Raw genomic sequence first — 57671 nt, forward strand, 5'->3', positions numbered from 1 at the left:
CTCTGGCATGACCTCGAGCCCGGTTTCTTCCCGCACCTCGCGCACGGCAGCCCGACGGGCGGCGAGCTGTTCGACGGCCTCCGCCGCCGGGCCAAGCCCGTCAGGCAGGCCCACCGAGCCGCGGCCGGCCGTCTGCTCACCCGCGCTGGCGGGGTCAGCCGGGGCCGCGGCATCCGCTGCACGTCTGTCCTCCGGGTCGACGCCGCCGCCAGGAAACACCCACGCGCCGGCGAAAGACCCACGGTGACGGGGGCGTTCGAGCAGCAGCACTTCGGGCCCGGTGGAACTGTCGCGCAGCAAGACCACGGTCGCCGCAACCCCTAGTAGTGGTTGCGCTGCCTCGGTATCTCGCGTCATCGCTGGTCCTTTGGGTCGGGTCGTGCCGTCTCCTCCACACTAACGCCGGGGATCGCTGGCTACCCGGCCAGTTGGCTGAAAGTACGCCGAAGCGAATCGCCGGCGCCACGAGGGTTTTGTCGCTGTTTCGGGGCAAGGAGTAGTGACACATCATGAAGGCAGCTCGTTTTCACGGCCCGGCCGACATTCGCATCGAGGACATTCCCGCACCCGAACTTCGACCGGGAGCCGTAACCATAAACCGACGGCACCTGCAGTCGGGGGCGCCGCCGATCGCGGCAGTAGGCTGCCTTCTATGCCCGCCACACAGCGCACGAGCCCGCTCACCCGCAGCGTGCTCGCGCCAAATGCCGGTCCGATGACGCTCGACGGCACCAACAGCTACCTCATCGGCGCGCCCGACGCGAAAACGATCGTCGTCGTCGACCCTGGCCCGCTCGAAGAGGGCCACCTGGCCGCCCTGACCGCCGCCGGTCGGGTCGAACTCGTGCTGATCACACACCGGCACGCCGATCACACGGCGGCGAGCGTTCGATTCGCGAAGCTCACCGGGGCCCCGGTGCGGGCCTTCGATTCGGCCTTCTGCGTGAATGGTGACCCACTCAGCGACGGGGAGCTGATTGCGGCCGCCGGCACCAGCATCCGGGTATTAGCCACCCCCGGGCACACCGACGACTCGGTCTCCCTGCACCTGCCGGGAGACGGCGCCGGCGGCTCCGTACTGACCGGAGACACCATTCTCGGCCGTGGAACGTCGATCATCGACGGCACCCTCGCCGACTACCTGGCTTCCCTCGAGGCCCTGCGCGCGCTCGGTCCGGCCATAGTTCTACCCGCGCATGGCCCGGTGCTGCCCGACCTCGCTGCCATCTGCTCGGCCTACCTCGCGCATCGCCACGAGCGTCTCGATCAGGTGCGCGCCGCGCTCGCCACGCTCGGTTCTGCGGCGACCGTTGCGCAGGTCACCGACGCGGTCTACTCGCAGACGGATGCCGCGGTGCGGTTCGCCGCGGAGGCATCCGTTCGCGCGCAGCTGGTCTACCTGCGCGACCCGCGGTGACCGAGCTCGCTACTTGCCGGGCTTCTTGTTCTCGAGGGACCGGCCTGCCGCCAGGGCGCGGGCCCTGGCACCGGCAGTGTCTGCAGCAGCGCTAAATCGGGCATTTCTGATCCCCGAGCTGGCGGTTCGGGCAACCTTGTTGCTCTGTTTGGGATTTTGGGCCATGGTGCATTTTCCAATCACGTGAAACCGGGAGGTGACTCCTTGTTAAACACTATCGGTGCCTCACACCCCGGTCACAACTCCTGCAATCTGTCTCGATGGTATTCAACGCTCCCGTCATTACGCGGATCTGATCATCCGGGTTGAGAAATTGCAGGAGTTATGCGCGCAACCCTCAGACTTTCCCTGCAGTCTCCCGCTCAAGCACAGGGCAGAGCCGACAAGTTGCAGGCAAAACAGACCAAGCAGTATTGTTCAGGTAGCGCTGCAACTTGGCGTCCACCCCCATTCGTCGTCGCAGTGCGCTAGCCTATGGGGCGATCGGGGGCGGCGATCGGTCAGCGGCGCCGCCCAGACAATGCTCAAAGGGGAACTTCATGCGCCATCGCTCACTGCTCACGGCCCTCGCCGCCGCCGCTCTTCTGTCGCTGACGCTCGCGGGGTGCAGCGGCGAGAAGGCGGCCGCCAAGCTCGATCCGGCCGAGAGCCCGCTGTCGAAGTACATGTCGTCGCTCTACGAGGGCTTCGACGAAAATGACGGGATCGCGCAGCAGAACGAGCAAGAGGAACTCGTGGCTGCCTGCATGGCCGCTGAAGGCTTCGACTACACGCCCGCTGATGCCTCGCAGTACAGCGGCATGGCGAGCGACAGCGGCGAGGAGTACGGCACCGAGAAGTGGGTGGCCGAAAACGGTTATGGCATGAGCCAGTCCCCCGAGCAGCTGGCCGCGCAGCAGGAGGAGAGCGAGGCTTACGTTGACCCGAACCAGGACTACGTCATGTCGCTGTCCGAGGGCGAGCAGGCCGCCTACAACGAGGTGCTGTACGGTCCACAGCCCACGGAGGAGGAGCTTGCCGACGGTTCCTACATCGACAGCTTCGAAACCAAGGGATGCTACGGGTCAGCGAGTCAGGAAATCTTCGGCGATCAGCCGTCGCAGGAAGATCACGCGGCGGTCTATGACGCGATGAGCCTCATGTATGAGGACCTGCAAGCCTCCCCCGCGATCGTGAAGCTCGACGCCGAGTGGGCGTCCTGCATGGCCGATGCCGGGTATGCGACCTTCGCGAAGAAGGCAGACGCACAGGAGTCGATCATGGACGCGCAAAACGCGCTCTATGAAGACCAGTCTGGCACCGCCCCCGACGAGACGATCCTCGCGGATCTGCGCGAGAAGGAACTTGTGCTGGCCATGGCCGACTTCACCTGCGCCGAAGATGTGAACTACACCGAAGCAACGACCAAGGTGCAATTCGAGCTCGAAGAGCAGTTCATCACCGACCACAAGTCCGAGCTAGACGCGCTCATCGCGGACTCCGAGCAAGGCAAGTAGGTGTCGCGCCTGTTCGGGCGACGAAAGAGCAAGCCCGACCCAACCGAGGTGATTGACCTCATCGATGCTGACCCCATCACCCGCTCACGCAGCCAGGGCTGGCGTCGTCTGTTCGCTGGCAACCGCGTGATCTGGGTCATGGCCACCGTGGCCATCGTCGCGCTCGTGGCCGGTCTCGGGCTTGGCCAGCTGATCGTCTCACCCGGGCAGGCTGCAGCGGATGCCGATGCTCCCGCCGGCGGCCTCATTACGGTCCCGATCGAAAACCGGCAACTGGCCAACGACGTCACCATGCGCGGCGACGCCACCTACGCCGACTCGGTGGAGGTCTCGATTGAAACCGGCGAACTCGCCGGGGCTCCCATCGTCACCGGGCAGGTGCCGGAGGTCGCCGCCATCTTCGACACCGCCTCGATCGCGCTCGAGGTCACCGGTCGCCCGGTGATCGTGCTGCCCGGAGATTTGCCGGTCTACCGCACGCTGCGGGTCGGCGTCTCCGGCCCCGACGTGCTGCAGTTCAAGCAGGGCCTGAACGCGGCCGGAATCGATGCCGGTGCGCTCGACTCCGACGTGTTCGACGCCCAAACGGCGAGTGCGGTCACAGCGCTCTACGCCAAGGTCGGCTACCCAGCGCCCACCGGCGGCACCGACGTCACGACCGCGGTAAGCGGTGCCGAAGCCGGAGTCACGAGCGCGCAAGCATCCGTCGACAGCGCCGCTGGCGCCCTCACCACCGTGCAAAGCGCCGCGTCGAACGTTGACGTGGTCGAGCAGGGCAACCTCGTGCGCAGTGCTGAGCGGGCGCTTGCCTTGGCCAGAACCGAGGGAATCCCCAACGCGATAGCGGATGCCGAGGAGGCCGTCACCCTGGCCATCGCAACCCGAGACAAGGTTCTGGCCCCACGCGACGCGAGTGCTGAAAAAGCCGCCGTCACCGCGGCCAAGGCCGAGCTGACCCGGGCAAACGAGACCCTGAGCGACGCCCGTGACGGCGCGCTCGCTTATCTGCCGGCCGGCGAAGTGCTCTACCTGCCTGGCCTCCCTCGCCGGGTCGACGAGATCAGCGTCAAACGCGGATCGAGCATCACCGGGCCGGTCATGCGGGTCTCCGGCGCAACGCTCGTGATCTCCGGCTCGGCGACCGCGAGCGATGCCGCACTGCTCGAAGTCGGTGCCCCGGCCATTCTCGCCATGCCAGACGGTGACCAGCCCGCCACGATCTCCTCGGTTCTCCCCGCCGAACCGGCCAGCGGCGAAACCGCCAGCGGCCGCTTCACCGTATTATTCGCTCCCGACGCCCTCACCGACGAGCAGATCCAGGCTGTGCAGGGCAGCAACGTGCGCGTGCGCGTGCCGGTCAGTTCGACCGAGGGTGACGTACTCGCCGTTCCGCTCGCCGCGCTGACCGCTGGGCCCGGCGGCGAATCTCGCGTCGAATTCGCTCCCGGCGGCTCCGCCGACACCGTGCTGGTCGAGGTCATGACCGGGCTCGCCGCCGAGGGTTTCGTCGAGATCACGGCGGTCGACGGCTCGCTGGGTGTCGGCGATCTTGTCGTGGTGGGCCGTTGATCGCGGCCCCGGTCGTCGAACTGGTCAACGTCACACGGTCTTTTCCCGGCCCGCCAGAGGTGCAGGCGCTCAAATCGGTCAACCTGCGGGTGGAACGCGGCGACTACCTGTCGATCGTCGGCCCGAGCGGCTCGGGCAAGTCCACAATGCTCAATCTGCTCGGCCTGCTCGACCGGCCGAGCGTCGGCGAATACCACCTCGACGGCCGGGACACGAGCCTGCTCGACGAGAAGCAGCGCGCCATCGTGCGCGGCGGCACCATCGGCTTCGTCTTTCAGGCCTTCCACCTGCTGCCGCACCGCACCGTGCTAGACAATGTGCTGCTCGCCACGCTGTACAGCGGCGTGCCGCGCGCCGAGCGCGAGGACCGCGCCCGCGCCGCCCTCGACCGCGTGAAACTCAATCACCGGCTCGACTTTCTACCCGGCACCCTCTCCGGCGGTGAACGCCAACGCGTCGCCGTGGCGCGCGCCGTCGTTGCCTCCCCCGAGCTGCTGCTCGCCGACGAACCCACCGGCAACCTCGACGAGGCCACCGGAGGCGAGGTCATGGACCTGTTCGAAGAGCTGCACGCCGACGGCCTCACCCTCATCGTCATCACGCACGACCAGGCGGTGAGCGATCGGGCCGAGCGCCGCGTGCGCATCACCGACGGTCGCCTGAGCGAGCTGTCATGAAGGTCTTCGCCAAGCGGATGCTGCGCCGCCGTTCCCGCGCCGCCGCGGTCCCTGGCGCTGAGCTGGCGGCATCCGCTGAACTGACGCCCAGCATCGTTCCGGTCATTCGCCGCGCCGACCGGTTCTCGGTGCAGGACCTGATGGTCGAGGCAAGCTACGGCGTGGGTGCCCGCCCGAGCCGACTCGTGATGACGACCCTCGGCACCGTGCTCGGTATTGCCTCGCTCGTGGTCACCATTGGGTTCGCGCAGACCGCCGCCGGGCAGATTTCCAACCAGTTCGACGCCGTCTCGGCGACCCAGGTCATGATCGAGCCGGCCTCGACCCGCAATTCGAGCGGCAATGAACAGGCCACCGGGCGGCTGCCGTGGGATGCCCCGGAGCGGGTCAATCGCCTCGCCGGGGTGGAACGCGCGGGTCTCGTGGCCGAGGTCGACGCCGAAGACCAGCTCGTGACCTCCGTTCCCGTCAACGACCCCTCGGCCGCGCAAACCCTGAGCCCCGCCGTCATCGCCACCTCGCCGGGCCTGCTCGCCGCAGTACGCGGGCAGGTCGTCACCGGGCGCTACTTCGACGTCGGCCACGACGAGCGCGCCGACCGGGTCGTCGTACTTGGCGCTCGGGCCGCGGAAGGGCTCGGCATCAACCGGGTCGACTCGCAGCCGTCGATCTTCATCGGCGAGGTGCCGTACACCGTCATCGGCATCATCGACGGCGTCGAGCGCCGCGCCAACCTGCTCGACGCCGTCATTGTGCCTCTCGGCACCGCGCGCGCCGATTTCGGACTGACCGCTCCGACCGAACTGCACGTGCAGATCGACGTCGGCGCCGGCACGCTCGTGGCCCGACAGGCTCCGATCGCGCTCGACCCGAACGCGCCCGAGAACTTCACGGTACAGGCGCCCGCCGCCGCGTCGTCGCTGCAAGACAACATCCAGGCCGACATCAACATCGTCTTCCTCACCCTCGGCATTCTCGCCCTGCTCGCCGGCGGTCTCGGCATCGCCAACGTCACCCTGCTCTCGGTGATGGAACGGGTCGGCGAAATCGGCCTGCGCCGGGCGCTCGGCGCGACCAAGCGCGATATTGCCCGCCAGTTCATCGTGGAGTCGGCCGTGATCGGCCTGCTCGGCGGCCTGATCGGCTCGGCACTTGGCGTGTTCGCGGTCGTCGTCGTGTCGCTGCTGCAGGGCTGGACGCCCATACTTGACCCGTTCGTCGCCATCGGCGCCGCGCTGCTCGGAACCGTCGTCGGCCTTGCCGCCGGCGCCTATCCCGCGGTGCGCGCCTCCAATATCGAGCCGATCACCGCCCTGCGCGGCGGCACCTAGGGGCCAGTCAAGGCAGTCCGCGTGCCGAAAACCGTGCTGGCCCCTGACCCCGGACCTAGAATCAATGGACCATGCCGAACTCCACTCCTCCCTCGTCCGAACATGACGACAGACTGAAGCGGCAAGCCTTCTGGGTGTGCGTCGGAGTTGCTGCCCTCACAATCCTCGACCTGTCCAAGATCAATGTGGGTTTGCCGGCCATCGAGGAGTCTCTTGGCGGCGGTACCACCGAACTCCAGCTGATCGTCGCTGGTTACGCCCTCGCGTTCGGGCTCGCGCTGGTACCGTCCGGTCGGCTGGGCGACATCCATTCCCGGCGGCTCATGTTCATCGTCGGACTCAGTTCGTTTACGGTCGCGAGCATCCTGTGCGCGCTCGCGCCCACGATCGAATTCCTGATAGTGGCGCGCATTGCGCAGGGAATTGCTGCGGGAATCCAGATGCCGCAGGTACTCGGGCTGATCCAGCAGCTATACCAGGGCGCGGCCCGAGGTCGCGCATTCGGCTTGTTTGGCGCGGTCATCGGAATTTCGACGGCCTTCGGGCCGACGCTGGGTGGCCTCCTGATCGCCGTGGGCGGCCCAGATAACGGATGGCGTCTGTCGTTTTGGATGAACGTGCCGCTGGGCCTGCTGGCACTCTTCTTCGCGATGCGCGTGCTTCCGAAACGCCAGAGTCATGCGCGGGAGCAGACCGGACTGGACCTGGTCGGCATCCTGTTGCTGGGAATTGCCACCCTCGGCCTCATGCTCCCGTTCGTGCTGACAACCGGTTCTCCAACCGATGACCCCAACCGGTGGTTCTGGCTGATTGTGTTCGGTCTGTCCGGCGCCGCATTCTTCTGGTGGGAACGGCGTTACCAGCAACTCGGCAAGTCACCCGTCATAGATTTCTCGCTCTTTCGCACGGCGTCCTATCGCAACGGGATACTGATTTCGACGGCCTATTTTGCGGCAATTCCGCCGTACTTTTTGCTGGTCACCCTTTTTCTGCAACAGGGCCTCGGGCTTGAGCCCGTCTTCGCCGGAATGGTGAGCATCTCGTTTGCCCTCGCCTCCGCGGTCATGTCGTGGATCGGCGGTCGCCTGGTCTTTCGTTGGGGCCGCCAGCTCGTCGCCCTCGGCCTGGTCACGGTCATGATCGGTTTTGTGCTCGTTCTACTGGCGGGATTGTTCGCCTCGGTCGACCAGGCACCGTGGCTGATCGCCGCAGCCATGACGATGACCGGTGCGGGCGGTGGCCTCGTCATTTCGCCGAACCAGACGCTCACCCTGACCGAGGTTCCAGTCACTCAGGGCGGCGTCGCCGGGTCAATGGCTCAGGTGGGTCAGCGAGTGGGAACGGCTATCGGAGTCGCGGCGATCATCTCGACCTTTTACGCAACGTTGTATGCGGAGGCGAGCCAGCCGGACCGCGTGCAGGTGTTTCGTGACGGCTTTCTCAACGGAATCCTGGTCGCGCTGGCACTGGTCGCTATTGCCCTGGTGTTCGCCCTGGTCGACCTGTTCGGACGCCGAACAGAAACGTCCGCTCTACCGAACGCCTGAACGCGACATTTCTTCGCCGATGAACGAAAATCTCCGCATTGGTAAACGGCGGATCGGGGCGGAATCTGCCATGCTGGCCGTGAGCCGAGGCGACCGTTGATTCCGTCCGTCTGCCGGGCGCCGTAGACAAGGGAGTGCAGCATGAGCGCGTACGTGATTGTTGGGGTGGTGCCAGGGCAGCCGGATACCGTCGTGGAGCAGGCGGCCGTGTTCGCGGCGCGTTTCAACGCGGAGCTGGTGTGCGCAGCCGTGGACGCCAGCCAGTATCGGGTTTACAACTTGGGCGACGGCACGATGACGAGTCTGCCGTTCAGTGCGGACTCGCCCGAACTTGCGGAGGACAGATTCGACCCGGATCTCGCGGCGCGCCTGGCCACGCTCCTCGACGGACGAGGTCTCCCCTGGAGCACCCGGGCATTGGTCGGGAATCCGGCCCAAGCCCTCGGCGACCTGGCCGACACGCTCAATGCGGCGATGATCGTGGTCGGTACCAGGGAGGCGACGTTGCGGGCCAGCCTGCAGGAGTTCATCAACGGTTCGGTGGCGGCGCAGTTGGCGCACCGTCAGCATCGTCCGGTGGTCGTGATTCCGCTCGCCCCGGTTCCGGCTGATCAGGCCCTGCCCTGGGACCCCGCCTGATCGGAAAGCGTGCCCCCAGAACCGCGGTATCCCTGCCCCGAAGGTCGATTCCCGCGATCTAGAGCTCACGGTCAAAAGTCGGCCGCGGATAGTCCTGCGGGCTCTGCATCGCCTTGACCGGAACCGAACCTGCATCTGCCCGCCGACCAGCATCCGCTGCGCCCTCGGAAGCAGAAGTTGGCCCGTCTCCCTCCAGCCGGTCAAAGCTGGCGGCCGTATCGGCCTCGAGCTCGTCGAGGTCAACGACGCCGGTGCTCGGCGTGCCCGAAGTTGACATTCCATCACCCGCGACTGTCGCCAAGCCCGCGGACCGTACGCCATCGCCCACAATGGATGCGTCAGCAGAAGAGGACGACAGACCCTGCGGCGGCACTGGGCTGGGCTGGGCTGGACTGGACTGGACTGCTGAGTCTTACCACGTCGAGAACAGCGGCCCGCCCGAAAGGCTGGCGGCCGACTCGATGATCTCAGTGACACTGGCGTCGGCGAAATATGAGAACTGCACATCCGGCTGTAACCGATACGGGCCAAGTTTGACGAACCGAATGGGACCGCGCTGCCCGACCAGCAAACTCACGAGGCCATCCTCCTCGCGCGCGGCGACACCAACGGCATACTCGCCAACGCGACCGGGGATATGGAGCCCGGCCAGCCCCTCCCTCTCACGCACGTACCCGCCCAGTTCGACCGACAGTACTCGCTCGATATCCGTCAAGTCGCCTGAGCTCATAACGAACCGTTCGACCTCGCTGCGCTCCGCTCGAGTAAGGGCAAAAGCGTCCCCGTCACCGCCACGAATATAGAAGCGAATTTCACCTCCACCGTCGGCGATCACTACGGCAGCGTCATCAGAGTCGTACTCGATCGTGTTCGCCGCCCGGTCAACCCAACTCCGGAAAAGCGGCGAAAACATATTGACGTTCACTTAATAAACACCCCCAGAAGGTCGGAAACCGGCATCGGTTACCAATGTACCTACTCCCCATTCCTCCACCGGGCGGCGCGCACTGAAGGCCTTCACGAGACACGTCTCCCCTTTTTGCCCGCAGGCTAGGAACTCGTCAACTCGCGCGCGAAATCCATCGCGCCAAGTGCCGGTAACTCAAAGCCCAGAGTGCTTCCCGGATTGACAGTGATGCCAGCGTCGGCAGGAATCCGTCTAAAGAACTCCAGCCCGGTCATGACGACCACGGACCGTTCCGGTCGTTCAAATTCCTGCATCAGGTCAGAGTGGGTAAAGACTGCCAAGAAACGGTTCCCGTCGCGTTCGACTACGAGCGGCTCGAACTCCCCCACATCAGTGAATGGCGCTCGTGACAGCAAAAGAACCTCGGAAGCCGCCAGAGACCATAGCAGTGCCTGCAAGGGCAGCGACCCCTGGCGTGCCATTACGATGGCGCGTTCAAGCACCGTCGTCGTCCGAGATCCACTTGTCATTGAGAACGTCCTCACAACCCTGATCTTCCCATTTCTTCACGACAAGATCGCGGGGAATTGAACAGCGGCATCCGGCGCCAACATGTCCGCGATGATGGCTCCCGTAGGCCGTGTCGCGTACTGGCTGACCTGGGCGGCCACAAACTCGTTCCCGCGGCCAAAGCCCGCCCACTGCTCAGCACTGCCATCGTTCCACAGCAGAAACACATTGCCCGACTCGTCACGCTCCAGGCGAAATGGCTCCACGATGGCGGCCACATCCGTCGTCAAGGACACAGGTGCACCCAACTGCTCGTAGTACCGAACCAACTGCGCAATATTGAACGCCAAGTACCGCTGAAGAACGGGGAGGCTCGGCGACCACAGTTTCAGCGACGGGTCGCCGCGCTCGGAACGACGCGCGACCTGCACGAAACCATCACACTCCAGCAGCAAGTAACCATGCGCGTAGTCGCCCAGACAGGTTTCCCTCGGGTTGCCCGTCGGGCGAACCGCCCAACCGAGGCGCCCGGCCAGTGTCAGGAGCCCAGTATTAAGCTGTAATGTCATCGAGAACCCCCACATCGACAAGCTCAAATACATTCATCTTCTGGCCATTCGCACCCAGAAACACCACATAGCGCGCCCCGCCAGACCGACCGAACGCCGGCGCATTCTCCCCCAGCTCCACCTGCCACCCTGCGGGCATCGTGCCCGTAATCCGGTAAGTGTGCAGGCGAGCGGATGCCGCCTCCGGCAACAACGCGCGCTGGTCGAACGACCCGCCCAGAATGGTGAAGAACTCCCCGCTCGGGTCACCCACGCGATCAATCGTGTCGCCAAACGCCTCAATCAACGCGGTGATATTGCCCGTACTCACCCGCTTATCGGGCACGCCACCATTAGCCGGAACCGGCCGCAAATTATTGAACGAGTCGATGTACCGAGCCGCCCACCCCTCCGCCGACAACGCACCCTCACCCAACTCACTCATCCTGTTCTTCCTTCCACGCCACGTATTCAGCCCATGAAGCCGGTGCCCCGACCGGCGAATACCATTCGTCCGAACTCTCCTGTAGATCCTGGAGCTCGCCCACCGACATAAAAAGCGGGCGTCCATCGGGCGCCTGCAAAGACGTCTCAATCTCATCGAGCGATGACAGAACGACCTGCCCAAGATCGAGCGCCCGATTATATTGCTTGACAGGGAAGTTAGCCCAAGAACCGTTCCCCCATTCGAGTCGAAGTTCGCCCTCTCCGCTGGGTCGCAAACCTACCCCGAGCGGCAGGTCGAAATATCGGCGGCGCGAATACGGCGTTGGTCCGCCGTCGTCCCAGCCTTGGGCAGCGACGCCGGCGTACCAGAGCATGAGCGATTCCACTGCATGGCGCTCATTCGACACAAACAAGATGGCCCAAATCCCCATCGTGCGGGTGTCGATCCGCCACAGACCATCCGTCAGGCTTATCGAATACTCGAGCTCCTGTTTGCCGATTCGGCAGCGGTGGTTGCCATCGTCTTCAGCAATCACCCACCGGGCATCTTGCGCATGCGCGATGATGCGTCCGTCTAAAAGAGCCACTGCATTCCCTTTCGTAATCGCGTGCCACTCAATAGTGCAGCTGTCCCAGCGTCTCTCAAAATTACCTCCGAGCGGGTGGAGCGAGCGAGTCTATGTGCACCAGCCCGCGCCGGCGGAGGTCAGAGAGGGAGGCAACGTTATCTAGATCTGATGCGTCAGCGTTTGTTCGCACGACAGCTTGTATCCCCCACCGGGTCGCCCGTACGCATCAGCGATGAGTGAGATCTCGATCCTCCAGCCAGCCGGCAACGGCTTACCGGTTAGGGACAGCTCATGAAGTTGTTCCTGCAACCTCTGTCCCAACGGCAAAGCGCGTTCGCTGAAGGTTCCTCCTCCCGCCCCCATATACCCGCCGTCGAGTTCACCGAGGCGATCGAGTTTCAGATCGCCGAAGTCTCGGAGGAAGGCGTCAACATCCGTGTACTGCACGCGTGTGCCGATGACAGCACCGCCATTGGGCGCAAACTGCATACTGTCCGCGGAATCCACGTAGCGTTCATTCCACGATACCTCGGTGAGTGGGTTGCCATGCGCATCCGTGCCGTACGGGAAGCGGTCATCGAAGTGCAGCTGTTCCGCAGCAGCCCCCATGGGCTTACCGGGCTGCGGTCCGTATGCGGGATCCAAAGTGCCGCTGTCCACGCGAGGTTTGTTGTACTCCGCGGCCTCGGCCTTGACGGCGTCCGATTCCTGCGCTCTGTGCCACTCGCCCCCGGGACCGGACTCGGCCGTGCCGGCAATGATCTCTTGTTGAAGACTCGACAGGTCCTGGGCGATCGCGGGATCTCTGACCGCAGGAGGAACATCCTCCGCTTCATGCCCCGATGACGTTGTGTCAGAAACCGCACCGTAATGCGGCCAGCCGCCGCCAACGCCCGCACCTCGGACGCCAACCCCGACACCATCGCCGTAATACCAGCAACCTCCACCGACTCAGCCGAAGCCAACGGCTGATCCGCCCGGTCAATCTCCGTCGCCAACGCGGTCAGGTCATCAGCGATCGTCGTCCACGCACCACTGGCACTGTTGAGCTTGCCAACATCAGCATTCGGCCACACATTACCGACAAAATCCTTGAGATATTCCCACGCCGCCATATCCGGAGTGGCCGACGGGTCACCGCCAAACGCCGACGGCGGCAGCCCCAAACCCGCATCGAGCATGCCAGGCCGCGCGCTGAAGCCTGCGGGCACTGCTGTGTTGCCCGCCGAGAACTGTTCGGCTTGTTGGTGCATCTGGCCGGTCTCCATAACCCCGCGGTCGAGGCCGCGCAGGCGGCTGGCGGCAGCCCGCACCGCTTCGATCACCGAGGCGGTACTGGCGTCATACCCCTCCGCCCAGCCTTGACCACCCGGATCGTCGCCGGCCATGCTGGCGAAGGGCTGCAGCGACCCGACGGCACTCGACGCAATGCGCACGGCAGAGGTCGAACAGCTGTCGAGCAGGTCCGCCGCCGTCACATAGTCATACGGGTCAACCCGAACACTCATCACTACCCCGCCCACATCGTCGACGCCGACGACTGAGCCGCCTCATAATTCGTAGCCGCTTCCCCCGCCCACGCCTGCAAATCAACAGCACCCGCATGCATCACCGCAGCCCCAGCCGACCACACCGACACCCTCTGCAAAAACTAGATTCGACTTCTAGGAGGTCGAGAACAACGGACCGCCCGAAGCACTGAGCGCCGACTCGACAATCTCAGGGATACTCGCCGTCGCGAAATAAGAGAACTGCACATCCGGTTGCAGGCGATAGGGGTCGCCGTGCACAAATCTGATGGGAGGGCGATCTCCCACCACGATGGTGACCGTGCCATTATCTTCGCGTGCAATCACACCCGCGGCATATTCTCCCATGCGACCAGGAATTTGCAGCCGCGCCAAGCCCTCATTCTCCCGCACATCATCTGCAAGTTCCACCGCAAGGTACCGCTCGATGTTGATCAGGTCGGATGAACTCATCATGAATCTCTCCGACTCGCTTCGCTCGGCGCTCGTTAGCGAAAACCCATCGCGAATGTAGTACCGGATTTCTCCTCCAACGTTGGCAACCATTACGGCGTGCTCCGCTGCGCTTAGCTTGACCGTATGTTTCGCTCTTGCAGCCCATTCCCTAAACGGCAAAGAGAGCATGTCTGGGTTCACTTCAACACCACCCCAATTAGCTCCTTGACACGCACGGGTACACCTTCACTATCTAGAAATTGAACCTGTATTCCTCCACCTGTTCGACCGAACCCGGGAGCAATTTCGCTCACCTCGACTTTCCACCCAGGTGGCAGTGAGCCGGTGAGGTCGTAGGCGTTGAGAGGCTCGCCCAGAGACGAGATCGGCAGTGAGCGAGCCTCAAAGGGTGCGAAGATGCGGTCCACTCGCAGCCCAAGGTATCTGCCGGAGTCAGGACCGATCCGGTCAACAGTCGTGCCATAGTCACGCTGCAGCGCAGCGAAACTGTACTCAACATCCAAGCGGATGCCGCCTCCCACGACGCAGACACCACCGGCGCCAGCACCGGGTCTCCTTGCGATCATCCTCAAAGGGCTATCGCCAATTTCGCCATGCGCCACCAAGACCAGTCCAGTAATGGCAGGTCCTCGGCATCCGTTCCTGCGCACCTACTTTGTGATCCACGGCTTTAGAGCAGCCCCAGCGGCCGCGCGTCAGGGTCCAAAAAAATTGCGCGCAGGTCAACGAGAGACATCGAGCAATAATGCGAAGCGCTTACCGCATCGTGATAATTGCTCGCCCGAAACGGGAATATTCCCACCGCCTGCAGGCCGATCGACAACTCTTCTAATCCACCATATTGCCCCTGAGAAATCACGCGGAGGGACGCGCGTGGTTCGAGCTCTTCCACCCGGATCGGAAACCGCACGATCCCAGGCAAACCCTCTTCGCTCCGTACCGAATCGCCGAATCCAGCCGTGAAGTAGTGTTCAATGACATCGATGGAAGCCGCCTCAAACTCCCATTGGGGATCCTTGCCTCTGTCGGACCGAGTGACTCGGATCCAACCATTGTCCATCGAATTCAGGAACCAGACGTACTCCCCACCCGGGGGCTCAATCTCTATCTCCCCCGACGTCCCAACACCAATCTCATAGCCAGATCGACCGACCCACTCGACGAAGTCAGAGTGAAAGTTGTTCAAGTTGATTGTCATTTCAAGTACCCCCATCAAGCATGAGTTCCACTTTGACTTCGACGAATTCCGAACGAGTTCTGTCCTCAGGCGCTTTAAGAAAGCGTACTCACCCGTCACCCCACCCGATGCACAACCCGAGACTGCACCGACTGCGACCTATCCGCATCACCCAACGCCAACGCCAACGCCAACGCCAACGCCAACGCCAACGCCAACGCCAACGCCAACGCCAACGCCAAATTATCAGAGGGGCAGCGGTACGACGAACTTGCCCGGGGTATTGACCACCACCGGTGCTGCATTCCACGCCGCTGCCAGGACAACGTCGACGTCTCGACGAAGCACAGCGGATGCCGCCTCCCGGTCCGAGTCCACCACCGGCGCCTCCAGATCCAATTCCTCCAAAACCACAACGTCGACCCCAGCAGCGTCGCTTCGGTAGGACAACACCGGCAACAGCACAATGCCCGGGAGGAGCACGATCTCCTCCTCAGCAGGAAAGGCCGAGAACGGGGCGAGGAGACGGCCCGTGCGAGACACAACGCACGCCACAGCGGGCGTGGTGAAATTCTCTGTCGCCACCCGAGGGTTCCGCGACGCGGCCACCACACCCAACAAAATGTTGCCCGTCAGAGACGCGCCACCACTCGGTAGTCCATGAAAAACAAGTCCCGGGCTCATCGGCAGTTTCTCCATCGTGCGCAGAAACCGCTCAAACGGATTCACGTTCTCAGAATTACTCATCGTGTCCTCAATCGTTCAGAGCCCTGCAAAGCGCACGTGTCGGGCAATTTGGACGGCTGCCGGGGTCACGGCCCTACCGTGATCATGGCAAGTTGTGCACCGACCGCTAGGAGTGAATCTCTGCCTTCAACACCCTGCCGCCACCGTGCAGGGATCGCATCAAGACCATGCAACGCCCCCAGAATATTGCCGCAGATTGCCCCGGTCGAGTCGCTGTCGCCGGAATGCGTCACCGCCAACGACAACGCCTCCTCAACCTGGTCCCGATCAGGGAACGTCAACGCGCAATACACCGCAATAGCCAAAGCCTCCTCAGCAACCCAACCCGCACCAAGCAACTCGGTAACCTTCGGCACCGGTACGCTTCGGCCAATGCGAGAGGAAGCTTTCCTCAAGGCGGAACTGGTCTCGGTGAAGCCATCAGGCTCGGTCCGCACCACATAATTCAGTGTTCCTGTGGCCGCATGCGTCAACGATTCACCACCCACCAGCCGATGCACCAACATGGCCAGCGCGCCAGCCGCGACCTGCGCCGCCGGATGCCCGTGGGTAATCGAAGCGGCCTGCGCCGCATGCGTGTAGGACTCCTCCGCGGTCCACGACGCTACGAGCCCAAACGGTGCGCTGCGCATCACCGTTCCACACCCCTTGCTCTGATTCTCCGCCGTCGACACACGTTCGGCCGCGACACCTGCTGGAATCGCCTTCAGCGCCGCCATGACCGTCAACCCTGGAGCTCGTTGCGCAAACAACCAGCTCTGTCCCAGCAAAGACGTGCCCGGTCCGGATACATCGACGCCACTCGCGGCCAACGTCGTCTGAGTCAGATACCAATCGCGATACGCCTGCACCATCAACGCCCGCACCGGCACTGTTCCGTCAGCTCGCGCCAAAGCATCGGCAGTAAACAGCGTCATCTGCGTATCATCACTGATCGCACCAACCGGCGCATGCGGCACAGCCAGAAACTCGCGCACGCCAGCCGCGCCCACATCAGAAACAATGGCCGCCAAAGACCAAAACTCCACCGGATACCCCAACGCATCCCCCACAGCACCACCCAACAGACACCCCTGAATCCGATCCTCACGACTCAAACCACGCGGAACCACCACCGACCGCCCCGCAAACTCCCGCGCCGCCGCCAACAACTCATCGACATCAACGGCACACCCTTGAGCGAAAAAGACCGCGTCCTCCGCAGTCCACACCTCACCAGGGGTGCCCCCCATCTCGTCTGTGCTGCGAACGTGAAATCCTAGGTTTCGAGCTGAGCGCACGACGGGCAACGCACTGTGCCGTTCGAACTTGCGCTCGAACTCATCGCCCCACTCCGATACGGCGAGCAGCCACAACACTGACCGCACGGCCATCCTTGGTGAGAACCCACCGAGCGCAACTAAGCGACCATCGCTTCGCTGGCTGAGATTTAGTCGATAGAAACTGAAGGATGCGACAACAGACGACTTACCGCACACGACGGAAACCTCATTGCGATGCGCTGATACTCGAGCCTCGGGAAGGATCGCGACCATCGCGTCCACCCCAGCAAGGAACACTGCGAGATTATTCTTGACGCGATCGCGACCACTCACGCGGCCAATGACAGGATCAAGCCACTTGTCTACATTCACGGCATAACCGCGATTTTCTTCGGTTACCGCGCAGATACCGTCGAAGAGCCGAGCCGTGCGCTCCATCATGGCGTCTTCAGCGCTCACAGACCCACCTCACGGAGGCTGATCTGCCAGACTCCCTCTCGGACTTCTACTTTGCTCACGACATCAAACGTAGCCCCACGCTGATAGAACGCTGCGGCCTCATGTCGATACGCAGTGGTCTGTGCCAACCTCACGCCCGACCTCACGCTCTAGAGAAGCCCCAGCGGGCGCGCGTCAGGGTCCACAAAAATTGCGCGCAAGTTGACGAGAGACATCGAGCAATAATGCGAAGCACGTACTGCAGAGTGAAAATTGCTCGCAGTAAACGTGAATATTCCCACCGCCTGCTGGCCGATTGACAACTCTTCTGATCCACCATATTGCCCCTGAGAAATCACGCGGAGGGACGCGCCTACTTCGAGCTCTTCCACCCGGCTCGGAAACCGAACCGTCCCAGGCAAACCCTCTTCGCTCCGTACCGAACCGCCGAATTCAGCAGTGAAGTAGTGTTCGATGACATCGATGGAAGCCGCCTCAAACTCCCATTGGGGATCCCCGCCTCTGTCGGACCAAGTGACTCGGATCCAACCATTGTCCATCGAGTTCAGGAAGTAGACGTACTCGCCACCCGGGGGCTCAATTTCTACCTCCCCCGACTTCCCAACGCCAATCTCATGGCCAGATCGACCGACCCATTCGACGAAGTCAGAGTGAAAGTTGTTCAAGTTGATTGTCATTTTAAGTACCCCCGCTCAAGCATGAGTTCCACTTTGACCTCAACGAAGTCCGAACGAGTTTTGTCCTCAGGCGCTTTTAGAAAGCGTACTTGGAGTGCGCCACCTTCGCGACCGAACGCGGGAGCGACACGCGAGATTTCAACTCTGATGCCGTCCGCCGACAATTTGGCTTGTGCATCAGGTGTGAAGGAGTAACTGGAGTAAGGCTTGCGGAGTGAGCTGATGGGCAGCCCTCGCGCTTCGAACGTTGCCGGCCTGCCGTCCTCCACGAGACCTAGATACGCCCCATTGGTCTTTCCCACGCGATCGAAATGGCTGCCGTATTCCTCGATGAACTTGCTCGCGTCGGTGTAAGTGACCCGAGTTCCAGGCACGACGCCGTCAAAAGATGGATAACGATCCCGATTTCTGTCTGCTTGCACATAGCGTTCGTCGTACTCGGCCTTAGTCATCGGAACGCCGTCCGCATGGCGCCCGTACGGTGTATCGGGGTCACTCATAAGATCTCCAGTCTGCGCATTTAGGGAGCCATCGGAAAGCGTCGGATAAGTCTCCGACTGTCCATGCTTTGAGTAGGTCTGGCCATCACCGCCGTCTGAGCGCGGAATCTCCTGACCGGCTGGAGTCCGTTCCCAACCCGGTCCGAATGCGGCAGAAGAATCAACAGATCTCGCAGCAGAATGTGTAAGGTCCTCTGCATCTACCGGCCGACTTGCATCCGCTGCGCCGTCGGACGAAAGAGCCGCCTCGTCTCCCTCTATCCGGTCCAAGCTGGCAGCAGTATCGGCCTCCAGCTTGTCGAAGTCGGCACTGATGTCATCAGTCAGCTGATCGAATCGCTCATCGAGGTCGGCCTGAAGCGCGTCGAAACGCTCGTCGAGATCACCGACGCTGTTGCTCGGCGTGCCCGCTGAGGGCGCACCATCACCCGCGACAGACGCCAGGCCCGCGGGCCGAGCGCTCCCGCCCACACCGGACGCGTCAGCAGAAGACGGCGACAAACCCTGCGGCGACGCCGAATCCGCTGCCGAGATCAGGCCGGTGTCGAGAGATTGGGAAACCGGCGCATCCGCTTGGCCGTAAGACCCAGCCGGAGCTTCCGCATCAAAGCTGCTCCCGCTCGGCTGCGAACCCGTGACGCTACCTGCATCACTGGTTGAAGCGTGGCTGACGGCCGGGGCCGCATCGACACCCGGCACAGCCGAGTCCGCCGCAGCAGACGGGGACACGGAGACAGACGCCAGCACACGCTCCCGACCTGCGTCGGCTGGAACGTCACTGTCAGCACTCGTCGGGAGGCGGTCAGAATTACCAGCCGCACCCGTGGGCGACACCACATCATCGTGCGTCACGCGCGGCGCATCCGCATCCGCATCGACATCGGCGTCGGCGCCTACGGAACGACGCCCAGAATCACCAGCAGCCGCAGCCGGCGGCATCGCCTCGGACCCCTGCACCCGGGGAGCGTCGACATCCACTCGAGGAGCAACACCACCAGCACCCGACGAAATCGCCGCCGAACCAGCAACCTGCGGACCATCAACCGTGCCCACATTCGCCGGCCCACCCACAGCAGCACCAACCGGAGCCGTACCCGGAACAGCCGGGGCAGTCACGGCGCCCGGCGACGTCGACGTTCCCGACCCCGCAGAAGTACCGGCCGCCACAGCACCGCCACGACCCCGCCGAGTGAACGCCGCAGCACCACCACCAACAGCACCACCAGCGACAGCACCAATGACAATCGCCTGCGGATTAAACGACCCCTCCGCGATCAGGGACGACACCCCACCCTCAATGCCACCACCCATCGCATTCGACACGACCTGCACACCAAAACCATCAACCCGCCGACCCAACCGGGCAGCAATACCAACCGCACCTCCCACAACACCGCCACCGATCACGGCACCAGCACCCGCGGCGAACACGTTCGACCCGAGACCGTTGAATCCGGCCTCGGTACCCGCCGCACCCACGCCGGCCGAAATGCCCGCAGTGAACGCCGCCAACGCCAAGCTGATACCGACCGTCGCCGCGATCTCCAACGCCAACTGGCCAAGCATCTTCCACACCTCAGCGTGGGCACTCTCCACATCCCCGGCATACTCCGTGCACGACTCCGACAACGACCGAGCCTCCGTCGCCAACGCCCGCACCTCAGACGCCAACCCCGACACCATCGCCGAAATACCAGCAACCTCCACCGACTCAGCCGAAGCCAACGGCTGATCCGCACGGTCAATCTCCGTCGCCAACGCCGTCAAATAATCAGCTATCGTCGTCCACGCACCACTGGCACTATTGAGCTTGCCCACATCAGCATTCGGCCACACATTACCGACAAAATCCTTGATATATTCCCACGCCGCCATGTCCGGAGTGGCCGACGGGTCACCGCCAAACGCCGACGGAGGCACTTTCTGCGCCACCGCAACAAGCGAACGTTCTTTTAGCGTCTAAACATTACGGCTGGGACTGACCTCGTTCGGCGAGTAACGCCCGCCCTTCAGCCAACCGCAACTTCAACCATTCCGGCTGTTTGTCCTCATCGCGAGGAAACTTCTCCTCATCGACTACATAGCCGACGGGATCAATGCCGCCCATGCCAAAGTCTGCTTCGTTGTCATAGTTGTACTCGACCGTCGCCGCACCGGCCGCCTGAACGACGACGCGGATGCTGAACCACGTGCCCGCACCCGGGCGATAACACGCCAATCGGAGCGCCTCGAGTGCGCCAAAGAGCTCATCCGGCTCATCGGGCCCATTCACTCTTCCCTCGGCCTCTTCGAACTCGCCGTTCGGATTGAACGCCTTCACGTCAGAGCGCGATACAGGATCCGTCACACTCGCGTTGTACTCGATACGCTCGTCGCCCTCGACCATCATTCCAAGAAGGATTCTTGCTACGGCTTCAAACGCCTCCCGCTCCGGCACGAGCCCCGTCAGGTCAGACATTCTTGAACCGCGCAAGAACTGCTCGTTGTCCGTCGATCGAGTATTTCACCGCAAACATGTCGGGCACCGTGCCTCCAGCTGAATATGTGGGTCGTATATCGACCATGATCTTGGTATTCGGGTCAACATTTAGCAGCCCTCGCCACGTGTTCTCGAGATTGAAATAGGTATTGCCCCGACCGCGATTGATCTCCGTGAGCATCGCGGCCATGTTGGTGACCTCACCACCACCACCGTAACTGTTCGCAAACAAGTGGCCACCATCGTAATCCGCCCCCGCGTCGTTCCCCACACGAGACTGCACCGACTGCGACCGATCCGCATCACCCAACGCCAAATGATCCGTATGCGCCAAAACCGTGCGCCCCAGATCATCCGTCTCAAACACATGAGCATAACTGGCACCCTCAGCAGCACCACCCACATCCGGATGCACCACATACGTCGTGTTCGGCTGGGGCGTCATCAAATCCGCATTCAAACTACCCGTACCGCCATACCGTGTCTCCACATACGACACCGACCCCTGCGCATCCGTAAAGAAGTCACCACGACCGTCGACGTGATAGACGGTGTCCGGCAGCAGGTCCGTACGCGACGCGAACGACGTTCTGCTGCCCGGCATGTCTGCTCCCGTGACGGCAACCTCATGAACGAAGGTCGGCCGCGGGTAGTCTCGCGGAGTCGGAAGCGCATCCGCTGGCCCCGAACTCGCGGTTGCCGGTGCATCGGAACCGGCTGGCTCGCCGGCATCCGCTGCACTGTCGGGAGCCGGAGCTGTTTCGACCGCTTCCGCGCGGTCAACACTCGCGGTCGCATCGGCGTCGAGCTTGTCGAAGTCGGCATTGACGTCATCAGCCAGTTGGTCGAATCGCTTACCAAGATCGGCCTGCAGGGCATCGAAACGCTCGTCGAGATCACTGGCACTGTTGGTCGGCGTGCCAGTTGAGGGCGCTCCGTCACCCGAGACAGTCGCGATGCCCGAAGGTCGTGCGCCATCGCCCACAGCAGAGGACTGCGACAGTCCCTGCGGCGGCGCCGCATCCACTGCCGAGGTCATGCCGTTGTTGGGAGCCTGGGAAACCGGCGCCTGGCCGGCGCCGCGACCGGCAGGCATCGCATCCGCTTGGCCGATCGCGCCAGCAGGAGCGGCTGCATCAGTGCTGCTGCCGTCTGGCTGCGAACCGGTAACGCTGCCGTCGACCGCTGCATCACTGGTTGAGGCGTGGCTGACGGCCGGCGGCGCATCGACAGCCGACACAGCGGAGCCTGCCGCAGCAGACGGGGATACGGAGACCGACGCGAGCATGCGCTCCCGGCCCGCGTCGCGAGGCGCATTAGCGTCGGCGTCCGTCGGGAGGCGGTCAGAGCTGCCGGCAGCACCCGCAACCGGAGGCACTGAGTCCCCGTGCCTGACGCTCGGCGCATCGGCATCGACATCTAATGGGAGACGGTCAGAACTACCAGGCTCGCCCGACGTCGGTACGACATCATCGTTCGCACGGGGCGCGTCAATGTCTGGGCGAACGACTGGGCCCGCAGCCGCAGCCGGCGGCATCGCCTCGGAGCCCTGCACGCGGGGAGCGTCGACATCCACTCGTGGAGCAACACCACCAGCACCCGACGAACTCGCCGCCGAACCAGCAACCTGCGGACCATCAACCGTGCCCACATTCGCCGGCCCACCCACAGCAGCACCAACGGGAGCAGCACCCGGAACAGCCGGGGCAGTCACGGTGCCCGGCGACGTCGACGTTCCCGACCCCGCAGAAGTACCGGCCGCCACAGCACCGCCACGACCCCGCCGCGTGAACACCGCAGCCCCACCACCAACAGCACCACCAGCAACAGCACCAATGACAATCGCCTGCGGATTAAACGACCCCTCAGTAATCAGAGACGACACCCCACCCTCGATGCCACCGCCCGCCGCATTCGACACGGCCTGCACACCGAAACCATCAACCCGCCGACCCAACCGGGCAGCGATACCGACCGCACCGCCCACAACACCGCCACCGATCACGGCACCAGCACCCGCCGCAAACACATTCGACCCGAGACCATTGAAACCCGCCTCAGTACCCGTCGCCGCCACCGTGCTCGACACAATGTCACGCCCCAACGGATTACCCACAATGCGCACGGCAATACCGGCAACCCGACTCTGCACCGCGAAAAGCCGCACCGTGATCCGGCCAGCCGTCGCCGACACCCGACTGATGATCGACACCACCCGGCCACCGACCACCGCAACCCGAACCGCCAACGCCGCCGCACCCACGCCCGCTGAAATACCCGCGGTGAACGCCGCCAACGCCAGGCTGATGCCCACCGTCGCCGCGATCTCCACCGCCAACTGGCCGAGCATCTTCCACACCTCAGCGTGGGCACTCTCCACATCCCCGGCATACTCCGTGCACGACTCCGACACCGAACGAGCCTCCGTCGCCAACGCCCGCATCTCGGTCGCCAACCCCGACACCATCGTCGTAATACCAGCAACTTCCACCGACTCAGCAGACGCCAACGGCTGATCCGCACGATCAATCTCCGTCGCCAACGCCGTCAAATCATCAGCGATCGTCGTCCACGCACCACTGGCACTCTTCAGCTTGCCAACGTCAGCATTCGGCCACACATTGCCGACAAAATCCTTGATATATTCCCACGCCGCCATGTCCGGAGTGGCCGCCGGGTCGCCGCCGAACGCCGACGGCGGCAGCCCCAAGCCCGCATCAAGCTGGCCGGATCGCACGGTGAAGCCCGCGGACACAGCCGTGTTGCCCGCCGAGGACTGTTCGGCTTGGTGGTGCATCTGACCGGTCTGCATGACCCCGCGGTCGAGGCCGCGCAGCCGGCCCGCCGCCAAACGCACAGCTTCGATCACCTGGGCGGCACTGGAGTCATAACCCTGCGCCCAGCCCTCACCACCCGGATCGTCACCAGCCATGCTCGCGAACGGCCGCAACGACCCGACAGCGCTCGACGCAACACGCACCGCCGAAGTCGAACAACTGTCGAGCAGGTCCGCCGCCGTCACATAGTCATACGGATCAACCCGAACACTCATCGCTACCCCGCCCACGTGATCGACGCCGACGACTGAGCCGCCTCATAATTCGAAGCCGCTTCCCCCGCCCACGCCTGCAAATCAACAGCACCCGCGTGCATCACCGCAGCCCCAGCCGACCACACCGACACCTTCTGCAAAAACTCCACCGACGCCGCACCACTCCACGCCGCAGTCGCCTGACCCGACGCCCCCTCGGCATGACCTTGCAACACAGCGCAGTACTCGGCCAAATCAGCCAACGCCTGCTCCACAGCACGAATCTGCGCCGCATCGTGACGCTGCACACTCACGACCGACCACCGGAACGAATATCGCCCACTGCAATCGTCGACGTGCGCGTCTGACTGGTCAGCTGCGCCTCCAACGTCTCATAGCTGCCCTCGGCCAGGTTCAACCGCAACGCGATATCCGCCAACGCCGCCCGCGTCGTCGCCGCAGACTGCAACCACAACTGCCAGCCGCCACCAAACGCCGCGGCAGCCTCACCGTCCCAGGAATTACCCACCACACCGTTGACCACGGCGCTCACCTGAGACACCCGTGCGTCAAAATCCGCCAACGCAGCAGAAATCGACGCCGCCGAATACCCCAGCGCCGGAGTGCTCACTCTGAACTGTGCCATCGCCCCTCCATCAACGGTTCGTCCGCACCGCGCCACAGCGGCACGGATGCATGCTTCGAACGCCGCACCTGCGGCCCCCGATCAAGCGCGAAACGTTACGCGCGGAACGTGTTCGCGATGTTGCTCTCCGACTCTTCGTAGGCGAGAGCCGCCTTCGAAAGCTGGTCGGAGATTCCATTGAGCGATTCCTTGAGCTGCAGGCCGGCAGCATCCCACTGCTCGTACAGCTCATTGAAGCTCTGCGACGCAGCGCCGCCCCACTCACCCGACACCAAACCGCCCACGAGCGACTTCAAGTTCGACAACTGCGACTCAATCGACTGCGCGCCAGAAGCGAGCTGATTGGCAACGCCAGAAAGTGATTCCGACGTGACTGTAATTTCTGCCATGATCATGACCCCCGCGTTGATACCCCCGCGCCCCCTCTTGAGGCGGTAGACCGTATCTCCCATTTCTAACCTACGGACACACCAACCGCAAACGACAGGGGCCAGTAGACAGGCGAATTCGCCAAGTCATGCCACAAGTTGTGGCAATCCCATCAATCTGGCCGATTCAGTCGCCATCCGATTGAGACGAGGATTTCTCGGAGCACGCACACCTGCCGAACAAACCGATACATCTCATCTGATCAGGTGAAAGTCGAACGGTCAGTTGCCGGGCGGTAGAACAAAACCAGAGTCGGGCATTTCATCAAAGTTGGGACCCCAGCTGTCATCCAACAGGTTAGATTTTGGTACCCCGCCCGTACCTTCAACAGCTTCGCCTGAGAGAATTGCGTCCTCGGGATCGGCCGGGTCGTAGTACACGATGAGGTCCGGCAGGTAGCGCAGGGTGACACCGATGTTGATTTGTCCTCCGAGCACGCTGTGCGATTCACCGCCGGCCGTGTACTCGTAGCGCACGTACTTGCGCGTCAGGCCTCTGCGTCCCTTCTTATCGACGATCTCCACCGGATGCCCGACCTCCGTCACGTTGTAGCCGGTGATCCGGTCGGATCTCGCACCCTCAACGATTCCCGGTACGACCGCAAATGCGACGACACCACCGATCAAGCCCACGACGATAGCTGTGCTGATCAACCGACGCTTCAGCGTCTTCTTTTGTACGGGCCGTTCTTCAGTCATCACAGATCTCATTTCTCAATCCCAGCGGTCTCCCGCTCCTTCACAATTTCGCCTGAAAGCGCGCGACGGCATTCGGGGCGAGCATGTCGCCAATGATCGACTCGATCGGCCGGGTGGCGTACTAGGCCATCGGGCATCTCTCGCGTGCGCGAGGATGCAACCATCTAGAAATGCCACTGCACTCCCTTTCGCAATCGCGTGCTACTCAAGAGTGCAGCTGTCCCATCGACTCCCAAATTACCTCGAGCGCATGACGTGCCGCTGTCAGGATGTGGGATCGGGCAGATATCGTTGGTAGTTTCTCGGCAGATCGATCTCAACGGGAATGCCGTGGCGCTCCGCTTCGTCCACGAGCACCTGGGTGGCAGTCTGAAAGGTCGGATCGAACATGCCTTGTCCCCAGACCCCCTTGAACCCGGTGAGCTTGAGGTCGGTGTCCACCATGCGCAGCGCTGCCGCGGGATTCGACATTCGCGCCAGCACCGCGTCGGAGTCGCTCACGAACACCCCAACGTGCATTGTCGAATCGGTGCCCTGAAACCGGGCCAGAGCAGACACCACGAGCGACATCGACCTGGGCGTCAGCGAGTGATCACGAATTTTTACCGATGTCACCTCTTCCCAGGCAATCAAGCCAACAGCAGGAAGTACGACGCCGGCCCCAGAGACTGCCAGCGCGAGGCGCTCTTCAGCGCTCCAGCGCTGTGCCGTGCGGGCGAAGCGCAGACTGGCGAGCGCAGCACCGCCGAAAATGACGATCCACACTAGGTAATTGACCCATTCGCTGGCCGTGAGCGCGCTGAACAGCAGGGCCACAGCGAGCAACGAAGCGAAGACCGCAGCGATAAGAAAATTGTTGCGGCGGTATTTCGCGGTCAGGCCGGGTGCATATCGGGCCACGTAAGCGTCGTGCAGCGGCGGAGGGGTTGAATTCAAGGGGAGGTTCCTAGAGCACGTCGATGGCGACAGATCCCAGCCATAACCGGTCACCCGGCTCGAGGTAGACCGGGGCGTTCTGCTGCAGGGCCTGGCGGTGCCCTGCCCGTTCAATTTCCGATCCGTTGGCCGACCCAAGGTCGGTGACGGTCGGCGGGCTCGTTCGACTGTCGACCGCGATGTGCGCGCGGGACACCTGGCGCGTGTCGTCGGGTATGACAACACCCACGAACCCGGTGGGAACGGATTTGCCGCTCGGCTTGCGACCGAAGACAATCCCACCGGTCAGTTCGACGATCTGGCCCGATTCGAAGCGCACCGCGCGCGCGACGGCCGTCGGGGCTGCCACAGCGGATGCCGCGGGCAGGTCAGTCTGCTGCCCCGGCGTGGCCGGCGGGCCGATTACCGCAGCTGCCATCCCAAGAACAGCGGCGGGCGCAGCGGTAGCGAGCGGCGGCAGCGGAACCGGCGCCGGGGCCGCCATGGGGCGCGGCGAGCCAACGATGGGCGGGCGCGACGTCGCGGTGCTCCCGCCAAAGGGCGGTGGCACCGCAGACCGGGCTGAAGACGGCACGGGCTGCGAAACGAGCTGCCCACAGGCGGAGCAGAACATGCTGTTGGGCTTGACGGGTGCATCACAGAAACGGCACTGCGCGCTCATGCGATCACCTCATCTGCAAACGCCAGGTCGACGCCCCTCCATGGTACGTCATGCCTTCAACGACGCAGATCTGGCACCTGCACCGGCAGGTAGGAGCCGTGGCTGTAAAGGGCGCCGCCACCGGCCGGGAATCGCCCCACAAGGTGACGAGGCACCTGCCCTCCGAAGACCTGGGTGCCCAGAATTGTCGTTCCGGGCGAAAGCAGCAGGCCTTGATGCGCCTTCTTGGCTTCGGCATAGGGCCCGCCGAACACCGACGACGCGGCATTGGCACCGATGGCCACGCAAAAGACCGAATGGCCCTTCGCTGCCACGAGTGCGCGCTCCAGGGGCGAGTCACGCCAGTGTTCGGCATCGTCGACGATGACCGTGAGCGGCACCTCGCGGGGTAGCAGCGCGGCGGCGATGTCCTCGGCCGACGACGACGCATTCAGCACGGCGAGACCGTGCGCCGCTGCCACCTCGGTCAACGGCGAAGCGCTCTGAGCGACGATCACAACGGGCGCCGACGACCAGGCCAGCTGGTGGGCGACGAGGGCAAGCGTGCTCGACTTGCCGGTGCGCGGGTCGCCGACCACGACGAATCCGCCGGAGCCTGGCCAGTCCAGGGTCACCCGCGAGAGCGTGTCGCCGCCGATGCCGACGACGGGGTGCTCCGGCATTCCCTCGACCAGCACCGGCAGCGCAAATGTTTCCGAGAGGGCGAACGTGGTGGGAAGCGGGTCGACGCGCAGCGGTTGCGGCAGCTCGGCCAGCTGAGGAAAGGTAGCGAAGTGTGCCGAGACATGGTCGACGACGCCGCGCACGACGGCGTTCTGCGCCTCGCCGCTCGCGTCGGCGCTGAGCACCGCGATCTGCGCTTCGGTTCCGGCGGCGCCGAACATCACGCGGCCAGCCGGCATGTTGGGCGCGAGTTCCCGAATCATGATTCCGGCCGCCCGGTAGTCATTGACATCGCGCATACGCAGGGCATACTGCGTGTCGATGAACGCCGAGATCTTGTCGCCCGGAATGCTGCGATCGGCCGTGACAATCAAACGGATGCCCGCCGCGGCTCCCTCACGCAGCAACCGCATGACCTGGTCGCGGATGGCGACCATTTCATCGGCCGAGAGTGACGAGGAGAGGCGTTCCCAGCCGTCGATGACGAACAAGGCATACGGGAGTGCTTCGCGCGGATCGGCGCTGCGACGTTGCTCGCCAATGCTGCCGACGCCGGCCTGCGACAGCACGGCCTGGCGCCGGCTGAGCTCGGCGACGAGTTTGGAGACGAGCCGCGGCATCCGTCCCTGGTCGAGCGGGGTGACAACGGCGCCCACGTGCGGGGCGTCGGCGAGGGCGAGCAGCGCACCGGTGCCGTAGTCAGCGATATAGAGGTGCAGTTCGGCGGGCGTGAAGCGTTGCACGGCCTGCGAGAGCATGGTGCGCAGCACCGTGGTGCGGCCGGAGAGCGCACCACCGAAGAACATGAGGTGCGAGCCGTTGTGCACGCTCCAGCTGAGGGGGCGTTGTTTCTGCGCGGCCGGCACGTCTTCGAGGCCGATCAGCAGGGTGCCCGCTGGCACCGCATCGGCGTCGAATCGGTCGAGGGTGAGCACGTCGGGCAGCGGCATCAGCCACGGCGACGCACTGCGCTCGATGCCCGCCTGCTGGGCGGCGGCACCGATCAGGCCGACGAGGGCGCGCAGGTCGGTGTCGTCCTGGTCAGGCCTTCGGGCGGGAGCGTTCGCGGCTGAGGGATAGCGCGGTGGCAACCCTACGGTGCCCCACTCGAGGGCGGCGCGCGGTGGCAACACCCGTGCGACCCGCTGGTGTCCGGCGCGCAGGTTGGCGACCCGGGCGGTCTGAAACGGCATCGGCGCCGAGTCGAGGCCGACGCGCACGAACCCGCGACCGGGGTTTGCGGAGCTGATCAGGGCGGCATCCGGGGTGCCGATGACGTCGCCGGAATCGGCACGGTCGGTCACGCGCAAGGCGATGCGCAGGTTGAGGTTGGACTGCATCTCGGGGGTGACCACGCCCGACGGTCGTTGGGTGGCCAAGACGAGGTTGACGCCGAGCGAGCGGCCGACCCGGGCGATGCGCACGAGTCCGGTGATGAAGTCGGGCAGTTCGGTCTTGAGCTCGGCGAACTCGTCGACCACGATCATGAGGCGGGCGAGGCCGAGCCGCGCTGCGGCATCCGGATCTTTCGCCCACGCCGCGTCCACGTCTTTGGCGCCGATCTCATCGCGCAACACGTGCTCGCGCCGCTTCAATTCTGCGTCGAGCGACGCCAGGGCGCGTTCCGTTTCGCGCGCATCGAGGTTCGTCACGGTGCCGACCGTGTGCGGCAGGCGAGCGCAGTCGGCGAAGGCTGCACCGCCCTTGTAGTCGATCAACACGAAGTTGAGCGCGTCGGGACGGTTGGCCAGGGCCAGCGACACCACCAGGGTCTGGAGAAATTCCGACTTGCCCGAACCGGTGGTGCCGGCCACGAGCGCGTGCGGGCCGTCGCTGGCGATGTCGATCGCGAACTCGCCGTCGGCGCCGGCTCCGACGACCACGTACGACTGCCTGGGGGCGATGGCCCACTGCTCCACGATGGGTCGCACGTCGTCGAGGTCGATGCCGAGCAGTTCGGTGAACCGCACCGCCGAGGGCAGCGTCGCGTCGTCGCCGACGCCGCTGACGTGTTCGATCGGGCAGAGCGCCCGGGCAACGGTTTCGGCGTAGGTGCTGGTCACCGAGTCCAGCAGCACGGTCGAATGATAAGCGGATGCCGATTCGATGCGTCCGAGCGTCGGGTCGCCCGCATCCGCCGTCACAACGGTGGCGCACTCCTCGGGCAGTCGGCTGCGGTCGTAGTCGATCGCGATCACGTGGATGCCGTGGGCGGCGCCGCGTTCGAGGATCGCGACCATGCCGGGCAGCATGCGGTAGCGCCGGGCTCCGTCGATCACGATGACGAGGTGCTGGTCGTAGGCGATCTTGCGGGTGCCGGCCACGCGCATCCTCGCTTCGAGCAGGGCGCCGGCCTCGCGTAGGCGCTCGCGCCGCGTGAGGTCGGTGTTGCCGATGAGGGCCACAACGTTGTCGCCGAGATGAGTGTGGGGCAGCCATTGGGTCCAGGCCCACTCTTCGCCCTGTTCCTTGTCGCACAAGACCATGAGTTGCAGGTCGCGGGGCGACCGCAGGGTCGTGAGCGAGCACAGCATCGAGCGCACGAGCCCGCGAGCCACGTCGGCGGGGCCGGCCACCCCGGCCGGGCCGTCGGCGAGGTCGATGGCGACGGGCGATGGCGAAACTCCGGCGCGGCGCGGCTGGGAGCGGTCCTTGGCCGAGCCACCCTCGAAGGCCACCGCGAGCGGGACATCCGCTGTGCCCACCCGCAGCGCGAGAGCGTCGGTGTCGCTGCGGCGGCGTTCCCACAGGCGGGAGAGCGGTCGGGTGGCGATGTCGCGAATGACCACGGGGTCGACCAAGCGGTACCACTGGTCGAGACGCTGCTCGCGCACGAGCTCATTGATGCGCACTCGGGCGTTGTTGATCTCGTCGATCCAGTCGCCCTCGGTGCGCTGACCCTTGCGGCTGGCCATGCGCTTGTTGGTCATGAACGACCCGATCACCATGATCGGGGACGCCGCCGCCATGAGCAGCATTGCCGGGCGTTGAAACAGAATGGCCATGGTCACGCCGAGAATGATGGGGATGACCGCCGACAGCCACGGCAACGGCGACGAGTCGATCTCCTGCGGCTTGTCGCCGGGCAACGACACGATCGGCGTCGCCGCCGGCGAGTGGATGCGGGATGGCCGGTTGAACGCGCGGCTCCCGGGATCGGCGTGCGAGACATCGGCGTCAGCGGGCGGGGCCACGCCGATGCGCACGAGGCTGCTGCCCACCTGCACGAGGTCGGCCGGCACGATTTCGGCGGCGCCCACGACGGGCTCGCCGTTCACGGTGAGCGTGGCTGCGGCATCCGTCGGGGTGAAGGTCGCCGTCAGGGGAATGGGCCGGCCGGTCTCCGCATCGATGCCGCCACGCAGCAGCACGCTGAGGTGGCGCAGTTCGAGGAACGGGTCGGCGATGCAGATGTCGGCACCGTGCGCACGACCAAGTGTGAGCGCACGACCGATGACGAGGGCCACCTGTTCTCCGGCAAACGGGCCGCCCACGAATTCGAGCCGAGTCTGGCCGGCCGGCAGCTCGCGGGCATCCGTTGCGGGCACGACCGCGCCGCTGACGATGTCGGTGTCCACGATGCGTTCGGAGCCGAGCGCGCCGGCGAGGATGGCGCCGGGGTCGAGTTCGAGCGTGTCGGCAACTTCGGAGATGGTCGTCGACTCGTCGATCTTGAGCAGCCACGACTGGTGGTCAGCGGGCGAAGCCGGGTTCGTGACGGTCAGGCGCAGGCTCATCGGTGGTCCTTGATGCTCGTAGTGATGGTCTGGGTCATGTGCGGGTGCCGATCGTGGCGAGCAGCGCGCTGAGGTAGCTCAGCCCAGAATTCTTCCCGGCGGCGGTTTCGCCCTCGACCGGAACCTTCGGGGTGACGAGCAGGGGCGCCGACGCCGCGGTGGCGACGGGGCTGAGCCCGAGCAGCGGCTCGGCGAGGTCGTCGGCGACGAGGGTGACGCTGCCGGAAGCCTGCCGGCCGTCGACGCTCACCACCTGAAAGCTGAACTGGTCGACGGATGCCCCGGGGCCCGGCGTGTAGACGGCCGACAGATCGTCGGTGCACTCGACGGTTCCGAAGCTTGTTCCACCGCAGGCGACGAGTAGGTCGCTGCCAGTCTCGTTCCAACTGATGGCGGCCAGGTCGATCGCGGTCGAGGCGTCGACGCCTCGGGCCAGAACGACGTGCAGCGCGCCGAGGTCGGCGGGCGCGGCCCCCCGTGCAGCGACGTGCACCGTCACCTCGCCCGGCTCCGAAGCCTGCCCGGCGTCGTCGACGAGCCCGGCCTGCACGGTGGCTGTTCCGGTGAAGTCAGGTGCGGTGCGCAGCACGAGGTGGGTTCCCGACACGGCCGCGATGCCCGCGGTCTGCGGGCTGAGGCCGAGCACTTCCACCTCCGCGCCCCCGGCTGTGCTGCACAGGGTGCAGGTCGGGCTGAGGTCGCCGAGCGGAACGAGCAGCACGGCCCCCTGCGCCACCGGGTAGCCGTAGTCGACATCGTTCAGGGTGGGCGCTGGAGGCGGCTCGAGCACGACCCGATAGTCGACCTCGACCCGCACCGCGCTATTCTGCAGCCCCACGGTCAGCGTGCGCGTGCCCCACTCCGCGTCGAAAGCGGATGCCGTCAGGCCGATCCCGGCACCGTCGCACGCCAGGATCACCCCCGGCAGGTTGCCGGCCTGCCCGTTGACGATGCCGCAGTCGGCGATGGTCCAGCCGGCGGCGGGCTTCAGGTCACTTGCCCCGAGGTAGGGGATGGCGACGGTCGCACTCGAGGAGGGGGCCGCCTCGCCGGCGGGGTCATCCGCTGCCTGAGCTTCCGCACCACCGCTCCCGGCCACCAGACCGAGCAGAATGACCAGAGCAACCGGCGCACGACGCCCGCCCCTACCGGGCGTGACGACCGCCCGAAACAGCGGCAATCGCGACATGGGGCTCCAGTGTGAGGTGCGGCACGGGGGCCGAGGGGCATTGTGACTATGATAGTCACGCATAGGGGGGCACTCCCGCGGTCAACGCGATGCCGCCTGTTCCGCTCTTTGTTCGTGAGGCCGTACCACGTGACCACCAGCACCCCCACTCGCGGCCCGTCGGGTCGCCGCGCCCGTGTCACCGCCGGTGAACCTGCCGCCGCGCTTGCCTCAGCCCCGTTGTCGCCCGCCGCTGCGGCGACGCCGCCGCCAGCCACGACTGCGCCAGCTACGGCCCCGGCCGACGAGCCGCCGACGGCCCTCGGATTCGAGGTCGGTCGCACGACCCTCCAGGCCACGCAGCCCGGTTCCCCGAAGCGCGCCCTGGAATCGGGCGGTGATGTCCTGCCGGAACTCGATGAGGCGCCCACCAAAAAACGTTCCGTCCTGTTGCATCCGGCCTTTCTCGTGTCGGTGGGTTTGACGCTGCTGGCCATTGTCGGCCTGGTGGTCTGGCTCGTGATCGGCGCCCAGAACTCGCAGGCGGCGGCGACGTCCGCCTCGGTCACGACAACCGCCGCCAACGTTCACGTCACCTGGGACGGCCCGGACGTACCGTATGCCCTGTTCGTCGTGGGTGGCCCCGGCGGCGACGTGCTCGACGTGTCGCAGCTGGTCACCGGCCGGGAAGCCTGGATTCCGCGCGCTGCCCTGCTCATCGACGACGCATCCTGCATCGTCGTGCGACCCGCAGCAGACGATGACGACCGGGCCGTCTCGCTCGACCAGGCCGACCTCGATGCCCAGGGTGCTTCCAGCGCCTGCGTGGCCGATTCGGCGCCGTGACCAGACGCGCCCGCGTCGTGCTGGCCGCGGTCGGCGCGCTGCTCCTGGCCGGCTGTGCGAGCGGCGGACCCGCCGAACCGATTCCCACCCCCACGCACCTGGACCCCGCAGCAATCGACGTGGCCGACACGGACCGCAACGGAATCGAGTACCTCAGCGGCAATGACGCCCTGCGGGTGAGTTTGCGGGCCGTGCAGCAGACCACCGGGGTGGTCATGCAGACCACGTTCACCCAACTGGTCAACCCCGAAACCGCTGCCGCCGGCGGCGACCTGACGGCAACCTATGCTGGCGTGACCAACGCATTCACGGCTCGCATCGAGAGCGGCGGTACGGTGGTGGAGATTGTCGTTCAGGGCGGCCGGGCCTTCCTGCAAGCGGATGCCGCCACCTCCGCCGCACTCGGCCTCACCGCCGGCGGCTACACCTGTCGCGCGCCGGGTGATCCGGTCTTCGATGAGTGGCGCACGCTGCTCGACCCGGCTCAGCTCATTGAGTCCCTCGCCGGCGGCGCTGGACTGTCGACCGGGCCGGTCATTGCGGGCGAACCATCGACGATCGACGTCGTCATCGACTCGGGTGAGGGTTCGGCGGGCAGTCTGGTGATCGCGGCCGACGGGCATCCGCTGCCCAGCCGGCTCACCGTCGGCGATGCGCTGTCGGTGGCTGACGTTCGCTTTTCGGCGTGGGGAACGGTCGTCGAGGTTTCGGCGCCAACCCCGATCGCGCAGGCCTGTTAGGTCGCGTTACCAGCCCGGGATTCCGGCGCAGGCAACCCCGAGGCGATTCAGACCGGATTCCTGGTCGGTGAAGGCACGCCACACTCCCGCGGAGTCGCCCGATCGGGCGGCCTGCTCCATCGCGTCGAGCGTGCGCGGAGCGCCCTGGGCCCATTTCACGTAGTCAGCGTTGTCGATACCGGTGGCGCCTTCGGCGGCGACCATTCGCACCGGGCCGATGAGGGAAACGACCAACGGAAGCACCTTCGCATTGCCCTGGCTCTCGATCACACGCTGCATGAGAGCGACGACGGGTTCAGCCAGGCGAGTGCAACGGTCGGTGAGTAGGTCGGTCATCAGCTGGCCTTGGTCTGGTTGGACCGGGGTGAATACCAGGCCGATGGGTTTGTCACGTCGAAAACCACCGGAGTGCCGTGACGCTCAGCCTCGGCGGCGAGCGCCTTGATGGCATCCTGAAAGACGGGGTCGTGCATACCCTGGCCCCACGCTCCCTTGAATCCGGTGATCTTCTTGTTGGCGTCCAGAGCGCGCAGCACTTCGGCGGGATTTCCGGCCCGTGCCAGCACCGCGTCGGCATCCGCCGCGAAGACGTCGACGAACATCGTCGAGTCGGTGCCGAGCAGGTGCGTCACCGTCGAAGTGAAAGGAGACATGCCGCGTGGGGTCAGTGAATGATCATAGATTCTGACTGACGTCACCTCGGACCAGGCGAGCGTTCCGAGTCGAGGCAGGCCGATGCCGGCTTCCGACACGGCCAAAGCGAGACGGTTGTCGGCGTTCCACTTGTTCTCGGCTTTGCGCGCTGTGAACAGGCCCGTCAGGGCTGCTCCGCCGAAAACGAGCGTGACGAATACATAGGCGAACCAGTCACGTTCCGTCATTGCGCTTATGACCAGGGAGACGACCAGAAAGATCGCGAACGCCGTCCCAAATCCAGCGTTGGCACGCCGATACTTCGCGGCGAGTCCGGGCGCATAGCGCGCGACGTATGCGTTCTGAACGTACGGCGGTGTTGGTTCCATGCTGGCGGGCTCCTCAAGCACGTCGAATTGAGGCGCAACGACGCCAACGGGCCGTCGAGACCCCCCATTCGCGGACTAGTCGACGAGTGTCCATCGTACTGCGCCAAACGGTCATCACGACGGTCGGATCGGTGAACGGTCCATGCCACGGAGAGCAGCCGGCGCATCCCACGACTCCACGGAACGTGGGCTACGGCGTCCACCACGGCCGCAGCGACAGGTCGCCGACGCCGCCACCCTCGCCCGGCTTGGTCATCAGCACCTGATGCAGCTGGATTCCGTTATTCTCGAACCCGAGCCTCGAGCCCGCCATGTACAGTCCCCACACCTTCGCGGTGGGGAGCCCGACCTCGGCGACCGCCTCGTCCCAATGCTCGACGAGATTGGCGCACCAGTCGCGCAGCGTCAGCGCATAGTGCTGGCGCAGGTTCTCTTCGTGCAGCACCTCGAGCCCCGCATCCTGCGCTTCGCTGATGATCCGGCCCGAGCCGGTGAGCTCCCCGTCGGGGAAGACATAGCGATCGATGAACCCGCGGGTCGCCGCTTCGCTTCGATTCTCTGGCCGGGTGATGCAGTGGTTAAGCAGGAGGCCTCCGGGGCGCAGCCTGGAGCGCAGAAAGCCGAAGTACGACGAATAGTTGCGCACTCCGATGTGCTCAAGCAGCCCAATGGACGACACCGCGTCAAAGCCGGTTTCTCTGATGTCGCGGTAGTCGCCGTAGCGAACCTCCGCCAGATCACTCAGGCCCTCCGACGCGATTGCGCCTTGCGCCCACATGGTTTGCTCGCTCGACAGCGTCACTCCGGTAGCCCGCACGCCGCGGCGTGCGGCGTAACGCACCATGCCGCCCCAGCCGCACCCGACGTCGAGCAAGCGGTCGCCCGGCTTTAACCGCAGCTTCTCGAACACGAGCCGATACTTGTTCTCCTGCGCTTCGGCCAGGGATGCGTCGTCGCCTGGGTAGCAGGCACAGGTGTAGGTCATCGACGGCCCGAGCACCCACTCGTAGAACCGGTTCGAGACGTCGTAGTGGTGGTGGATAGCCTCGGCGTCACGGCTTTTGCTGTGGCGCAGTCCTCCGGCGACGCGGCGCCAGCGCGGTAGTGCTTCTTCCGGCGGCGGCGCGATCGGGCGCAGCTGCCCCACACCGATAGAGCGGATGATGTCCACCATCATGCGCGCCGATGGCCGCGTGAAGACCAGGCTGTCGGCGAGCGCCTTGAGCAGTTCATAGGGATCACCCGGGTGCACCCCGTGCATCTCGAGGTCGCCGGCGATATAGGCGCGGGCCAGGCCGAGGTCGCCGCGGCCCGTGGCGAGGTAGGTCGTGCCACGCGGGGTTAGCAGATTCAGCCCGAACGGCGCGTCGGGCGGTCCGGCCGCACTCCCGTCGTAGGCGGTGAATTTCAGCGGGAGTCGGCCCCCGGCCAGAATCTCCAGCACCTGGGCGAGGCTGAGCTTTCCCGCCGTCGCATCCGTCGCAGTCATCGTCGTTGCACCGCCTTCGCATAGAGGTCGAGGAGACGCGAGTCGGGGTCGTATCGTTTCTTCACGGCTCTGTAGCTTTCCCCGCCGTAGAGTTTGTCGAACTCCGGCCGCGAGTAATAGGAGTCGGAGTACAGCGACTTGTGCCCGTCGAGTTCGCCGACCTTGCGTTCGATCAGCCGGTTCGTCGCCCCTTCGCTGGACCCAACCGGTACCGTCGACCAGAAGCCGACGTTGACGTAGCTCCGGTGGGGCCGGATCGGATAGAGCGGCCAGCGGTCGTCGCCCTTCAAGCGCACCGGGCACAGCCAAATCGGCGTGATCGGTACGTTGATCGAAAACCAGTCGAGAAACTCCGCGCACCGCTCGATCGGTACCTCCACGTCTTGCACGACTCGCTCGCGGGGCGGCCTGCCGTTCAGTTTCTCGATGCGGTCGCCGATGTGGAACCGCTGTTCGAGCTTCATTAGCTTTCCGTAGAAGCTGCTGCGCCGGTAGCGCCCGGGCCAGATCCTGCGGATCAGCGGATGCTGCGCGCCGAACGCCTCTGAGCACCAGAACCAGTCCGCGTCCCAGCGCCACAGGTAGTCGTGGATCGTGAGGCGATCATCCGTCCCGCCGCGGTCATGTTGGATGGAGCGGTAGTAGATCTGCTGGCCGGTGTAGTCACTGACTGGGCCGGGGGCGCTGGTCTGCCGACCAACGCAGAGGTAGCTTTCGTCGGCGCCGAACACGACACCGTCGAGATAGTCGACGTCAACACCGTCGAGGCTGCCGGTCGCCATGATGCTGTCCATCGCCGCGACCAGGTCGACGAGCGAGTGGAACCGCACCTGGGTGAGTGCGACGAACGGCTTGACGGGTTCGAGTTCGATGCGCAGACGCACCGCGTAGCCCAGCGTGCCATACGAGTTGGGGAAGGCACGGAACAGGTCGGCGTTCTGGTCGGGCGACGCGGCAATGATCTCCCCGGCGCCGGTGAGGATGTCCATCTCCAGCACGGACTCGTGCGGCAAGCCGTTACGGAACGATGTCGACTCGATGCCGAGGCCGGTCACCGCGCCGCCGAGGGTGATGGTCTTCAGCTGCGGCACGACCAACGGTGCCAACCCAAAGCGGAGAGTCTCGGCGACGAGGTCGTCGTAGGTACACATGCCGGCCACGTCGGCCGTTCGCGTCGCCACATCAACGGCAATGACGCCGGTCAAGCCGGACGTGTCGAGGCCCCTGGCGGTGTTCTTCGTCCGTGTGCGGAACAGATTCGAGGTGGACTTGGCCAGTCGAATCGGGGCCGTAGCTGGGGCCGCTCGATAGCTCTGCAGAAGGCGCTGCACGCCAGCGGCGTGAGCGCTCTCGGCGTCAACCACAGCAACGGGCACGCCTTCACGTTAGTCTCGGTCGGAGCGATCGCACCAGTGCCCGTTTTCACTCCATCGCTAGCCAATTGCGTGAGTCACATTCTGGTGCGTTCTGGCAGACTCATGCCATGACCACGACGATCGGCACCCCGGGCGGCACGCCAGAGCGGCCAGCGATCTTCTTTGCCACGCCCGAGGAGTTCCGCAACTGGCTCGAGGCGAACCATGCCACCGCGGCGGAACTCTGGATGGGCCTGTACAAGAAGCACGTGCCCGACGGCGTGCTCACCTGGGAGCAGGCCGTTCCCGAAGCGTTGTGCTTCGGATGGATCGATTCCGTGGCTCAGCGCATCGACGAAGACGCGCGGCGCCAACGGTGGACCCCGCGTAAATCCTCAAGTATCTGGTCGAGCGTTAACATCGCATTGGTCGAGAAGCTCACCGCAGAGGGGCGCATGCGCGAGGCCGGCATCGCCGCGTTCGAGCGTCGGCGTGAAGACAGGTCGGGTGTGTACTCCCACGAGAATCCCGAACGGGAGCTGCCGCCCGAGGCAGCGGCGCGGCTGGCGGCGAACGCCGCCGCATCCGCCTTCTGGGAGGCAGCCACCGCGACGTACCGCCGCCAGGTCACCCACTGGGCACTCACCGCCAAGCAGGAGGCCACCCGCGAACGACGGCTGGCCCAGCTCATCGACGACAGCGCGGCCGGCCGACTGGTTCCCTTCCAACGCTATGGCGACGTGCCGAAGTGGGCCGAGCGCGCCGCCGACGCGGCGCGAGCTGCGGCATCCGGCCAGTAGAACCGGATGTCCTGCGCGGGCGACCGCGCCGGCATCAGCTTCGAAAGTCCTCCGGGTCGACGTGCTCCAGAAAGTCCTTGAATTCGTCGAGCGATTGCTCCCCGCTAGGCGTCTCCTCCACGTTGCCTCCAGATTCAACCATCGCGGCGGGAATGCCCTCCGCCTCCAACACATCGTCGGCGACGAAGAGCGGTGCTTCGGCGCGCAGAGCGAGTGCGACGGAATCCGAGGGCCGGGCATCGAGCACGAAAGAGCCGGCCGCAATGCCGAGAGTGATCTCGGCGTAGAACGTTCCTTGGTCGATGCGGGTGACGTCCACTCGCTCGACGTGGGCACCAACGGTGTCGAGCAGCGTCTTCATCAGATCGTGCGACAGCGGCCTTGGCGGCGTCTCACCGCTGAGGGCGATCAGCGCGGAAGTCGCCTCCTGCTCCCCCACCACAATCGCCAGCACCTGCCCAACGGCCTGCGCCCCTCCGACCGGTTTCAACAGGATGATGTGCTGGCCCACGCTGTCGAGCGCAACCCCGAGAACGCGTACCTGAACCATGGCGACTCCTCTCGAATCATCGGGCATGACACCGCCATAGTACGTCCGCTCTCCGGTCGTCGACCGTGATGAGCCGGACGGATCGAATGAGATGACCGTTTGCGTTCATTGCTTACTGGCAAGCCAGCTCGTGAAGGCCGGCGGTTCTTGACGAATAAACCCGTTCCTGGTTCGGTGCGTGATGTGTCCGCTGACCGGTTGGCCAACTGTGAGATTCCTATGGACCTGACGCCATTCCACTTCCATGGCCCCACCGATTCCGTCGATCTATGACGCGGAACTTGTCGCGGTGTTTCATCCGCGTTGGCATCAAATCCAGCTGCTCGCGGTCGACAAGCCAGATTCAGCGGGTCAGAACTTTTCAGCGGACCGTATCCGCACGTCGTGTGGAGGCACCCCTCTCTCAGAGGACCGCGTCCCTTAGTCGCAACCGATCCGTCCCGCGAGGAAGGGAACCGATAGCCAACCGGTCATATCTAAAGGTGCCGCCCGCTAGTGGCCCAGTAAATGGTTGCAACCCATATTTGGTGCAGGTCACCTGCGCCATGGTGGGCGAACTCGCGACGCACCCCATCCAGCTGCTCAGGATTGAGATCCCAGAGCGTGTGCTTCTCTGCCCCCGGTCCTCATCACTACTCGCCGAGTTTTAGGTCAACAGGCGCAGCTCGCACCGACTCGAGTATGTAACTCTTCGATCCCGCGTCCCCAGCACCGGGACCGTGCGTTGTAATCACCGTGAAACTGGCGATAACACGATGGGCCTCGTCTTGGGACAATGTGGCAACTTCCACCATCAATTCCGGGGTCGGGACAACTGCCGTGACCTCTCTCCCCGTTCCATCCTCAATGAACCAGCACAGGCTTCTCGCGCGCCGATGCCCATCGAGTACACCCGTTGCAGTCCATGGCGTGTGTTCCCGTTCCCTAACTTGGAGCGCGATTTTCAGACGCGCCGCCCCAGCGCGGGACACCTTGATCGGTTGGATCCCCAGCCCGCGTTGGCGGAACTCCCCTCTAATCTGCCAATCCTGGCTAGTGATCGATTTGACCGCAGCGACGAGTGTTGCCCGCGCACGAGGCGGGAGAGTCTCCACCAGCCCGTCGACAGACGTCTCATCAGGGCTTCCCGGCTCTGCGCTCGCCAGTAACTGCGCTACCTGCTGGAGGGCGACAGACTGACTATTGGGGTCTGACCACACGCGTTGCCGGTCGTCCTCGTCCAATCCGCCTAATGGAACCGGGTCCGGCGTGCGGAAAATCACGCGAACCGATCCCGGACCCGGCTCAACAAGTAAATCGGACACCATCCGCTTGCGTCCCGCACGCTCGCGGGTGATGATCTTGACGCTGTCGGCCATCTTCTTTACAAACTCACCAAAGGCCGCGGCATTGGCTGAATGACCAATTACCTCGACGCCCTCAAGGTGCAGGTCCATCTCGCCCGAACGCGGGGCGGTCTCCTCGCGAGCGATGTACTCATAGCGCTGATTACCTTGCACTGACGCCAAGAGCGACCCAAGGGCCAGGTCTGCTGCGTACTCACCAGTATTGAGCGTACGGATTGCTTCCCGGAAGCGTTCCTCGCCGTCCGCGGGGCTCAGAGTTGTCATGCTCCCACCTCGAGATATCCCTTAAAGAGGTCATTTCTATAGCCATCCCCGGCCGGGTTCGACGCCATGCTCCACCGGTCCTTCCAAGTATTGACCACTTGCGGAATATCCGACGGGACGAAAAAGCTATCGATCAACCCCCCGAACGGCTGCAACCGACCAATGTGACTGAAAGCGGGTTGTTGGGATGATACGCCCTGAAAGGTAAGCAAGCTCAGTGCGTCAGACTCCGCTTGGAATACCCTGGCCAGGTCAGTTGAATCGACGAGGAAGGCGACGTCAAGGTCGTGTGGCTCCGCGTCTTTGTAGGTTACAAACCCGCCGTTCAACCAAAGGCGGGCATCTGGGAAATGGGTCCACAAGAGCTGCGCGTAAATGCGAAACGCGCCAAAGATAAGTTCCCGACGATCGCGATTGGGAGCGCCGGCCACAAATATGCGGTAGACCTCGTCCATCGTCGCGAGGTGAGGCGACTTATCGGCATTGGCCGGTAGGAGCCGCGTATCTGGGTCAACAGCGGGAATCACTGTCGTTCCCCTCGTGAAGTGGAGGATTCAGACATCGATAAGGACGTAATGCAGCGCCCAACCTTCGCGCGACCCCATTTGGACATAGACTCCCCCACCTTTCTTGAAGGATAGCGGAGCACCGCGGAACCCTTTCCCTATTCAAGGAACATCGTCAAGCTGCCGTACGGTTCGAGTCAGAACTCGCGTCACGGCGGCAAGCATCCGGCGTTTTCGGTCATGCCGCCGTATCGGTTTATCAGATTACGACGAATCGGCTTCTCCCACGGCCCGACCCGGCCCGATATCGACCGACTCCACTGGCTCCAGATAAAGTTAAACGCGCCGTAATCTCTAAGGGATGGCGTTGTGGGCTGACGGACTGTCACCGAATCCCGCGGCTGCTACGCGACGGTTCCCGCCGCGATCCGCTCAACGAAGGCACGGATCTCCGCCACCTGTGCAACGTGCAGCCCTTGCTCCGCTTGCGTTGCGATAAACACCCACGACCTCGATGCTCCGCCGCTGTGGGCTCATGAACCCGCTCGCTTGGTTGATCAGCAAGTCGTCGACCATGACGATGGGAGCATTTTGGAGTCCGTTCTCTCGAAGCCACCGGCCTATGGCCAGGGCCTTCACCCAGATACCTGCAGCCATCTGGTCCCCGTACCGAGTCCCGATCTCGGCAACGTCGTACGGCGCCTCGAGCAGACCAATGGCCGGTACAAGCAGCCGATTCGCCGCGTGATCCCATGGGCTCGCCCAAATTAGCTGGACAAGCCCCTCATTGACGAGCTTGTTGAGGCCCGCCACGACCTCAGGGTCGAAGCAGATTCTGGTCGGGTACGACATGTCATCGGGGAAATCCAGGTCAAGCCGGCCAGTTCGAAGCCGAGGTTCGGTTTCGCCCGTGTCTGCCGGATCGGCGAGGAGCGAACCGTCAACGTCCATGAACAGGGGTACCGGGCGGCGGATGGCATTCGACATGACTGGATCCTTCCGAAAATCTGTGGCGAGTTGGCAGAGGAGAATCCCATCTCATCTCATCTCATCTCAGACCGACCGAGGACAGCGACTTTCCATGGCAGCCAATGCCCGCGCGTGGTCTTCGCCATCTATTGGTCAGCGGTGTGAGTCTCCGTGATCGTAAACATATGCCGGCCGATCATGCCACTCCAGAAGCGGAGCCCGTCCGTCGTCTCGCCCTCGGATCGAGTCACCCGACTATCGGCGGCGTCACGACCGAGCATATCGGCGAGAAACCAGTCGACCGGAGCATCGAAACCAAGACCACCCGGTACTTTGACCCGGTGAGCGAGGTCGGTGTCGTCTTCGTGGACTTCGAGGACGGCCATGACCCTTCCCCTCCGCTCCGCTGCTAGACGCTCAGCCAAGTGGTCGACCTCGTCGCGCAGTTCGAACACCCGCAAGGCAGGGCCGACACCGACTGGCTCGAGGTGGGCCCATTCCTTGAGATCCAGTTGGGCACCGAAACCGCCCTGTCGTGCGAGCCGCAAGTACCGGGCTGCTCGTCTGTATCGGGGTCCGCCTGCGATCTCAGCTGCGCGGGCTGAGTGGCGTGAAGTCATCAGGTGCGAAACAGTTGCCTCCAGATCGACACCGTTAGAAGACATAGAGGCGTGGCACCCGAGGATTGCTTTGGTCAAGCTTAGTGTCCCCTCGGTCCTCGATTGATATCAGACTCGGCGCTATTAGGTAATCGCGTTTATATGGCTGCCGTTTCGATACCCGTGCATCCAGAGGAAGCGAAGCGCCAGCGCCCTCACGACGCGGGCGATCCATCTCGAACGTCGCCCCCGGAACGTCTCGGGACGGTCGTAAGCGCGGGTCATTGAAGAGCCGCTGCAACTCGCGACCCACAGCGAGGGAGACAGCATCGGCGATTACGAAGCTATCGGCCGGCCAGTAGACCCGATACTCGCCGTCAACTTGCCCGCCCCAATGGCGCATGGTTTCCATAATCGCCGAGACGGGGCGGTCATGCATGGTTCGAACGGTTGAGACGAGGTCTTCGTATCCGAAGACGTCAACCGTGACGCCGCCAATGTATTCAATCACTTGGGTCCTTTCGTTATTGCTCGTGAGAGTTCCTGCGGCGCCGCGGCGGTTTACAAGCGCCCAAGCCTGGCATGTTTCCGTCACGTCGGTGAGCGGCGAGCCCAGACCTTTCCGTGGACACTCAATCAGGGTGGTGAACGCAATAAACGCATGCACGGGGTCGAGAACAGGGAGGTCAGGGTGGAGGTATTCCGGAGCTGTATGGGGAGGAGGGCGGTGTACGACGGGTTGCAATCCAGCGCCGCAGCCATCTTCGATTTTGACGAGAGGACGGTCACTAGGGTGCCCGGCCCCTGAGCGTAGCCCTCAATCAAAGACGGGAAGCGGCCGCTCCGGCGCATCGAGGCTTGCCGGGTAGGCGAAAAGGGTTGCTGGAGAATGCGACCCGAGTCCCAATCTGCCGCTGTCGAGTGGGCATGTTTCAAGCATGTTCCGCGAATCGACCGAATCTTGAATCCCCCACGTAGCGACGATATCGACGCACGCGAGACCTGAACCTTGGCGGGATCGGGCTTTGAGAATATCAGGGGGGAGGTCAGCCACAACGACTACGCTGTGGCCGACTGATTCCCGCCTCTACCCGACGGTGCCGCGCGGATCCTTCGCTGGGGCGATGGTGTTCTTCTCCCGGATCTGACCGTCCAGGCCATGGATGCTCACGTCCCCGCCGCCACCGTTACCGGCATAGCCCTTCGATGCGTTGTAGGCAGCCGCCTGGGTGGCGTGCAGCGAGGACGCTCGGGCAGCGCCATCCCGCTTCGAAGTCCACTGATCCCCGTTCTTGAAGACACTGTAATCGGCCATCTCTTGGGCTTCCTTTGCACTTGATGGAGCTAGTCAATCGGCGGCCCCGCTGGGCCTTCCAACTAGTTGGGAAAATGCCAACCGAACGGGAACATTGCCAACTAACTCAAGAATTCGCCAGATGTGATGGGAACTGGCACGTTTCATCCGATCTGATACCGCTGTATCAACTCCAGTTCTGACGTATCAGATCGGATGCAACATGTATCAACCCCAAGCGAATCTCACACCAACGGGGTCTTTGTATTTCGCTAGAAGTCCCAGTCGTCGTCTTCGGTAACGACAGCCTTGCCGATCACGTACGAAGAACCCGAGCCCGAGAAGAAGTCGTGGTTCTCGTCGCCGTTCGGGGAAAGGGCGGAGAGAATCGCCGGGTTGACGTCGCAGACATCCTTCGGGAAGATCGCCTCGTAGCCGAGGTTCATCAGCGCCTTGTTGGCGTTGTAATGCAGAAACTTCTTGACGTCTTCGGTCAGGCCGACCTCGTCGTAGAGATCCTGCGTGTACTGCACCTCGTTCTCGTACAGCTCGAACACGAGGTTGAAGGTGTAGTCCTTGATCTCGTCGCGACGCTCTTGCGTCTCCTTCTCGAGACCCTTCTGAAACTTGTAGCCGATGTAGTAGCCGTGCACCGCTTCATCACGAATGATCAAGCGGATGAGGTCGGCCGTGTTGGTGAGGCGGGCCCGGCTGGAGAAGTACATCGGCAGGTAGAAGCCCGAGTAGAACAGGAACGACTCGAGCAGCACCGAGGCGACCTTGCGCTTGAGCGGGTCATCGCCCTGGTAATAATCCATCACGATCGAGGCCTTGCGCTGCAGGTTCTCGTTCTCGGTCGACCAGCGGAACGCTTCGTCGATCTCCTTGGTGGAAGCGAGCGTTGAGAAGATCGACGAGTAGCTCTTGGCGTGCACCGACTCCATAAACGCGATGTTCGTGTAGACGGCCTCTTCGTGCGGGGTGATGGCATCCGGAATCAACGACACGGCGCCGACGGTGCCCTGGATCGTGTCGAGCAGGGTCAGCCCGGCGAACACTCGCATGGTGAGCTGCTGCTCGACCGGCGTGAGCTGGTTCCACGACTGAATGTCGTTGCTGAGCGGGATCTTCTCCGGCAGCCAGAAGTTGTTGGTCAGCCGATTCCAGACCTCGACGTCTTTCTCGTCTTCGATCTTGTTCCAGTTGATCGCATCAACGTGCGACACCAGTTTGAGCTTGTCAATCATGGGTTCCTCCGGGAGCTACCACTACAGTCGTTCAGAAATTTACAACGAACTCACTTGAGCACGATTTGCTCACAGTGCGCAGGACACGCAGCCTTCAATTTCCGTGCCCTCGAGCGCCATCTGGCGCAGGCGGATGTAGTAAATGGTTTTGATGCCCTTTTTCCAGGCGTAGATCTGGGCGCGGTTGATGTCGCGGGTGGTCGCGGTGTCCTTGAAGAACAGGGTCAGCGAGAGGCCCTGGTCGACGTGCTGGGTCGCCGCCGCGTACACGTCGATGATCTTCTCGTAGCCGATTTCGTAGGCATCCTGGTAGAAGTCCAGGTTGTCGTTCGTCATGAACGGCGCCGGGTAGTACACGCGGCCCAGTTTGCCTTCCTTGCGAATCTCGATCTTCGCCGCGATCGGGTGGATCGACGCGGTGGAGTTGTTGATGTACGAGATCGACCCGGTCGGCGGCACGGCCTGCAGGTTCTGGTTGTAGATTCCGTGCTTGACGACGGATGCCTTCAGCTCGGCCCAGTCTGCCTGCGTCGGAATCGACACCCCGGCCTGGGCGAACAGCTCGGCGCCGCGAGCGGTCGACGGCTCCCAGACCTGGTCGGTGTACTTGTCAAAGAACGCGCCGGACGCGTAGGTCGAGTTTTCGAAGCCCTCAAAGGTGCGGCCGCGCTCCATGGCGATGGCGTTGGAGGCGCGCAGGGCGTGGAACAGCACCGTGTAGAAGTAGATATTGGTGAAGTCGATGCTCTCGTCACTGCCGTAGTAGATGCGCTCGCGGGCGAGATAGCCGTGCAGGTTCATCTGGCCGAGGCCGATGGCGTGCGAGCGATCGTTGCCGTCTTCGATCGACCGAACCGAGCTGATGTGGCTCTGCTCCGACACCGCGTTGAGGCCGCGAATGGCGGCATTGACGGTGCTGCCGAGGTCACCGGAATCCATGGCCAGGGCAATGTTCATCGACCCGAGGTTGCAGGAGATGTCCTTGCCGATCTCGTTGTACGAGAGATCCTCGTTGTACGTGGTCGGGGTGTTCACCTGCAGAATCTCGGAGCACAGGTTCGACATGTTGATGCGGCCCTCGATCGGGTTCGCCGCATTCACCGTGTCTTCAAACATGATGTACGGGTAGCCCGACTCGAACTGAATCTCGGCGAGGGTCTGGAAGAACTCGCGTGCCTTCATCTTCGACTTCTTGATGCGGGGGTTGTCGACCATCTCGTGGTACTTCTCGCTCACCGAGATGTCGGCGAAGGGCACGCCGTAGACGCGTTCCACGTCGTAGGGCGAGAAGAGGTACATCCAGTCGTCGTTCTTGGCGAGCTCGAAGGTGATGTCGGGAATGACGACACCGAGCGAGAGGGTCTTGATGCGAATCTTCTCGTCGGCATTCTCGCGCTTGGTGTCGAGAAAGCGCATGATGTCGGGGTGGTGCGCGTGCAGGTAGACAGCGCCGGCGCCCTGACGGGCACCGAGCTGGTTGGCGTAGCTGAAGGAGTCTTCGAGCAGCTTCATGACGGGGATGATGCCGCTGGACTGGTTCTCGATCTGCTTGATCGGCGCGCCAGCTTCACGGATGTTGCTGAGCAGCAGGGCCACGCCGCCGCCGCGCTTGGAGAGCTGCAGCGAGGAGTTGATGCCACGCGAGATCGATTCCATGTTGTCTTCGATGCGCAGCAGGAAGCACGAGACGAGCTCCCCGCGCTGGGCCTTGCCGGAGTTCAGAAAGGTGGGGGTCGCCGGCTGAAAGCGGCCGGCGATGATCTCTTCGACCAGGGCAACGGCGAGCTTCTCATCACCGGATGCGAGACCCAGCGCGGTCATGACCACACGGTCTTCAAAACGCTCCAGGTACCGCTTGCCGTCGAAGGTCTTGAGCGTGTATGAGGTGTAGTACTTGAACGCACCGAGGAACGACTGAAAGCGGAACTTCTTGGAGTAGGCCAGGTCGTTCAGGCTCGTGATGAACTCGAACGAGTACTGGTCGAGCACGGCCTGTTCGTAGTATTCCTTCTCGACCAGGTAGTCGAGGCGCTCGCGCAGCGAGTGGAAGAACACCGTGTTCTGGTTGACGTGCTGCAGGAAGAACTCGCGGGCTGCTTCGCGGTCTTTGTCGAACTGGATCTCCCCGTTCGGGCCGTACAGGTTGAGCATCGCGTTGAGCGAGTGATAGTCCATGCCCGACGGTGCGTCCATGGGCGTGATTTTCACGGCTGTTGTTTCCAAAATTCTTCCAATCCGTCGTGAACGATGCGCACATCATCCGGTGTTCCAAATACTTCAAAGCGATAGAGGTGCGGCACCTTGCACTTGGTGGCGATAATGTCGCCGGCCAGGCAATAAGCGGTACCGAAATTCATGTTGCCAGCGCCGATGACTCCGCGAATCAACGACCGATTGGTCTCGTTGTTCAAAAACTTGATGACCTGCTTGGGCACTGCCCCGCCCACACTGCCGCCACCATAGGTGGGCACGCACAGCACGTACGGCTCCGTGGCCACGAGCGGCTCCTCGCGCGCGTGGAGGGGTATGCGCGCTGCCTTCCGACCGAGCTTCTCGACGAAGCGGCGAGTGTTACCCGAGGTGCTCGAGAAATACACGATGTCAGTCATCTGCTGCGGCGATTCTGATCGGCAAGACATCCGGGCGAGTGGGGGCGTGCTTATTGATGTGAGCTACGCGAGGCGAGCAGCGAGTGCGTTGATCTTGTCGGGGCGAAAGCCCGACCAGTGCTCTTCGTCGGTGATCACGACGGGCGCCTGCAGGTAGCCCAAAGCCTTGACGGCCTCCAGTGCGTTTTCGTCGACCGAGAGGTCGAGTACCTCGTACTCGATGCCCTTGTTGTCGAGGGCACGGTAGGTGGCCGCGCACTGTACGCAGGAGGGCTTCGTGTAAACGGTGATTGCCATGGTTATGGCCTTTCTTCTTGGCAGTTCAGTCTAAATCTGTTCGCCATACTTCGCAAGTATGTTCGATAAAACTCTTTGATCACCGGTGAGAAACCGTCGGGGATCGTCGTGCAAAATGAGCAAGTGTACTGTCCGGGCGTAGTGCCTGACTAGAGTTTCAATACTACATCTAGTGATCGCCGCACTCAAGAGCCACTACATGCAGTAATTACAATTGTGTAGTTATCCACCGCGATTGCACATGGCTACTCACAGTGCGGCCACCCAAAATCGCCCGCATTCCGGGGAAACACTTCCAGTTATCCACAGGCGGTCGGCGTGACTGAAATTTGCCTGTGGAAACTCTTTCGGCGTGTCGTGACCCGCCCAGCCATCGACGTGGCCCCCGGTGTCCGCTGCACAGTCGGCCACTCCCCGAGGAATGCTGACCGGACTTCCGAGCAGATCCAGAAACTCGCGGTCTCATCTTTGATCAGAATACGAAAATAGGGGGCAGGGCGAAACGTAAAAACGTTTCGACCTGCCCCCCGGAGTAATGCGGGTGACTACGCGCGGTCAGTGGCCACCGGAACGGCGCTTGTTGTACACGTCAAAGGCCACAGCGAGCAGCAGCACGAGGCCCTTCACTGCCTGCTGCCACTCGATACCGATGCCAAGAATCGACATGCCGTTATTGAGCACGCCAATAATCAAACCGCCGATGATGGCGCCGCCGACAGTGCCGATACCACCCTGCACGGCCGCACCGCCAATAAAGGCCGCCGAAATGGCCTCGAGCTCGAAACCGTCACCGGCTTTCGGACCGGCCAGGTTGAGCCGTGCGGTGAAGATAAGACCGGCCAGGGCGGCGAGAATCCCCATGTTCACGAACAGATAAAAATCGACCCTGCGATTCTTGATCCCCGAGAGTTCTGCCGCGTGGCGGTTACCACCGATGGCGTAGATGTGTCGCCCGAACACCGTTCGGTTCATGACGACGCCATAGATCAGCACGAGCACAGCGAGCACGATCAATGTGACCGGAATGCCCTTGTAGCTGGCGAGCGCGTACGCGAAGAATCCAAGCCCAGCGGTGATGAGCACGAGCTTAATTACGAACCAGACCAGGGGCTCGACCTCTTGCCCGTATTTGGCCCGACCAAGGCGGGTGCGCACCTGCTGAATGATCAGAGCGATAACAGCGATCGCACCGACTCCGAGGGTGAGCGGGTCGAGATCGAACTCACCAAATACATCGGTGAGGAATCCATTACCGAGTGCACGGTACTCCGCGGGGAACGAGCCGATGTTCGAGTTCCCCAGCACAACCAGCGCGAGGCCACGAAAAATGAGCATGCCCGCCAGCGTCACGATAAAGGCCGGAATGCCGACATAGGCGATCCAGAACCCTTGCCACACTCCCACGAGGGCTCCGATGGCGAGAGACATGATGATGGCGAGCCACCACGGCAAGCCCCACTGCACGGCGAAGACGCCGGAACACGCCCCGACGAAGGCCGCCACCGAACCCACTGAGAGGTCGATGTGGCCAGCCACAATGACCATGACCATGCCGATCGCGAGAACGAGAATGTACCCGTTTTGCACGATCAAGTTCGAGATATTCTGCGGCCGCAGAAGGATGCCGTCGGTCAAAATCGTGAAAAGCACCACCACCAGAATCAAGGCAATGAAAATGCCGTTCTTGCCGAGGTCGGTCAACACGTGGCTCAGCCAAGACGTCGCCTTGTTCTCGCTCGGATTGACCAGGCCTCCTTGGACCGGCGTGGCGTTTTGATCACTCATTGCGTTTCTCCTTTTATCCGCTAGCGCCGGCGCTAGCGGGCCTTTTCCATGGTCATGTGCTTGATGAGGGTCTCCGGGGTGGCGATTGCGATCGGGAATTCCCCCGTGATGGCGCCCTCGGCGAGCGTGTAAATGCGGTCGCAGATACCGAGCAGTTCGGGCAACTCCGACGAGATGACGATGACGCCCTTGCCAGCTGCCGCGAGCTTGTTGATGATCGTGTAGATCTCATATTTTGCACCGACGTCGATGCCTCGAGTGGGCTCGTCAAGGATCAAGACGTCGGGATCGGAGTAGATCCACTTCGACAGCACGACCTTCTGCTGGTTGCCACCGGAAAGTTTTCCGGTCTTCGCGAGCACACTCGGCGCCTTGATGTTCATGCTGGTGCGATACTCGTTGGCGACCCGATACTCCTCGTTGTCGTTCACCAGGCCTTTCTTTACCAGCCGGTGCAAGGCGGCCATCGAAATATTGCGTTTGATGTCCTCGATCAGGTTGAGGCCGTAGGTCTTGCGGTCCTCGGTCGCGTAGGCAATTCCATTGTCAATGGCCTCGGTCACTGTGCGGGTCTTTATCTCCACCCCGCGCTTGAAGACTCGGCCGGTGATCCGGCTGCCATACGAACGTCCAAAAAGGCTCATCGCGAATTCGGTGCGGCCAGCACCCATGAGGCCGGCAATTCCGACGATTTCGCCGGAGCGAACATTGAGGTTGACGTGGTCGACCATCACTCGTGTTGGGTCCTGCGGGTGGAATGCGGTCCAGTCCTCTACCCGGAGAATCTCGGATCCTATGTCGGGCGTGTGATCCGGGTAGCGGTGTTCGAGGTCTCGACCGACCATGTCCTTGATGATGCGCTCTTCGGTGACATCGACCTTGGCGATCGTCTCGATCGCCCGGCCGTCACGAATGACTGTGACTGAGTCGGAGACTTTCTTAATCTCATTGAGCTTGTGACTGATGATGATGGACGTGATGCCCTGGCCCTTGAGATGCAAAATGAGGTCCAGCAGGTGGTCGGAATCATCATCGTTGAGCGCGGCCGTCGGCTCGTCAAGAATCAGCAGTTTCACCCGCTTGGAGAGCGCCTTGGCGATTTCGACGAGCTGCTGCTTGCCAACTCCGATATCCATGATGCGGGTCGTCGGGTTTTCCTTCAACCCGACGCGCGCGAGAAGCTTTGCAGCTTCCAGGTTGGTTCTGTTCCAGTCGATGAGACCCAACGCGCCCTTTTGCTCGTTGTTCAGGAAAATGTTCTCCGCGATCGACAGGTACGGGCTCAGCGCAAGCTCTTGGTGAATGATCACGATCCCCTTGGCCTCGGAATCGCTGATGCTTTTGAATTCGACGACCTCGTCCTCGAAGACGATGTCTCCGGTGTAGGTGCCGTGCGGGTAGACACCGCTGAGCACCTTCATCAGGGTTGATTTGCCGGCACCGTTCTCGCCGCAGATGGCATGTACCTCACCGCGACCGACGTCGAGCGTCACGTTGGAGAGCGCCTTAACTCCGGGAAACGTCTTCGTGATGCTGCGCATCTCAAGGATGTTCGTGGTCACGTGAGCACCTTCTTCATTCTCTTGAATGGTCAATTGCGGGTGATGTCGCGAGAGACCGCGCTATCAACAACCAGCTGAAAATCTGTGTGGCAGAACGGCCGGTGGGTAGGACTACCCCACCGGCCATTGTGCACGGACTAATACAGGGTGAAACGAGGTGAAACCTAGCCGTTGATCTCTGCTTCGGTCCAGTAGCCAGAGTCAATAAGCAGGGCCGGGATGTTGTCCTTGACCACGATCGCCGAGTCGAGCAGGAACGACGGAACGACTTTCACTCCGTTGTCGTAGTCCTCGGTGTTATTGGTTTCCGGCTCTTCACCGTTGAGCAGGGCGACAGCCATGTCCACGGCAACGGCTGCGAGTTCACGCGTGTCCTTGAAAATGGTGCCGTACTGCTCGCCCGAGTTGATCGCCTTGACGGAGTCGATCTCCGCGTCCTGGCCAGAAATGATGGGCCAGCCTTCGCCCACGGTGTAACCGGAACCCTCGAGTGCCGAAATGATGCCACGGGAGATGCCGTCGTACGGGGACAGGATGGCGTTGACCACGGTGCCGTCCGAATACTGCGCTGTGAGGAGGTCCTCCATACGGGCCTGAGCCTCTTCTCCAGCCCAGCGCAGGGTAGCGACCTGCTCGATGTCGGTCTGGTTGCTCTTGACCACGAGCACGCCGTCGTCAATCAGCGGCTGAAAGATATCCATGGCACCGTTGAAGAAGAAGAAGGCGTTGTTGTCATCGAGGGACCCAGCGAACAGCTCCAGGTTGAACGGGCCAGCGGGCGCACCCTCAATGGCGGTACCGTCGAGCTCAACGAGGCCAAGGCCGTTCAAGACCGACCAGGCCTGCTGCTGTCCGACCTTGAAATTGTCGAAGGATGCGTAGTAGTTGACGTTCTCGGTGTCGCGAATGAGGCGGTCGTAGGCGATTACAGGAATGTCTGCATCGGCAGCATCCTGCAGCACGCTGGTGAGCGTCGTTCCGTCGATCGAGGCCACGATCAGGGCTTCCGCACCCTTGGTGATCATGTTCTCAATCTGAGAAACCTGCATGGGGATATCGTCCTCGGCATACTGCAGGTCAACGGTGAAACCCTGTTCTTCCAGCTGGCTCTTCACGGCGTTCCCGTCCGCGATCCAACGTTCGGAACTCTTTGTCGGCATGGCAACGCCGATCAGGCCCTTGTCGCCGTCGCCACCGCCATCGCCACCGGTGGCGTTACCACCCGAGGCGCAGGCTGCCATCGATACCACGAGGGCACCCGCGGCTACGACGGCGAAGAATACGTTCTTTTTCACTGTGTTTCCTTTCGATTTTTATCATCTGTGACGTGAATTGCAGAATGTGAAACGGTTACATGCCTTGCGCCAGTCGGTAGTAGGACTGATTCCAACGCACTTCGCGGGCAAAATCGCGCAAGGTGGTGGTCTTATCGATCACGAGAAGCTCGGTGCGAGCTATCTCGGCGAAATCGTGGAACACCTCGATGCCGACGGCGGTCGACATCACGGTGTGGTGGGCGGCGCCGGCGGTGAGCCAAGCGGCCGCGGAGGTGGCGAAGTCGGGTTCGGGGCGCCAGACGGCACGCCCGACCGGAAGGTTCGGCAGCGCGGCCGTCGGCTCGACAACCTCGACCACGTTCGCCACCAGGCGGAAACGGTCGCGCATGTCGCTCATCGCCACCACCACGGCAGGACCGGGGTCGGCGTTGAAGACCAGGCGCACGGGGTCTTCGCGACCGCCGATGCCGAGCGGGTGGATCTCTAGCGTCGGCCGCTCGCGTGTGAGGGAGGGGCTCACCTCGAGCATGTGCGCTCCGAGAATCAGCTCCGCGCCGGGAGTGAGGTCGTAGGTGTAGTCCTCCATCAGGCTCGCGCCACCGGGAAGCCCGGAGCCCATGACATTGGCTACGCGAACAAGAACGGATGTCTTCCAATCGCCTTCCGCACCGAAACCGTAGCCTTGGGCCATGAGGCGCTGCACGGCGAGCCCGGGAAGCTGGCGCAGGGCGCCGAGGTCCTCGAAGCTCGTGGTGAACGCGGCGAAGTCGCCGGCCTCGAGGAAGGTTTTGAGCCCCAGTTCGATCGCCGCGCCGTAGCGCAGTGACGCGTGTCGTGCGCCGCCGTGCCGCAATTCGGGGACCACGTCGTAGAGGTCCTCGTATTCGGCGACCAACGCGTCGATGGCGGCATCCGCTGTGGAATGCACGGCCTCGGCGAGTTCGTTGACGGGCCAGGTGTTGACTTGCACACCAAAGCGCAGTTCGGCCTCGGTTTTGTCGCCTTCGGTTACGGCGACGTAGCGCATATTGTCGCCGAAGCGGGCGAGCTTCATGGTGCGGCTCGCCGCCCAGCCGGCAGCGGCGCGGGTCCAGGAGCCGATGCTTTTGCTTACGGCGGGGTTGGACACGTGACCGACGACGGTCTTACGGGTCACGCCGAGACGGGTCTGAATGTAGCCGAACTCCCGGTCGCCGTGCGCGGCCTGGTTGAGGTTCATGAAGTCGAAGTCGATCTCAGCCCAGGGCAATTCGACGTTCGCCTGAGTGTGCAGATGCAGGAGCGGCTTGGTTAGCGCGTCGAGGCCGGCGATCCACATCTTGGCCGGCGAGAACGTGTGCATCCAGGCGATGAGGCCGATGACGCGGTCGTCGGCATTAGCGTCGAGGGCGGCGCGGCGAATGGACTCGGAGTCCTTCAGCACGGGCTTCCAGACAACCCTCACGGGCACGTCGGAGCTCCCGTCGAGCGAACGGGAAATCTGCAAGGACTGCTCGGCCACCTGGCGCAGCGTCTCTTCGCCATAAAGGTTCTGGCTTCCGGTCAGAAACCAGACTTCGACGTGGTCGAGGGTCGTGGTAAGAGGTGCCATTACTTCAGTGCTCCCTGTGGGGCTTGCCCGTAGACGTTTTGGTATCGGTCGAACAGGGAATCGATGAATTCCTGCGGGATGGAAACCAGCTTGCCGCCGGTGCGCGCGAGCTGCACGGTGCGAGCCACGTCTTCCACCATCACGGCGGCCTTTACCGCATCACGGGCGTCTTTGCCGATCGTGAACGGGCCGTGATTGGCCATGAGTACGGCGCGCGAACGGTGGCCGGTGAGGGTTTCCACGATGCCGCGGCCGATCGAATCATCTCCGATGATGGCAAACGGACCCACCGGGACCGGGCCGCCGAATTCGTCGGCCATTGCAGTGATCACGCAGGGGATGGCTTCGTTACGGGCGGCCCAGGCCGTGGCGTAAGTGGAGTGAGTGTGTACGACTCCCCCGACGTCTGGCATGTTCCGATACACGTAGGCGTGCGCGGCGGTGTCGCTGGACGGCGACCGATCAGCACCGGGCGTGCCCGGAATGACGTTTCCGTCGAGGTCGCAGAGGATCATGTTCTCGGGAGCCAGATCGGCGTAGTCCACCCCGCTGGGTTTGATCACGAAGAGGTCAGCCCCGGGCACGCGGCCGGAAACGTTGCCGCCGGTCCAGACCACGAGACCGTTACGAACCAGTTCGACGTGGAGGCGGGTTACCTCTGCACGAATACGGGCGACCGCGACTTCGATCTGGGGTCCGTAGGTGCTCATGCACTCACCAGCGCAGTCCGGTTCGTGGCCGCAGCCCGGCGCTTCAGTGCCTTGAGACGGTGCATGACGTCGTTCTCGCCTCGGCCGAAGTAGTCGTGCAGCCTCGTGTATTCAGCGAACAGCTCGTCGTACGCCGTCGAAGATGCCTCGTTGGGCACGTACACGTTCTTGTTGAGCTTGCCCATCTTTTCGCCCGCGGCGCGCACGTCGGGGTAGGCGCCGGCGGCAACGGCCGCGTGAATCGCAGCGCCGAGCGCTGGGCCTTGTTCGCTCGCGATGGTGCTGATCGGCAGGCGGAGTATGTCGCTGTAGGTCTGCATCAGGAATGCGTTTTTGAGCAGCCCGCCAGCCACGATGAATTCCGTCACGGGCACGCCGCTTGAGTTGAAGGTTTCGATGATCGTGCGGGTACCGAAGGCGGTGGCTTCGAGCAAGGCTCGGTAGATCTCCTCTGGTCGGGTGGTGAGCGTCGTACCGAGTACGAGGCCTGAGAGCTCATGGTCAACGAGCACCGAACGGTTGCCGCTGTGCCAGTCAAGGGCCACGAGTCCATGGCCGCCAACAGGCTGATCCTTGATGAGTTCGGTGAGGTGCTCGTGCACGCTGCGGCCAAGCGCCCGAGCCTCGTCGACGTATCCGGCTGGAACCTGGTTGTTGACGAACCAAGCGAAGATGTCACCGACACCGGACTGGCCGGCCTCATAGCCGTAGAGCCCGGCGATGATGCCGCCGTCGACGACGCCGCACATGCCTGGCACCTCGGCGAGACGGTCGGAGTTCATCACGTGGCAGGTGCTCGTGCCCATGATGGCGACCATCTGTCCGGGGTTTACGGCTTGCGCGGCCGGGGCCGTCACGTGCGCGTCTACGTTACCGACCGCGACGTGAATGCCTTCGGGTAGCCCGGTCCAAGCCGCGGCCGCGGCTGACAGTGTTCCGGCGGATGCGCCGAGCTGGCCGATCTCGTGCGCCACTTTGTCGAGGGCGAACCGTGAAAAGTCGCGGTTGAGCGCGCCAAGGAAAGCCTCGCTCGGGTAGTCGCCATCCTGCAGAATGCCCTTGTAGCCCGCTGTGCAGGCGTTGCGCACGTAGCTGCCGGTGAGTTGCCATACGATCCAGTCGGCGGCTTCAACCCAGTGGTCCATACGGTCGTAGAGCTCGCGGTCCTCCTCCAGCAGTTGCAGTCCCTTAGCGAACTCCCATTCGCTTGAGATCAGCCCGCCGTAGCGAGGCAGCCAGCACTCATCCCTCTCGAAAGCGAGGTCATTGATACGGTCGGCCTGGGCCTGCGCCGCGTGGTGACGCCAGAGCTTTACGTACGCGTGGGGGCGGCCAGCGTACTCGGGAAGTTCATTCAGAGGTGTGCCGTCGGAGAGAACGGGAATCATGGTGCAGGCCGTGAAATCGGTGCCGATTCCGATGACGCGGCTCGGGTCGATGCCGGCGTCTGCGACGGCAGCCGGAACCGCGCTCTGCAAGACTGCCACGTAGTCCGCGGGAACCTGGAGTGCCCACTCGGGCGGAAGTGCCTCACCGGTGACGGCGAGGGTCGTGTCCATGACGGCGTGTGGATAGTCCAGAACGGCGGAGCCGAGTTCGACGCCGTCCGAGACCCGCACGACCACGGCCCGGCCGGAGAGAGTTCCGTAGTCGACGCCAACGACGTAGGACTCGGGATCAATGAACGCCGCAGCGCTGGCTGCGGTGTCGACCGATTCTCCGGCGGGCGGGCGGGACGAGGTGCTCACGAAATTGACTCCGATGTCGACTGTGGTGCGAACGCTGCCCGACCTGCCACCGCGGTGAATTGCAGCGGATAGTCGTGAAAATGTGAACGGTCACATTGATGAATTCACTTTGGCCCAGACTCGATTCGTCTGTCAATACTTTTTTATCTCGTT

At 63.3% G+C, this 57671-nt stretch carries 57 protein-coding genes and 2 pseudogenes (1 of these 59 only partly in view); 10 read left to right on the top strand and 49 right to left on the bottom strand.

Annotated features, from left to right (window positions below):
• Window positions 1-357: the 5' end (the start) of an NUDIX hydrolase gene (locus E3T39_RS05995; protein WP_134513798.1), read on the bottom strand. It extends 426 nt beyond the left edge of the window; 357 of the gene's 783 nt are visible here — the first part of the coding sequence; its start codon is at window positions 355-357; its stop codon lies beyond the left edge, outside the window.
• 295 nt (window positions 358-652) lie between these two features.
• Here E3T39_RS05995 and E3T39_RS06005 point away from each other — a divergent pair, with 295 nt between their 5' ends.
• Window positions 653-1417, top strand: a complete 765-nt coding sequence (locus E3T39_RS06005; protein ID WP_134513800.1) for an MBL fold metallo-hydrolase — start codon at window positions 653-655, stop codon at window positions 1415-1417.
• Between the two features lie 9 nt (window positions 1418-1426).
• Here E3T39_RS06005 and E3T39_RS16110 read toward each other — a convergent pair whose 3' ends face one another.
• Window positions 1427-1582, bottom strand: a complete 156-nt coding sequence (locus E3T39_RS16110; protein WP_166784052.1) for a hypothetical protein — start codon at window positions 1580-1582, stop codon at window positions 1427-1429.
• Between the two features lie 374 nt (window positions 1583-1956).
• Between E3T39_RS16110 and E3T39_RS06010 the strand changes: the two genes are divergently transcribed.
• From E3T39_RS06010 to E3T39_RS06035, 6 genes are all read left to right on the top strand, one after another.
• The gene (locus E3T39_RS06010; RefSeq protein ID WP_134513801.1) at window positions 1957-2913 is read left to right on the top strand and encodes a hypothetical protein; all 957 of its coding nucleotides are present in this window, start codon (window positions 1957-1959) and stop codon (window positions 2911-2913) included.
• The gene (locus tag E3T39_RS06015; RefSeq protein WP_241979542.1) at window positions 2914-4482 is read left to right on the top strand and encodes a hypothetical protein; all 1569 of its coding nucleotides are present in this window, start codon (window positions 2914-2916) and stop codon (window positions 4480-4482) included. It abuts the gene before it with no gap.
• Window positions 4479-5159 carry an ABC transporter ATP-binding protein gene (locus tag E3T39_RS06020; protein ID WP_134513802.1) on the top strand — a complete coding sequence of 227 codons (681 nt, stop codon included), beginning with the start codon at window positions 4479-4481 and terminating at the stop codon, window positions 5157-5159. The genes E3T39_RS06015 and E3T39_RS06020 overlap by 4 nt, the downstream gene beginning before the upstream one ends.
• Window positions 5156-6490: an ABC transporter permease gene (locus E3T39_RS06025; RefSeq protein ID WP_420898142.1), complete on the top strand. Its 1335-nt coding sequence runs from the start codon at window positions 5156-5158 to the stop codon at window positions 6488-6490. The genes E3T39_RS06020 and E3T39_RS06025 overlap by 4 nt, the downstream gene beginning before the upstream one ends.
• Before the next feature lie 71 nt (window positions 6491-6561).
• Entirely contained in the window at window positions 6562-8037 is a 1476-nt protein-coding gene (locus tag E3T39_RS06030; RefSeq protein ID WP_134513803.1) for an MFS transporter, read from the top strand.
• A 141-nt stretch (window positions 8038-8178) separates the two neighbouring features.
• Window positions 8179-8676, top strand: coding sequence for a universal stress protein (locus E3T39_RS06035; RefSeq protein ID WP_134513804.1), 498 nt, complete (start codon window positions 8179-8181; stop codon window positions 8674-8676).
• 58 nt (window positions 8677-8734) lie between these two features.
• On the opposite strand, the gene E3T39_RS06040 is transcribed toward E3T39_RS06035, so the two are convergent.
• The 26 genes and pseudogenes from E3T39_RS06040 to E3T39_RS06150 all read right to left on the bottom strand — a co-directional run bounded on the left by E3T39_RS06040 (window position 8735) and on the right by E3T39_RS06150 (window position 32933).
• Window positions 8735-8953: a hypothetical protein gene (locus E3T39_RS06040; protein WP_134513805.1), complete on the bottom strand. Its 219-nt coding sequence runs from the start codon at window positions 8951-8953 to the stop codon at window positions 8735-8737.
• A 135-nt stretch (window positions 8954-9088) separates the two neighbouring features.
• The gene (locus E3T39_RS06045) at window positions 9089-9601 is read right to left on the bottom strand and encodes an Imm61 family immunity protein (RefSeq protein WP_166784053.1); all 513 of its coding nucleotides are present in this window, start codon (window positions 9599-9601) and stop codon (window positions 9089-9091) included.
• A 125-nt stretch (window positions 9602-9726) separates the two neighbouring features.
• A complete protein-coding gene (locus tag E3T39_RS06050; RefSeq protein ID WP_134513807.1) occupies window positions 9727-10113 on the bottom strand; it encodes an SseB family protein in 387 nt (128 codons plus the stop codon).
• Between the two features lie 36 nt (window positions 10114-10149).
• Entirely contained in the window at window positions 10150-10695 is a 546-nt protein-coding gene (locus tag E3T39_RS06055; RefSeq protein WP_134513808.1) for a hypothetical protein, read from the bottom strand.
• A complete protein-coding gene (locus E3T39_RS06060; RefSeq protein WP_166784054.1) occupies window positions 10646-11086 on the bottom strand; it encodes a TNT domain-containing protein in 441 nt (146 codons plus the stop codon). Before E3T39_RS06060 ends, E3T39_RS06055 begins: the two co-directional genes overlap by 50 nt.
• Window positions 11079-11675 carry a hypothetical protein gene (locus E3T39_RS16115; RefSeq protein ID WP_166784055.1) on the bottom strand — a complete coding sequence of 199 codons (597 nt, stop codon included), beginning with the start codon at window positions 11673-11675 and terminating at the stop codon, window positions 11079-11081. The genes E3T39_RS06060 and E3T39_RS16115 overlap by 8 nt, the downstream gene beginning before the upstream one ends.
• A 141-nt stretch (window positions 11676-11816) precedes the next feature.
• On the bottom strand, window positions 11817-12317 hold the full coding sequence (locus E3T39_RS06065) for a glycohydrolase toxin TNT-related protein (RefSeq protein WP_134513810.1): 501 nt from the start codon (window positions 12315-12317) through the stop codon (window positions 11817-11819).
• Between the two features lie 1004 nt (window positions 12318-13321).
• On the bottom strand, window positions 13322-13810 hold the full coding sequence (locus E3T39_RS06070) for an Imm61 family immunity protein (RefSeq protein WP_255455919.1): 489 nt from the start codon (window positions 13808-13810) through the stop codon (window positions 13322-13324).
• 8 nt (window positions 13811-13818) lie between these two features.
• Window positions 13819-14208 (bottom strand): TNT domain-containing protein, encoded by a 390-nt coding sequence (locus E3T39_RS16680; RefSeq protein WP_420898148.1) that lies wholly within the window; start codon window positions 14206-14208, stop codon window positions 13819-13821.
• Between the two features lie 104 nt (window positions 14209-14312).
• Window positions 14313-14840, bottom strand: a complete 528-nt coding sequence (locus tag E3T39_RS06080) for an Imm61 family immunity protein (RefSeq protein WP_166784057.1) — start codon at window positions 14838-14840, stop codon at window positions 14313-14315.
• 225 nt (window positions 14841-15065) lie between these two features.
• Window positions 15066-15566, bottom strand: coding sequence for a hypothetical protein (locus tag E3T39_RS16120; RefSeq protein WP_166784038.1), 501 nt, complete (start codon window positions 15564-15566; stop codon window positions 15066-15068).
• Window positions 15567-15631: 65 nt separating this feature from the next.
• Complete coding sequence (locus E3T39_RS06090; protein WP_134513815.1) at window positions 15632-17287, bottom strand: ADP-ribosylglycohydrolase family protein; 1656 nt, start codon at window positions 17285-17287, stop codon at window positions 15632-15634.
• A 149-nt stretch (window positions 17288-17436) separates the two neighbouring features.
• A complete protein-coding gene (locus E3T39_RS06095; RefSeq protein ID WP_134513816.1) occupies window positions 17437-17964 on the bottom strand; it encodes an Imm61 family immunity protein in 528 nt (175 codons plus the stop codon).
• The gene (locus tag E3T39_RS16125) at window positions 17961-19517 is read right to left on the bottom strand and encodes a TNT domain-containing protein (protein ID WP_166784058.1); all 1557 of its coding nucleotides are present in this window, start codon (window positions 19515-19517) and stop codon (window positions 17961-17963) included. Before E3T39_RS16125 ends, E3T39_RS06095 begins: the two co-directional genes overlap by 4 nt.
• Before the next feature lie 495 nt (window positions 19518-20012).
• Window positions 20013-20339 (bottom strand): annotated as a pseudogene (locus E3T39_RS16745) (WXG100-like domain-containing protein); the annotation flags it as partial.
• 91 nt (window positions 20340-20430) lie between these two features.
• A complete protein-coding gene (locus tag E3T39_RS06105) occupies window positions 20431-20922 on the bottom strand; it encodes a hypothetical protein (protein WP_134513818.1) in 492 nt (163 codons plus the stop codon).
• Window positions 20915-22039, bottom strand: a complete 1125-nt coding sequence (locus E3T39_RS16685; protein ID WP_420898143.1) for a DNA/RNA non-specific endonuclease — start codon at window positions 22037-22039, stop codon at window positions 20915-20917. The genes E3T39_RS06105 and E3T39_RS16685 overlap by 8 nt, the downstream gene beginning before the upstream one ends.
• A 1158-nt stretch (window positions 22040-23197) precedes the next feature.
• A pseudogene (locus E3T39_RS16750) lies at window positions 23198-23995 on the bottom strand (WXG100-like domain-containing protein); the annotation flags it as partial.
• Between the two features lie 2 nt (window positions 23996-23997).
• A complete protein-coding gene (locus E3T39_RS06115; protein ID WP_134513820.1) occupies window positions 23998-24288 on the bottom strand; it encodes a hypothetical protein in 291 nt (96 codons plus the stop codon).
• Window positions 24285-24620, bottom strand: coding sequence for a WXG100 family type VII secretion target (locus tag E3T39_RS06120; RefSeq protein WP_134513821.1), 336 nt, complete (start codon window positions 24618-24620; stop codon window positions 24285-24287). Before E3T39_RS06120 ends, E3T39_RS06115 begins: the two co-directional genes overlap by 4 nt.
• Window positions 24621-24715: 95 nt before the next feature.
• Entirely contained in the window at window positions 24716-25009 is a 294-nt protein-coding gene (locus E3T39_RS06125) for a WXG100 family type VII secretion target (RefSeq protein ID WP_166784060.1), read from the bottom strand.
• Between the two features lie 261 nt (window positions 25010-25270).
• The gene (locus E3T39_RS06130) at window positions 25271-25747 is read right to left on the bottom strand and encodes a DUF3592 domain-containing protein (RefSeq protein WP_134513823.1); all 477 of its coding nucleotides are present in this window, start codon (window positions 25745-25747) and stop codon (window positions 25271-25273) included.
• 264 nt (window positions 25748-26011) lie between these two features.
• Complete coding sequence (locus E3T39_RS06135; RefSeq protein ID WP_134513824.1) at window positions 26012-26683, bottom strand: hypothetical protein; 672 nt, start codon at window positions 26681-26683, stop codon at window positions 26012-26014.
• Between the two features lie 10 nt (window positions 26684-26693).
• Window positions 26694-27167, bottom strand: a complete 474-nt coding sequence (locus tag E3T39_RS06140; RefSeq protein WP_166784061.1) for an FHA domain-containing protein — start codon at window positions 27165-27167, stop codon at window positions 26694-26696.
• Between the two features lie 233 nt (window positions 27168-27400).
• Window positions 27401-31744 (bottom strand): FtsK/SpoIIIE domain-containing protein, encoded by a 4344-nt coding sequence (locus tag E3T39_RS06145; RefSeq protein WP_134513826.1) that lies wholly within the window; start codon window positions 31742-31744, stop codon window positions 27401-27403.
• Between the two features lie 34 nt (window positions 31745-31778).
• A complete protein-coding gene (locus E3T39_RS06150; protein WP_134513827.1) occupies window positions 31779-32933 on the bottom strand; it encodes a hypothetical protein in 1155 nt (384 codons plus the stop codon).
• A 129-nt stretch (window positions 32934-33062) separates the two neighbouring features.
• Here E3T39_RS06150 and E3T39_RS06155 point away from each other — a divergent pair, with 129 nt between their 5' ends.
• Both E3T39_RS06155 and E3T39_RS06160 read left to right on the top strand, forming a co-directional pair.
• A complete protein-coding gene (locus E3T39_RS06155; RefSeq protein ID WP_134513828.1) occupies window positions 33063-33758 on the top strand; it encodes a hypothetical protein in 696 nt (231 codons plus the stop codon).
• Window positions 33755-34498 (top strand): hypothetical protein, encoded by a 744-nt coding sequence (locus E3T39_RS06160; RefSeq protein WP_134513829.1) that lies wholly within the window; start codon window positions 33755-33757, stop codon window positions 34496-34498. Before E3T39_RS06155 ends, E3T39_RS06160 begins: the two co-directional genes overlap by 4 nt.
• 6 nt (window positions 34499-34504) lie before the next feature.
• Here the strand turns inward: E3T39_RS06160 and E3T39_RS06165 are convergent, their stop codons facing one another.
• The 4 genes from E3T39_RS06165 to E3T39_RS06180 all read right to left on the bottom strand — a co-directional run bounded on the left by E3T39_RS06165 (window position 34505) and on the right by E3T39_RS06180 (window position 38385).
• Window positions 34505-34834, bottom strand: coding sequence for a hypothetical protein (locus E3T39_RS06165; RefSeq protein WP_134513830.1), 330 nt, complete (start codon window positions 34832-34834; stop codon window positions 34505-34507).
• Window positions 34834-35520, bottom strand: a complete 687-nt coding sequence (locus E3T39_RS06170; protein WP_134513831.1) for a hypothetical protein — start codon at window positions 35518-35520, stop codon at window positions 34834-34836. Before E3T39_RS06170 ends, E3T39_RS06165 begins: the two co-directional genes overlap by 1 nt.
• 190 nt (window positions 35521-35710) lie before the next feature.
• The gene (locus tag E3T39_RS06175; RefSeq protein ID WP_134513832.1) at window positions 35711-37009 is read right to left on the bottom strand and encodes a class I SAM-dependent methyltransferase; all 1299 of its coding nucleotides are present in this window, start codon (window positions 37007-37009) and stop codon (window positions 35711-35713) included.
• Window positions 37006-38385, bottom strand: coding sequence for an FAD-binding oxidoreductase (locus E3T39_RS06180; protein WP_134513833.1), 1380 nt, complete (start codon window positions 38383-38385; stop codon window positions 37006-37008). The genes E3T39_RS06175 and E3T39_RS06180 overlap by 4 nt, the downstream gene beginning before the upstream one ends.
• 107 nt (window positions 38386-38492) lie before the next feature.
• Here E3T39_RS06180 and E3T39_RS06185 point away from each other — a divergent pair, with 107 nt between their 5' ends.
• Complete coding sequence (locus E3T39_RS06185; protein WP_134513834.1) at window positions 38493-39164, top strand: YdeI/OmpD-associated family protein; 672 nt, start codon at window positions 38493-38495, stop codon at window positions 39162-39164.
• Between the two features lie 34 nt (window positions 39165-39198).
• Here the strand turns inward: E3T39_RS06185 and E3T39_RS06190 are convergent, their stop codons facing one another.
• The 17 genes from E3T39_RS06190 to araB form a co-directional block, all read right to left on the bottom strand.
• Window positions 39199-39714, bottom strand: a complete 516-nt coding sequence (locus E3T39_RS06190) for a bifunctional nuclease family protein (protein ID WP_134513835.1) — start codon at window positions 39712-39714, stop codon at window positions 39199-39201.
• Between the two features lie 632 nt (window positions 39715-40346).
• Entirely contained in the window at window positions 40347-41324 is a 978-nt protein-coding gene (locus tag E3T39_RS06195) for a hypothetical protein (RefSeq protein ID WP_134513836.1), read from the bottom strand.
• Entirely contained in the window at window positions 41321-41851 is a 531-nt protein-coding gene (locus E3T39_RS06200) for a DUF6932 family protein (RefSeq protein ID WP_134513837.1), read from the bottom strand. Before E3T39_RS06200 ends, E3T39_RS06195 begins: the two co-directional genes overlap by 4 nt.
• A 411-nt stretch (window positions 41852-42262) precedes the next feature.
• Complete coding sequence (locus E3T39_RS06205; protein WP_134513838.1) at window positions 42263-42817, bottom strand: HAD domain-containing protein; 555 nt, start codon at window positions 42815-42817, stop codon at window positions 42263-42265.
• Between the two features lie 128 nt (window positions 42818-42945).
• Window positions 42946-43347, bottom strand: a complete 402-nt coding sequence (locus E3T39_RS06210) for a hypothetical protein (RefSeq protein WP_134513839.1) — start codon at window positions 43345-43347, stop codon at window positions 42946-42948.
• Between the two features lie 106 nt (window positions 43348-43453).
• On the bottom strand, window positions 43454-43909 hold the full coding sequence (locus tag E3T39_RS06215; RefSeq protein ID WP_134513840.1) for a hypothetical protein: 456 nt from the start codon (window positions 43907-43909) through the stop codon (window positions 43454-43456).
• Between the two features lie 576 nt (window positions 43910-44485).
• Entirely contained in the window at window positions 44486-44713 is a 228-nt protein-coding gene (locus E3T39_RS06220; RefSeq protein ID WP_134513841.1) for a DUF2188 domain-containing protein, read from the bottom strand.
• 251 nt (window positions 44714-44964) lie between these two features.
• Window positions 44965-45939, bottom strand: a complete 975-nt coding sequence (nrdF, locus tag E3T39_RS06225; protein WP_105035325.1) for a class 1b ribonucleoside-diphosphate reductase subunit beta — start codon at window positions 45937-45939, stop codon at window positions 44965-44967.
• Window positions 45940-46008: 69 nt separating this feature from the next.
• Window positions 46009-48114, bottom strand: a complete 2106-nt coding sequence (gene nrdE, locus E3T39_RS06230) for a class 1b ribonucleoside-diphosphate reductase subunit alpha (RefSeq protein WP_174845101.1) — start codon at window positions 48112-48114, stop codon at window positions 46009-46011.
• Window positions 48115-48143: 29 nt separating this feature from the next.
• Window positions 48144-48548: a class Ib ribonucleoside-diphosphate reductase assembly flavoprotein NrdI gene (gene nrdI, locus E3T39_RS06235; RefSeq protein WP_134513842.1), complete on the bottom strand. Its 405-nt coding sequence runs from the start codon at window positions 48546-48548 to the stop codon at window positions 48144-48146.
• A 63-nt stretch (window positions 48549-48611) separates the two neighbouring features.
• A complete protein-coding gene (gene nrdH, locus E3T39_RS06240; protein ID WP_104127791.1) occupies window positions 48612-48845 on the bottom strand; it encodes a glutaredoxin-like protein NrdH in 234 nt (77 codons plus the stop codon).
• A gap of 555 nt (window positions 48846-49400) precedes the next feature.
• A complete protein-coding gene (gene mmsB / locus E3T39_RS06245; RefSeq protein WP_134513843.1) occupies window positions 49401-50630 on the bottom strand; it encodes a multiple monosaccharide ABC transporter permease in 1230 nt (409 codons plus the stop codon).
• Between the two features lie 32 nt (window positions 50631-50662).
• Window positions 50663-52192: a multiple monosaccharide ABC transporter ATP-binding protein gene (mmsA, locus tag E3T39_RS06250; protein WP_134513844.1), complete on the bottom strand. Its 1530-nt coding sequence runs from the start codon at window positions 52190-52192 to the stop codon at window positions 50663-50665.
• Window positions 52193-52356: 164 nt separating this feature from the next.
• A complete protein-coding gene (chvE, locus tag E3T39_RS06255) occupies window positions 52357-53487 on the bottom strand; it encodes a multiple monosaccharide ABC transporter substrate-binding protein (protein WP_277612804.1) in 1131 nt (376 codons plus the stop codon).
• 55 nt (window positions 53488-53542) lie between these two features.
• A complete protein-coding gene (gene araA / locus E3T39_RS06260) occupies window positions 53543-55060 on the bottom strand; it encodes an L-arabinose isomerase (RefSeq protein WP_134513845.1) in 1518 nt (505 codons plus the stop codon).
• Window positions 55060-55770, bottom strand: a complete 711-nt coding sequence (locus E3T39_RS06265; RefSeq protein ID WP_134513846.1) for an L-ribulose-5-phosphate 4-epimerase — start codon at window positions 55768-55770, stop codon at window positions 55060-55062. Before E3T39_RS06265 ends, araA begins: the two co-directional genes overlap by 1 nt.
• Window positions 55767-57452: a ribulokinase gene (gene araB, locus E3T39_RS06270; protein WP_134513990.1), complete on the bottom strand. Its 1686-nt coding sequence runs from the start codon at window positions 57450-57452 to the stop codon at window positions 55767-55769. The genes E3T39_RS06265 and araB overlap by 4 nt, the downstream gene beginning before the upstream one ends.
• Window positions 57453-57671: the final 219 nt, after the last annotated feature.

The sequence above is a fragment of the Cryobacterium suzukii genome (assembly GCF_004403185.1).
In the GTDB taxonomy this organism is placed as follows: Bacteria; Actinomycetota; Actinomycetes; order Actinomycetales; family Microbacteriaceae; genus Cryobacterium; species Cryobacterium suzukii.

Excerpts from the sequence above, each read along its gene's own strand:
- E3T39_RS06005 (WP_134513800.1), top strand. The coding sequence starts at position 653 with ATGCCCGCCACACAGCGCACGAGCCCGCTCACCCGCAGCGTGCTCGCG.
- E3T39_RS16110 (WP_166784052.1), bottom strand. The coding sequence starts at position 1,582 with ATGGCCCAAAATCCCAAACAGAGCAACAAGGTTGCCCGAACCGCCAGC.
- E3T39_RS06010 (WP_134513801.1), top strand. The coding sequence starts at position 1,957 with ATGCGCCATCGCTCACTGCTCACGGCCCTCGCCGCCGCCGCTCTTCTG.
- E3T39_RS06025 (WP_420898142.1), top strand. The coding sequence starts at position 5,156 with ATGAAGGTCTTCGCCAAGCGGATGCTGCGCCGCCGTTCCCGCGCCGCC.
- E3T39_RS06030 (WP_134513803.1), top strand. The coding sequence starts at position 6,562 with ATGCCGAACTCCACTCCTCCCTCGTCCGAACATGACGACAGACTGAAG.
- E3T39_RS06035 (WP_134513804.1), top strand. The coding sequence starts at position 8,179 with ATGAGCGCGTACGTGATTGTTGGGGTGGTGCCAGGGCAGCCGGATACC.
- E3T39_RS06040 (WP_134513805.1), bottom strand. The coding sequence starts at position 8,953 with ATGTCAACTTCGGGCACGCCGAGCACCGGCGTCGTTGACCTCGACGAG.
- E3T39_RS06050 (WP_134513807.1), bottom strand. The coding sequence starts at position 10,113 with ATGACAAGTGGATCTCGGACGACGACGGTGCTTGAACGCGCCATCGTA.
- E3T39_RS06055 (WP_134513808.1), bottom strand. The coding sequence starts at position 10,695 with ATGTATTTGAGCTTGTCGATGTGGGGGTTCTCGATGACATTACAGCTT.
- E3T39_RS06060 (WP_166784054.1), bottom strand. The coding sequence starts at position 11,086 with ATGAGTGAGTTGGGTGAGGGTGCGTTGTCGGCGGAGGGGTGGGCGGCT.
- E3T39_RS06070 (WP_255455919.1), bottom strand. The coding sequence starts at position 13,810 with ATGCTCTCTTTGCCGTTTAGGGAATGGGCTGCAAGAGCGAAACATACG.
- E3T39_RS16680 (WP_420898148.1), bottom strand. The coding sequence starts at position 14,208 with ATGATCGCAAGGAGACCCGGTGCTGGCGCCGGTGGTGTCTGCGTCGTG.
- E3T39_RS06080 (WP_166784057.1), bottom strand. The coding sequence starts at position 14,840 with ATGACAATCAACTTGAACAACTTTCACTCTGACTTCGTCGAGTGGGTC.
- E3T39_RS16120 (WP_166784038.1), bottom strand. The coding sequence starts at position 15,566 with ATGAGTAATTCTGAGAACGTGAATCCGTTTGAGCGGTTTCTGCGCACG.
- E3T39_RS06095 (WP_134513816.1), bottom strand. The coding sequence starts at position 17,964 with ATGACAATCAACTTGAACAACTTTCACTCTGACTTCGTCGAATGGGTC.
- E3T39_RS06105 (WP_134513818.1), bottom strand. The coding sequence starts at position 20,922 with ATGTCTGACCTGACGGGGCTCGTGCCGGAGCGGGAGGCGTTTGAAGCC.
- E3T39_RS16685 (WP_420898143.1), bottom strand. The coding sequence starts at position 22,039 with ATGCCTGCCGGTCGCGGCGCCGGCCAGGCGCCGGTTTCCCAGGCTCCC.
- E3T39_RS06120 (WP_134513821.1), bottom strand. The coding sequence starts at position 24,620 with ATGGCACAGTTCAGAGTGAGCACTCCGGCGCTGGGGTATTCGGCGGCG.
- E3T39_RS06125 (WP_166784060.1), bottom strand. The coding sequence starts at position 25,009 with ATGGCAGAAATTACAGTCACGTCGGAATCACTTTCTGGCGTTGCCAAT.
- E3T39_RS06130 (WP_134513823.1), bottom strand. The coding sequence starts at position 25,747 with ATGACTGAAGAACGGCCCGTACAAAAGAAGACGCTGAAGCGTCGGTTG.
- E3T39_RS06140 (WP_166784061.1), bottom strand. The coding sequence starts at position 27,167 with ATGGCGGCCCCGGCGCCGGTTCCGCTGCCGCCGCTCGCTACCGCTGCG.
- E3T39_RS06145 (WP_134513826.1), bottom strand. The coding sequence starts at position 31,744 with ATGAGCCTGCGCCTGACCGTCACGAACCCGGCTTCGCCCGCTGACCAC.
- E3T39_RS06150 (WP_134513827.1), bottom strand. The coding sequence starts at position 32,933 with ATGTCGCGATTGCCGCTGTTTCGGGCGGTCGTCACGCCCGGTAGGGGC.
- E3T39_RS06165 (WP_134513830.1), bottom strand. The coding sequence starts at position 34,834 with ATGACCGACCTACTCACCGACCGTTGCACTCGCCTGGCTGAACCCGTC.
- E3T39_RS06170 (WP_134513831.1), bottom strand. The coding sequence starts at position 35,520 with ATGGAACCAACACCGCCGTACGTTCAGAACGCATACGTCGCGCGCTAT.
- E3T39_RS06175 (WP_134513832.1), bottom strand. The coding sequence starts at position 37,009 with ATGACTGCGACGGATGCGACGGCGGGAAAGCTCAGCCTCGCCCAGGTG.
- E3T39_RS06185 (WP_134513834.1), top strand. The coding sequence starts at position 38,493 with ATGACCACGACGATCGGCACCCCGGGCGGCACGCCAGAGCGGCCAGCG.
- E3T39_RS06190 (WP_134513835.1), bottom strand. The coding sequence starts at position 39,714 with ATGGTTCAGGTACGCGTTCTCGGGGTTGCGCTCGACAGCGTGGGCCAG.
- E3T39_RS06195 (WP_134513836.1), bottom strand. The coding sequence starts at position 41,324 with ATGACAACTCTGAGCCCCGCGGACGGCGAGGAACGCTTCCGGGAAGCA.
- E3T39_RS06205 (WP_134513838.1), bottom strand. The coding sequence starts at position 42,817 with ATGTCGAATGCCATCCGCCGCCCGGTACCCCTGTTCATGGACGTTGAC.
- E3T39_RS06220 (WP_134513841.1), bottom strand. The coding sequence starts at position 44,713 with ATGGCCGATTACAGTGTCTTCAAGAACGGGGATCAGTGGACTTCGAAG.
- nrdF (WP_105035325.1), bottom strand. The coding sequence starts at position 45,939 with ATGATTGACAAGCTCAAACTGGTGTCGCACGTTGATGCGATCAACTGG.
- nrdE (WP_174845101.1), bottom strand. The coding sequence starts at position 48,114 with ATGGACTATCACTCGCTCAACGCGATGCTCAACCTGTACGGCCCGAAC.
- nrdI (WP_134513842.1), bottom strand. The coding sequence starts at position 48,548 with ATGACTGACATCGTGTATTTCTCGAGCACCTCGGGTAACACTCGCCGC.
- nrdH (WP_104127791.1), bottom strand. The coding sequence starts at position 48,845 with ATGGCAATCACCGTTTACACGAAGCCCTCCTGCGTACAGTGCGCGGCC.
- mmsB (WP_134513843.1), bottom strand. The coding sequence starts at position 50,630 with ATGAGTGATCAAAACGCCACGCCGGTCCAAGGAGGCCTGGTCAATCCG.
- araA (WP_134513845.1), bottom strand. The coding sequence starts at position 55,060 with ATGGCACCTCTTACCACGACCCTCGACCACGTCGAAGTCTGGTTTCTG.
- E3T39_RS06265 (WP_134513846.1), bottom strand. The coding sequence starts at position 55,770 with ATGAGCACCTACGGACCCCAGATCGAAGTCGCGGTCGCCCGTATTCGT.